The following is a 57,671-nucleotide window of genomic DNA, read 5'->3' on the forward strand; positions in this document are numbered from 1 at the left end:
AATATTTTGCAACCTTGTTTCAAGTCGATCAAGATTTAGTTAGCGAAGAAGATTTTTATAATAAAGTTATGGAGAAAATTCAATTATCTAAGCAACGCTATAACGATGCGATGAGTTTTACCATAATGAGTGAAAATGTGCTAAAAGACCCTTACAAAGATCAGTATGCCAATGTGTACCAAAAAGGGGCTTTAATTGGTATGTGTATAGATATTTTAATGCGAGAAGAAAGTAACGGTAACCGTGGTGTTTTATCTTTAATGAAAGAATTATCGAATAAATATGGTAAAAACAAACCATTTGAAGATGATAAGTTAATTGAAGAAATTATTGCCATGACTTATCCTAGCGTTGGTGAATTTTTAAACACACACGTTGTTGGAGATACACCAATTAATTATAACGAATTTTTTAATAAAGTAGGTTTAGAAATTGCTGAAGGCAAGGTAGAAACCAATTATATTTTAATTAATGGCGTGCCAATTGTTAGCGGTAATCCTGAAAACGGAACCATATTTTTTACCGATGCTGTTGAAAAAAATAGTTTCTGGATAGATAATGGTGCGAAAGCAAACGATGTAATTAAAAGTGTTGGTGGTACAGAGTTAACAATGATGAATGCAAATTCTATACTACAACAAATATTTAGTTGGAAACCAGGAAGCGATGTTGAAGTGGTTTTAGTAAGAGATGGTGAAGAAAAAGTTATAAAAACTAAGGTTACAAAAACCTATACAACAGGTGAAGGACTTATGCCTAAAGCAGATGCAAGCGATGCGCAAAAAGCATTGCGTAAAGCTTGGTTAAAAGGGTAATATTTGCAACATATTATGATATTAAAAAGGCTGGAATTTTTCCAGCCTTTGTTTATTTTAAGATAGTAAATTTAAAGGTGGTACCTTCGTTTATTACTGATGTTACTTTAATAGTACCATTAAGTTTCGTAATAAGCGATTTTACTGTAAATAAACCAATTCCAGTGCCTTTATTACCGTGCTTATCGGCTTCATGGGCGGTATTAAATAAATCGAAAAGTGCTTCTTGTTTGTTTGGGTCTATGCCTTCACCGTTGTCTTTTACGTAAAAAATATGGTGTGTGTCATCGGCTTCATAATCAATGTAAACCACTGGTTTTTCTTTAAAGTTATATTTAAATCCGTTGTCGACCAAATTAAGTAGAATTTGCTCTAAAACGTAGGTGTTTACATTGTTAAGTGTTCCGTTATTTAGCAATTTAAAGTTGTTTTCGTTTAAACTTAAAATTGTCTTTATATTTAGGTAAACCTCTTTAAGTTTGGTTTCTTTTTTGTCTTTTTCTAGTAAAGCTTCGCTTTTGTAGTGTTTTAAAATGCCGTCTATATAAGCCCGAAGTGTATCGGCAGAATCTTCAATAAAATTTAAATACTCTAAATTTATTTTAGGGTAAGTTTCAATTAATTCAGTTTTAAATAAATGAGATAATGAAGTAATATTTGCTAGAGGTGATTTTAAATCGTGCGATACCTTATTAGCAAATGTTTTTAAAGTGTTATGGCGTTCTTCAAGCGATTCCAATGTTTCGTTAAGCTCTTTATTTTTTAAACGCAATTCAAATAAATTAACAACTTGCTTTGCCAAAATAACGAGAGCTTCTTTTTGTTTTTTATTGAGTTTACGTGGCTCAACATCATAAATGCAAAGTGTACCAAGCGCATAACCATCTGGGTTTATTAGCGGTACGCCTGCATAAAACTTTACATTGTTTTCGGTAATTATTGGGTTATCGAAAAAGCGACTATCTTTCGTGGCATCTTCAATAATAAAAATGGGGTTGTCATCTAGAATGGCATGACCACAAAACGAAATATTTCTTGGTGATTCATTAAACGTTAACCCATAGTGCGATTTTAAATAATTGCGTTCGGTATCTAACAATGAAATAATGGCAATGGGTACATTACAAATATTAGCTGTTAAATCTGTAATATTATCAAAATCGGGTTCTGGAGGAGTATCTAAAAGGTTATATTTCTTAACAGCTTCTAATCGTTTAGACTCGTTTTTAGGGAAATTGGGACTTTTCATAGTAAATATAGTAGGTAATATATTTACGTGAATATAAAACAAAGGGTTTCTATTAAGTGTTAAATTTTTCAAAAACTCCAAGTCCAAATAACGCAAAATCGTATTTCACAGGATCTTTTTTATTTAAAACACGTAAATTGTAATCTAGTTCGCTCAAAGCTTTAGCATCGTTTTGCTTTCTACTTAGTAAACCTAATTTACGAGCTACGTTGCCCGAATGTACGTCGAGCGGACAGGACAGCTGGCTAGGTGAGAGGCTGTCCCAAATACCAAAATCTACGCCAGCATTATCTTTTCTTACCATCCAGCGTAGGTACATATTTATTCTTTTTGCTGCCGATTTTTTTAAAGGATCGCTAATGTGTTTTTGTGTACGCGGTAAATGCTCAATTTCAAAAAATACTGTTTTAAATTTAGAAATGGCTTCTTGAAGATTTTTGCTATTAAGTTTATTAAAAAGCTGCTCTAAGCCATCGTGATTTTTATAAATGTTATGTAAAGCATTAATAAAGGTAATACAATCTGTACCGTTAAACGTTCGGTGTACAAAAGGTTCTAATTTTTTTAAATCTGTTTCTTTGTGGTTTATTACAAAATCGTGCGGTGCATTATCTAACAAAGCCATTAGTTTTTTTGCGTTATTTATGATGCTTTTTCGGTTACCCCAAGCTATAGTTGCTGTTAAAAAGCCTGAAATTTCAATGTCTTCCTTTTTAGAAAAGGCATGCGGAATTTGTATTGGATCGCTTTCAATAAATTTTGGGTTGTTGTAGGTTTCAACCTTTTCGTCTAAAAAATCTTTTAAATCTAAAATTGAGAAATTCTTATTCAATGTAAGTTTTTATTCAAAAATAACAACAGTTTACCAAATAGTTATTCAATGCGCATATAATTTTCGCCTAATTCAATTTGGCTAAACTTGTCCTTGTTTAATTCTAGTTTAAAATATACGTGATGACTATAAGCGCCATCAATAAATTTATTAACCACATTGTATCTAAAAACTAAATTTTTATGCCATGTGCTGTTTGTAATTACGAAAAATAATGTAAAATTATAATTAAAATGTTCATATTAAACATACAATTCGGCATAAAATAGCCGATGAAATACACGTTAATTTTTAAACAATCAAGTATTTACAGTTTTATTACAATATAATTTGCATTTTGCGTTATTTTCATATCAAAAAAACAAAATGTGATGTATAGAAGTTTACTTTTTATTTTAGGAATACTATTATTTAGTTGTGAAAATGAGCGTATTAGCAATGGAACTGATTCTGCTGCTGCGCTTGAAGCTTTAACAGAATATGTAACGGTTAATAAAGTATTTCAAGATGTTGGAAATAACAGCGGAGATAATATTTTAACTGCTGAAACTTCAGCTTCAGCGAAATCATCAAATATAAAAGATGAAGCTATTGTAACCATAGAACCTTTCGATTTAAGTACTTTTCCAAAAACAATTACTATCGATTATGGCGATGGAGTTTTAGGACGTGATGGTATTACTAGAAAAGGGATAATTACCATTATTTCTACGAATTGGTATCGTGTTGAAGGTAGCGTGCATACCACAACTTTTACTAATTTTTATCATAACGACTATAAAGTTGAAGGCATACATGTCGCAGAGAATTTAGGGGAGAATGATGATGACAATTTACAGTTTGAAGTGACTATTACTAATGGGAAAATAACCAACTTAGAAAACGAAAGTATAGAGTATACCGAAAATGTAATTAGAACGTGGATAGCAGGAGAAACTACACCTTTTAATATTTGGGACGACGAATATTTGTTTGAAGGTTCTCAGTTTGGAATAAGTTCAAAAGGTGTAAACTATAGCTTAACTACCGATGAAGCTTTACATTTTACCTTATTACCACGAAATATAGAATCTGGTATTCTTGATGTAACTTTAGGTATTTTTAGCGGAATAAAAATTGATTATACAGAGTCCACTATTACTATATTAGGGGTTTCTTATCCCTTTGGAGATTAAAATATTTAAATAATTAAGGTTTGTAATGGTTACAAGCCCTTATTTTTTTATTGAAAATTTAAAAGTACTGCCTTCACCTTGTATTGATTTAACACTTATATTTCCACCTAATTTTGACACAAGTTTTTTTACCGTAGATAAGCCAATACCATGGCCGCGTTGTCCAAAACGATCTGTTTCTTCAATTGTGGAGAATAGTTTAAAAATTTTCTTTTGTTTTTCTTCGGCAATTCCAATACCGTTATCTGTAACAGAAATGTAATTATGTGTTTCATGCTCGGTATCTAAAAATACATCGATTACAGTTTCGGGTTTGTCGTTATATTTTAAACTGTTAGTAATTAAATTAAGTAAAATAAGTTCTAAAGCGGCGCGGTTTGTAACAATATCAAAATCTTTTTCGGGTAAATTAATTCTACAGTTAACTTTAATATTTAAAATATCAATTACTTCTTCTAATAATTGATTAAAAGAAAAGCATTCTACATTTTTTTTATCAATACTACTGTTTTCGTAATAATTAAGAAGATTGTTTATATAACTACTTAACGATAAAGAAGCATCTTTTATGTTACTTAAATAGTTTGTGCCTTTTTCGTCTATACTTTTATTGTATTTCTTTTTTAAAATATCTGCAGTTAAAATCATGTTAGCCAAAGGCATTTTCATGTCGTGTGCCACTTGAGACGCAAAACCTTTAAGCATTTTATTTTTTTTAATCAGTTTGCGTTTAGCTTGTTTAAGCTTATGGTTACTCTTGTTAAGTTCAATGAGTTTTACAACTTGTTTACCAAGTAGTTTTAAGTTTTTAATTTGTTCGTTGTTAAGTTGGTTTTCTTTATGGTCTATAACACATAAAGTGCCTAATTTGTGGTTGTTTTTATCTATTAAGCAAACACCCGCATAAAAAACAACAGGATTGTTACTTGCCTTAACATAGGGATGATTTATAAATTTTAAATTTTTCTTAGTGTTTTCAACAATATAAATATCTTCATCATTAGCAATAGCGTAACTACAGAAGGATAAATTTCTTTCCGAGCTACAAATTGTCATGCCTTTAGCAGATTTAAACCAAACTTCATCTTCCTCTACAATAGAAATTAAAGCATTAGGCATGTTAGTTATAGAACAAGCTAAATTTGTAATGATGTTAAAATTTTGGTCGTATTGGCTTCTATCTAACTTGTAGCTCTTCACAGCTAAAAGTCTTTCGGTCTCATTTTTTGGAATACTGGTTAGCTGCATTATAATGTTTTTATGTTCAACTAAAGTACAAAAATTTTAAACAAAAATACGTGTTATGTTCAATTAAATTATTTTTCCATCTACCATGGTGAGTTTTCTGTCAGCCATATCTGCCAATTCGCTATTATGTGTTACGATAACAAATGTTTGTCCAAACTCGTCTCTAAGCTTAAAAAATAAATTGTGTAAGTTTTCGGCCGATTCGCTATCTAAATTCCCTGAAGGTTCATCAGCAAAAATTAAATCAGGATTATTTATTAACGCTCTTGCAACGGCAACACGCTGTTGTTCACCGCCCGAAAGCGCATTGGGTTTGTGGTTATAGCGATGCGATAATCCTAGAAAATCTAAAAGTTCTTTAGCTCGTTTTTCGACTTCAGGTTTTTTAGTGCCTTTAATAAATGCAGGTAAACAAACATTTTCTAAAGCTGTAAATTCGGGTAATAGTTGGTGAAACTGAAAAATAAAACCTATGTTTTCGTTTCTGAATTTTGCCAGCGCTTTATCGTTTAAATTATGAACAATTTGTTCATTTATTTTAAGCTGAAAATCACTGTTTATTGAAGCTTTATCTAAGGTGCTTAAAATTTGAAGTAATGTTGTTTTTCCTGCTCCAGAAGCCCCAACAATTGAAATAATTTCACCATTTTTTATTTCAAGATTTACACCTTTTAATACATGTAAATCGCCATAATATTTATGAATGTTTTTTGCCTCAATCATTGTAAACCTTAATTATTCGTGAAATTACTATTTTATGTGATTATCTACAATAATAGTCTTAATTTCTTTTTTTTATTAAACAGGAATTTGCTTTAAGTTTTACAAACAAGTATTTTGTATTTTTATTGTTGAAAAAATTATAATTATGCCATACAACAAGTTTGAAGAATACAATATGCAAGTAACCGACGATGTTAAAGCACGTTACAAGCATATAATAAATGATTTAGGAGAAGACACACAGCGCGAAGGTTTAATAAAAACTCCTGAACGTGCGGCAAAAGCTATGCAATTTTTAACTCAAGGCTACGAGCAAGACCCAGTAGAAATATTAAAAGGCGCCATGTTTAAGGAGTCTTATAACGAAATGGTTATTGTTAAAGATATAGAGTTGTATTCTTTATGCGAACACCATATTTTACCTTTTTTTGGAAAAGCACATATTGCTTACATACCAAACGGTTACATTGTTGGGCTGAGTAAATTACCTAGAATTGTTGATGTTTTTGCACGACGTTTGCAAGTACAAGAGCGTTTAACCGAGCAAATTCTTGATTGTATTAACGACACCTTAAAACCTCAAGGTGTAGCAGTGGTAATTGAAGCTGCCCACATGTGTATGATGATGCGCGGAGTACAAAAACAAAACTCAACAACTACAACATCTGGTTTTCGTGGTCAATTCGAAAAAATTGAAACACGAAACGAATTTTTAAAACTCATTGGAAAATAAATATATAAAACGGTACACTTCTTGTTTATAGTATGTTATTAAATTTTATTAAATGAAAGATAAATACAAAAAACTATTAATAGGCCTAGTTTTAGATGCGCTGGGTTATGTATCGTTTGTAATTCCTGGAGTTGGCGAATTTTCAGATATTATTTGGGCTCCGGTTTCTGGTTGGTTAATGACGAAGCTTTACAAAGGTAAACCAGGAAAAATAGCAGGTTTAATTTCTGTAGTTGAAGAGGCTTTACCAGGTTTTGATGTTATACCGACATTTACGTTAATGTGGCTTTATACCTATGTATTTAACAAAAAATAAGCATACATTTAACACTTATTAAACTCTCGTTGAACGCCAATTTATGTAAATTAATAGAAAAAACATAAATGGCAATATTAGGTAGTATAATTAAAGGAATAATAGATTTACAAGGCGTTTTTTCTTCAGAAGTAAATCATATTGAAGCTCAACAAACGGTTTTAAAAGATTTATTAAATAAAGCAAAAAATACACAGTTTGGTAAACACTATAATTTTGAAGCCATTTTAAATGCTGATAATATTGAAAAAGCTTTTGCTGATGCTGTTCCTTATTTCGATTATGACCAAATTAACGATGCATGGTGGCATAAATTACATGACGGTGAAACCGATGTAACTTGGCCCGGAGAGTTATCATATTTTGCTTTAAGTTCTGGTACTACAGGAAAAACTAGTAAGCGTATTCCTGTAACTGACGACATGGTTGATGCCATTAGAAGTTCAGGAATAAAACAAGTATTATCTTTAAATAACTTCGATTTTCCAGCAGATTTTTTTGAAAAAGAAATTATGATGCTTGGTAGCTCTACCGATTTAGAAGAGAACAATGAATTTCTTGAAGGTGAAATTAGCGGAATTAGCGCAAGTAACATTCCGTTTTGGTTTAAAGGTTACTACAAACCTGGAGAAAATATTGCCAAAATTGACGATTGGGATGATCGCGTTCAGCGTATAGCAGAACGTGCTAAAGATTGGGATATTGGCGCGTTAAGTGGTATCCCGTCTTGGATTGAGTTAATGCTTCAAAAAGTAATAGATTATCATAACTTAAATAACATTCATGAAATCTGGCCTAACCTAACCGTTTATACTTCTGGTGGTGTTGCTTTTGGACCTTACGAAAAAAGTTTTCATGCCTTAATGGGTAAACCTGTTACGGTTATAGATACCTACTTAGCTTCCGAAGGTTATTTGGCTACTCAAGTGCGTCCAGAAACCGATGCCATGCAATTAAATACAGAACAAGGTATTTACTTTGAGTTTGTACCGTTTAAACCAGAATATATAAATCCAGACGGTTCTTTATCCCAAGATGCGCCAGTGGTTACTTTAAGTGATGTAGAATTAAATCAAGATTATGTTTTAATAATTAGTACTGTTAGTGGTGCATGGCGCTATTTAATTGGCGATACAATTGAATTTACTGATGTTGAGCGTGCAGAAATTAAAATTACTGGTAGAACAAAATTCTTTTTAAACACTGTTGGGTCTCAGTTATCTGTAAATAAAATGGATGCAGCTATGAAAGGATTAGAAGCGCATTTTAAAACAAAAATTACAGAATACACTATATGTGCCAAAAGGGGAGAAGATGACGAATTTTATCATTTTTGGTACATAGGGGCAGATAATGAAAATTTAAATGAAGAAGAAGTGGCTGAAGCTTTAGATAATTTACTAAAAGAAGCTAATAAAAACTACAAAGTAGCCAGAAGTAAAGCATTGCATGGCGTTAAAGTAAAAATTATAAATCCTGAAATGTTTCATGAGTGGAATGCCGAAAACAAGAAGAAAGGTGGCCAAGTAAAAATGGAACGCGTAATGGGTGAAGATAAATTTGAAACTTGGGAAAATTTTATCGAGAAAAATTAATTTGAGATTCGTTTTATAACACCAATTGCCCAATCGTTAATTCTAGTGCCAAAACATTCTAAAATTGCATCTACGCCAACAACACTGCCTTTGGCAAGTCTTCCTAAAACAGATAGATTAATTGGTTTAGATGTGTTTTTAGATATTACAGTACCATTTTTATTTGTATGAATTCCTAGTTTAGAGTGTATAGGTTGTATTAAATCGTTTCTTAATAAGTTTTTTATGAGTAAGGTGGTAACCTCGCTAATTTTTGGAGTGCTTAAAACGCTATTTATTAAAACATTAATGGTTATCGAATCTGTTTGTTTTGTGAAAATAAGCTCATTTTTTTCTGTTGATATTTTAGGATTATCACAGAATTGAAACGACACGATATTGCTTCTATGCAAAGCTAAAAGTTGTTGCATACTTTGTACAGGAGGCCCGTAGGAATATCGCTTTAATGTTTCATCTAATAAAATAACCGAAGCTATTACTTCTTCCGATATTTCGGCATGCGAAAATGTTTTATACAAAATAGGTTGGCAATGTTTCCAAACTTGCCCAACACAATAATCTAAAGATATAGCACTCTGGTTACAAGCCATTTCAACAAAATTAGAAATAATTAATTCTGGTTTATTATCTGTGCTTTCAATCAATTCATGGTTATGTTTTTGATTATCTAACCAATGAATAATACACGTTTTAATACTGTCAATGTCATTAATTTCAGGAGCATATCGATTTTCTATTTTCAAATACACTTCAGTTGCAATATCTGCAATTGTATGTTTTAAAAAATAGTTATCGTTTACAGATAAAGGTTTATTGGCAGCGGCTTGTGTTTTGTATTTAAAATAGTCTGCTTGCTTTTCATTTATTTCAAATAATTTATTAATAGTTTCATTTAGTGGTTTTGGTGCCATTATTAAGCCATCAAGTGAATATAAAACTATTTTTTTTGGTACTTTAGGCGACGTAGAAAAGTTACATTTTAAAGTATTGTTGTCTTCAATTTTAAAATAACCACCTCTTGCCACGGTTAAGGCTCTCATAGCATCTAACATTGCTAACCCCATCCCACGTATGGCTACATTATCAGTCTTTTTTATGTCATGAGAATCTATAATATTTTTAATGGGATATGTTTCAGAAAAACATTTAAAAGTAGAAGAAGGTAATTGGGTTTCATACTCTAAAATATCAGCATCAATTTTAGTTGGTTGATGCCCTACAGTTAACAAAACTTCATCAAAATTAAAATAGTCTGTGTTTTGGGTAGTTATATTAAATTTGTCTTCATTTAAATTTATAGCTGCAACACAAGAATTAATTACAGTAACAATTTCAGCGTTTTTTAAGATGTTTATTAAAGTATTAGCACGTTCCCTTAAATATTTTCCAATTTGGTTGCGAGACGGAAACGTTTCAATGTTTGCAATGTTATTTTGGGTATTATTATTTTTATTCCATTCGTCATAATTAGGGAAGTTAGGAATTGTAATATTATTTATTTCAATTTTTGGTCGTCCATGTAGCTCTTTCAAATGTTTATTAGAAATATTTGCTAAGTTTATATCAGGTTGTTGTGTATTCCAAACAAAGCTTGTTCCTAACTCTGTATTAACTTCAAAAATTGATATTTCAAATTTCTTTTTAAAGTCATGTTTACTCAAATTCAATAATAGTTGCTCTAAAGCATGTAATCCTCTTGGGCCAAAACCTACAATTGCAATTTTTATCATGAATAGTTTTTTAGTTAGTTTCTACAATTTCCATAATTTCTTCTGGAGACAAATAATATTTTTTTATCCTGTTTTTATAAGCTGTTGTTATATCTGCGTTATTTAATATAAAGTTTTTGGTTTTAATAATGTATTTGGCCATTCCATGTTTTACGGCATAAGTATCGGCAGCTCGTTCAGCTTCAACAATATGATTGTCTGAAAATAGATATTTAACACCGAAACCAATTAAATTTAAAGTACTTCGGTTTTGGTAATCTTTTATATGCCCGAGTTCATGACCAATCCAACCTATTAAGATATCAGAGGGAATGTTTTTGGTTAAAAATTTCTTATCAGATATTTTAAAGGTTTCACTAATTAAAATTACATAATCACGATGTTCTTTTGTTTTAAAAAAACTACTTAATTTAGGCTGTGCCTGCATGGTAGATTTTTTAATGTTTTTTTTAAACTTAAATTCTATATGTGTGTCTTTTAATTCGGGGTAATACTTTAATGCAGTTTCTACTTCTTGTTTTATACTTACAGGTATAATTTTATCCTTCAACATATGGTTCTTGTTTATCGCATACACTAACGTAATTATAGTTAGTGTAACAATGGTTAAATATTTCATTTTCATATACATTAAGATAAGGATAAAATAGAAAAGCACCCAATTTTGGGTGCTTTTTAAGTTTTATTTAGCGTTTATTTAAAATTGATATCTCACGCCTAGTGCAATATCGAAATCTAAATCATTGTTATCATAATAATCATCCCCAAAACCTACTTCTGGTCTAAAATCTAATGAAAGTAGTAACGGGAAATCAAAGGCATATTCAATACCAATATTTCCAGCAGCAAAAATAAAAGTTTCACCATCATCTTCATCTAGGTTGTTAAAATAGCGGGCATCATAATCGTAAGCAGCTAAACCACCACCAACACCGGCATACCAATTAAAATTGCCTTCAATTGGCCAAACCCATTGGTACAAACCTGTTAATTTAAAACCATCGTAATTTCTTGAGCTTCTCCATCCTAAATCCAATTCAAGTCTATTATTATCAGACAAAGCGCGTTGGTACGATACTTCTGGGCCTAAACCATCGCTTCCGCCAAGGCGTAAACCAATAGCGTTTTCAGCAATGTTTTGTGCATTTATTGTAGTTGCAAAACCTAAAATGGTTAATGATAATAAAAATAATTTTTTCATAAAGTTGTTTTTTGTTTAATGTAATTTACGAATTGTTAATCAAAACAGATGTTAAGTAAATTATAAAATTTGGTTTTAGATTAATAACGCTAAAAATGTAATTATATTTATCCTTTTAGAAGTTTAAATTTCAAGATGTCTTTAAAACAATTAAAATCTAATTTAGCCGGAGAACTGTACTTCGATAATTTATTAAAAGCCATATACGCCACCGATGCTTCTGTATATAGAATTCTTCCAGAAGCTGTAGCTTATCCAAAAGATATTCAAGATATTAAAAGTCTTATAGCATATGCGAAACAGCATAAAACGTCTTTAATTCCGCGTACCGCAGGAACATCTTTAGCTGGACAATGTGTAGGTGAAGGTATTGTTGTAGATGTTTCTAAACACTTCACAAAAATTATAAATTTTAATGAAAAAGAAAAAACAATAACTGTACAACCAGGCGTTGTTAGAGATGCTTTAAATAATTATTTGAAACCTTATGGTCTCTTTTTTGGCCCCAATACATCTACCTCAAACCGATGTATGATTGGAGGAATGGTTGGTAATAATTCCTCTGGAACAACATCAATTCAATATGGTGTAACTCGCGATAAAGTTTTGGAAATGCATACTATTTTAAGCGATGGAACTGAGGTAGTTTTTGGTGAGCTTTCTAAAAACGAATTTCAAAAAAAGCTAGAATTAAAGACATTAGAAGGCGATATTTACCGCACCATTTATTCAGAGTTAAATAGCGATGTTGTACAAAAGCAAATTCAAGAAAATTTTCCTAAACCAGAAATTCATAGAAGAAATACAGGTTATGCTATAGATGAGTTAATAAAATCTGAAGTGTTTAATACATCTTCGCAAAAGTTTAATTTATGTAAGCTGCTTTGTGGTAGCGAAGGTACATTAGCTTTTACCACGCAAATTACATTAAAACTAGATGTGTTGCCTCCAGAAAAAAGCATTATGGTAGCAGCACATTTTAATAGCATAGAAAACTGTTTAAACAGTGTTGCTATGACCATGAAGCATAATTTGTACACCTGTGAAATGATGGATAAAACCATTTTAGATTGTACAAAGCATAACAAAACCCAACAAGAAAACCGGTATTTTATTGAAGGCGATCCTAAAGCCATTTTAATGTGTGAGCTAAGGTCTCATAGCTTAGACGATGTAAATAAACAAGCCGAAAAACTAATTGCAGATATAGAGGGGACTGGTTTAAGTTATGCGTACCCTACACTTGTTGGGCCTAATATAAACAAAGCTAATAATTTAAGAAGTGCAGGTTTAGGCTTGTTAGGGAATATTATTGGTGATAAAAAATCTGCGGCATGTATAGAGGATACGGCTGTATCTGTTACAGATTTAGCTAGTTATATATCAGATTTTACAAAATTAATGGATGGCTACAATCAGGAAGCAATTTATTATGCCCATGCCGGAGCAGGAGAGCTACATTTACGACCAGTATTAAATTTAAAAAAAGCAGAAGATGTAATGCTTTTTAAAAAAATAACTACCGATGTAGCCCATTTAGTGAAAAAATACAATGGTTCAATGAGTGGTGAACATGGCGATGGTATAGTAAGGTCTGGGTTTATTAAATTAATGATTGGTGAAGCCAATTACAACATTTTAAAACATATTAAACAAGTTTTTGATGCCGATAATATTTTTAATCCAGGTAAAATTATTGATGCTTTACCTATGGACCAAAATTTGCGTTACGTTGCAAATAGAGCAGAACCGGAAATTGAAACTTTTCTAGATTTCTCTAAATCGCAAGGTATTTTACGAGAAACCGAAAAATGCAATGGCTCTGGCGATTGCCGTAAAGCACCAGAATTTGGTGGTGTTATGTGCCCAAGTTATAGGGCAACGCGTAACGAAAAAGATACTACAAGAGCAAGAGCCAATGCCTTACGTGAGTTTTTAACCAATTCGAGTAAAGCTAATAAATTTGATAACCCAGAATTAAAAGACGTTTTTAATTTATGTTTAAGTTGTAAAGCTTGTGCTAGCGAATGCCCAAGTAGTGTAGATGTAGCTAGTTTAAAAGCGGAGTTTCAATACCAATATCAAAAAGCAAATGGTGTTAGCTTGCGCACAAAGTTGTTTGCATACAACAATAAGTTAAATGCTTATGCTAGCATATTTCCAAGGTTTTCAAATGCTGTGTTTTCAAATAAATTGACTTCTTCAATTATTAAGCAGGCGAGTGGTGTGGCGGCAAAACGAAGTTTACCTTTAATTTCTAATATCAGCTTAAAAAACTATTATAAAACAGTTAATAAAAATTCTGAAGAAAAAAAATATATAAAAACGGTGTATTTGTTTAATGATGAGTTTACAAATTTTTTAGACTCAGAAATTGGTCAAGATGCACTACAACTATTATCTGCTTTAAACTATAAAGTTGAAATTTTAAATAATTTTGAATCGGGCAGAGCATTCATTTCAAAAGGTTTGTTAAAACAAGCTAAAAGTATGGCCAACAAAAATATAGCCTTATTTAAAGATGAAATTACAGCAGATACACCTTTAATAGGCATTGAGCCATCAGCCATATTAACTTTTAAAGATGAATATTTAAAATTAGCAGATGATAACGCTTCCGCGGAAGCGATTGCCCAAAACACGTTTTTAATTGAAGAATTTTTACAGCAAGAAATTCTATTAGGGCATATAAAAGCAGAACAGTTTACAAATGAAGCAAAAGTTGTAAAATTCCATGGGCATTGTCATCAAAAAGCATTAGGCAATCAATTATCTAGTTTTGCAGTATTAAATTTACCAGCAAATTATAAAGTTACTATTATACCAAGTGGTTGCTGTGGTATGGCTGGAAGTTTTGGTTACGAAAAAGAGCATTACAACGTAAGTATGCAAATAGGCAGTCAAACTTTGTTTCCGGCAGTTAAAAATGCATCAGATGAGGTTATAATTTCAGCAAACGGTACAAGTTGTAGGCATCAAATAAAAGATGGAACAAAAAAAATAGCAAAGCATCCTGTAACTATTTTAAAAGAAGCTTTAATCATCTAATTTTTTCTTCTTCTTTTTCTTTTTATCCTTTTTCTTCTTTTTTTCTTTGTCTACAATGGTAATGGCCGCAATTAGTTCGTTAATTTCCATGTTTTCAACTTCCTCCTCAACAATAAAGGGCGCCAATTTATCGTTGTTATAATTGTAAATTTTCCAACGTTTAAATTGGTATTCTAAAGCTGTGAAATTCTCTACCCAATCTCCAGAATTTAGGTAAGTGGTTTGTCCGTTTTTGTTTTCAATCAGCTCAAGTTTAGGTTGGTGTATGTGCCCACAAACCACATAATCGTAACCATTTTCAATAGCAATTTCTGCAATCACTTTTTCAAAATCGTTAATATACTTAATAGCGCCTTTTACACCATTTTTAACTTTTTTACTTAAAGAATAACGTTCTTTACCTCGTTTTTCTAAATACCAATTTACACCGCGATTTAATAACGTAAGCAAATCATAACCCCAACCTCCTAGTTTAGCAAGCCATTTGGCGTTTTGTATAGAAACATCAAAAACATCGCCGTGAAAAAACCAAGCTTTCTTACCATCTAAATTTAAAACTAGTTTATCTACAATAGAAATTTTTCCAATAGAGGTTCCGCTAAATTTACGTAGCATTTCATCATGGTTTCCAGTAATGTAAATAATGTCTACACCATCAGAAGCAAAATCCATTATTTTTTTTATAACCTTTAAATGCGATTTTGGGAAGTAGCGTTTACTAAATTGCCAAATATCTATAATATCGCCATTTAAAATAAGTTTTTTAGGCTCAATACTATTAAGGTAAGTTAACAAATGTTTGGCATGACAACCGTATGTTCCTAAGTGAACATCAGATATTACAGCAATTTCTACTTTTCTTTTAATTTTCAAGGGAGTGTTCGGTCTTGGTTTTTACAAATAACATATTCTTATATTATTAAACCATTACGTAATAATTATTTGTATATCAGTTTATTGTTAATTTAGTGTTACTTATTTAATTAAAATGGCGTTTGTAAAGCACAAATTTATTTCAGTATTTCTAAGAATAGAATTACCTTAGCAGCAAAATTGTATTATGGCTGGAAATTCTTTCGGAAAACTTTTTAACCTAACAACTTACGGCGAATCTCATGGTGCTGCTCTTGGTGGTGTAATAGATGGTTGCCCATCTGGAATTGAATTAGATTTCGATTTTATACAAAACGAGTTAAACCGCAGAAAGCCTGGGCAATCTGCAATTGTAACACAGCGTAAAGAACCCGATACAGTTAAATTTCATTCAGGTATTTTTGAAGGAAAAACGACAGGAACACCAATTGGTTTTGTTATAGAAAATACCAACCAGAAATCCCACGATTATTCCCATATAAAAGATAGTTACAGGCCAAGTCACGCCGATTATACTTACGATAAAAAATATGGTTTTAGAGATTATCGTGGTGGTGGCCGTAGTTCTGCACGAGAAACAGCGTGTAGAGTAGTGGCAGGAGCCATAGCAAAACAACTATTAAAAAACATTGAAATAAAAGCTTATGTTTCTGGTGTCGGCCCTATTAAATTAAACAAACCACATACCGATATTAATTTAAATAACATAGAGTCTAACATTGTGCGTTGTCCAGACACAGAAATGGCAACAAAAATGGAGGCATTTATAAAAGAAGTACGCAGTAAAGGCGATACTGTTGGCGGTATAGTAACCTGTGTAATTAAAAATGTACCAGTTGGTTTAGGCGAACCGGTTTTCGATAAATTACACGCCGAGTTAGGTAAAGCCATGCTATCAATAAACGCCGTTAAAGGTTTCGAATACGGAAGTGGTTTTCACGGAAGCACTATGTTTGGTAGCGACCACAACGATGCATTTAACACTAATGGCACAACAAAAACAAATTTTTCAGGCGGAATACAAGGAGGTATAAGCAACGGCATGGACATTTATTTTAATGTAGCCTTTAAACCAGTAGCAACTTTAATTCAAGCTTACGAAACCATAGATAAAGAAGGTAAAGTGGTTCAAATGCACGGTAAAGGGCGCCACGACCCATGTGTAGTACCGCGCGCCGTACCTATTGTTGAAGCTATGGCAGCACTAGTTTTAGCAGATTTTTATTTAATTAATAAAATGCATAATTAGTAGCTATTTCCCGCTTTACACTATATCTTTTTAAAACAGCATATATAAACAGGATAATTTTTATTAATTGTCCTGTTTTTGTTTAAATAATAAAAGGTTACAAATCAAAGTTTTAAAAAGGATGCCGTTTCAATCGGGGCTAAAATGTTTGCGAATTCTTCAACAAAAGCCTAAAAATACCTATCTTGTTTGCGAATAACTCATAACTTACTACATGAAGAAACTCGCGTTACACTGGAAAATTATTATAGGAATGGTTTTAGGAATCATTTTCGGATTTATCATGAACTCAATTAGTGGTGGAAAAGAATTTGTTACTAACTGGATATCTCCTTTCGGAACCATATTTATTAATCTATTAAAATTAATAGCTGTTCCGTTAATTCTAGCCTCATTAATAAAAGGTGTAGCCGATTTAAAAGACATCTCTAAAATACGAAATATGGGGCTTCGTACTTTAGGAATTTATATGGCAACCACAGTTGTAGCAGTATTATTAGGTTTAGCAATAGTAAATGTTGTAAAACCAGGAAATGGAATGCCCCAGGAAACAATTGAGAAAATAAAGCTAAAATATGCTAACGATGCAGGCGTAACCGATAAAATTAGTAAAGCCGCTGTACAAAAAGATGCAGGACCATTGCAAGCATTGGTCGATATTTTTCCAAGTAATATTTTTAAAGCCTTTGCAGATGCATCTATGCTTCAGGTAATATTCTTTTCATTATTTGTTGGTATTTGTTTGCTATTAATTGGTGAGAAAAAAGCAAAACCATTAGTAAAGTTTTTCGATTCGCTAAACGAAGTCGTCATGAAAATGGTCGATTTAATTATGCTTTTTGCTCCTTACGCAGTTTTTGCACTTTTGGCCAATGTAATTATTGCTTTTGATGATGTTGAAATTTTAGTAAAACTGTTGTACTATGCAGGTTGTGTTTTATTTGGTTTAGTTTTAATGATTTGTTTCTATTTAGCTTTGGTGGCTATTTTTGCAAAAAAATCGCCAATTTGGTTTTTAAAACAAATAAGTCCAGCGCAACTTTTAGCATTTTCAACCAGTAGTTCTGCAGCCACTTTACCAGTAACTATGGAGCGTGTAGAGGAGCATTTAGGTGTAGATAAAGAAGTGTCAGGATTTGTGTTACCAATTGGTTCTACAGTAAATATGGATGGTACAAGTTTATACCAAGGCATTGCAGCTGTTTTTATCATGCAAGTTTTATGGGTAGAAGGCTTAACATTACCAAACCAAATCATGATTATTGGAACAGCCGTTTTAGCATCTATTGGAAGTGCTGCTGTACCAAGTGCAGGTATTGTAATGCTCGTAATTGTTTTAGAAACTATAGGGTTTCCAGCAGAGTTTTTACCAATTGGTATTGCTTTAATTTTTGCAGTAGACAGACCTTTAGATATGTGTAGAACCATAGTTAATGTTACTGGCGACGCTACAGTGTCGTTATTGGTAGCTAAATCATTAGGGAAAGTACATGAACCAAAACCCAAAGAATGGGATGATCATTACGATGAAGTAAAATAAATACCATGGAATTAAATTCGCCTGTAGTTTCAGTTAATTGGTTAAATGATAACTTAAATAATGCAGATATTGTTGTATTAGACGGTACAATAGCTAAAACGCCAAACCCAGATTTACCACAAATTACTTCTGCAAGGTTTTTCGATATTAAGCAAAAGTTTAGCGATACTACAAACGATTTTCCTAGTGCATTTCCTTCAGAAACCCAATTTCAAGAAGAAGCTAGAAATTTGGGAATAAATAATAGTAGTGCCATTGTTGTTTATGATGATAAAGGCATTTATTCATCTGCTAGAGTTTGGTATTTATTTAAAGCTTTTGGCTTTAATAATGTTGCAATTTTAAATGGCGGATTACCAGAATGGCTAAAGTCAAAATACCCCATAGAACCATCAAAACTTTACTCTGGAAAAATTGGTGTTTTCGATGCTAGACTTCAACCCGGTTTTATGCAGTTTTTTAATGATGTTAAAACCGCTTCAGAAAATAAAACTCATAACATTATTGATGCGCGTTCGGCAGGGCGATTTAATTGCGAAGTACCAGAACCGCGCGAAGGTTTAAGGTCTGGAACCATACCTAATTCGGTAAATTTACCATTTACTAATTTAATAGAAAACGGACTTTTAAAGTCTAAAGAAGCTATAAAACTAGAGTTTGCTAAAGTGGCAAAACCAGAAGATTCTATAATTTTTTCATGCGGGTCCGGAATTACAGCTTGTGTTTTGGCCTTAGGAGCAGAAATTGCAGGTTATAAAAACGTTTCGGTTTATGATGGCTCTTGGACAGAGTGGGGCAGTTTGGTTGAGTAATTTTATATTTGAAGTGTTTTATTTACTTCTTCAAAAACCTCCAATTTATCAGCAAGTACAATTAAGGTGTCTTCGGCTCGAATTTCTGTAGTTCCATTAGGCGTAATGTAACTGTTATTTCTAATTATCATGGCTATTATGGCATTTTTGGGAAAACCTAATTCTACAATTTTTTTGTTTACCGCGAAACAGTTTGCTGTAACGGTAATTTCTTTCATTTGTGCTTTAGGGTTTTCAGTTAAAAGTAAATCGTTAGCTGTTAATTTTTTTACTTTCTCAGGCAATGCAACATGTAACCATTTAGCAACAATAGATAGGGTAGTACCTTGTATTAAAACAGAACTTACCGAAATAAAGAAAACAATATTAAAAATCATATTGGCTTTATCTATTCCAGCAAGTAAAGGATAAGTGGCAAATACAATAGGTACAGCGCCTCGTAAACCTACCCACGAAATATAAAAGCGCCTACGTAATTTCATTTTAAAAAACATTAAACTTAAAAAAACGCCAACAGGTCGCGCTATAACTATTAAAAATACAGAGATAAGTAAACCAATACCCATGTATGGAATAATTTGTTTCGGGAAAACAAGTAAACCAAGCGTTAAGAATAGCACAATTTGCATTAGCCACGCCAATCCATCGTACATTTTTAAAATGGTTTTTTTATGAATTAAATCTTGGTTGCCTAAAAATACAGCACAAATATAGATGGCAAGAAAACCATTACCTCCAACAAAATCTGTCGCTGAAAACGTTATAAACATTAAAGCTATAACTAAAACAGGGTATAGCCCTTCAAAATCTAGCTTTATCTTGTTAATTATGTATTTGCTTAATTTACCAAAACCAAATCCTGCTAAACCACCTACAAGCATTTGTTGAAAAAACATTGGGATAATAGACACTAAACTTTGGTCTTGGTTTACCACTAATGTTAAAAATGCTAAGGTTAAAACATAAGCCATAGGGTCGTTACTTCCGCTTTCTAGCTCTAAAGTAGGTCGTAAATTCGTTTTTAAGGCAAGGTTTTTAGATCTTAAAATTGAAAATACCGCAGCGGCATCTGTAGAAGAAACAATAGAACCTAACAGCATACTTTCGTAAATGGTAAAATCGGTTATAAAGTATACAAAAGTACCAAGCGAAACAGCTGTGAGTAACACACCAACAGTAGAGAGCACTATGCCCTCTTTTAAAATAGGTTTTACACCTGCCCAATTGGTATCTAATCCACCAGAAAACAAAATAAAGTTAAGTGAAATTATACCAATAAATTGAGCCATTTGTGGATTATCGAAATTTATGCCTCCAATGCCATCTGACCCTGCAAGCATACCAATGGCTAAAAACAACAATAATGTTGGAACACCAAATTTATACGATGTTTTACCAGCCATTAAACTAATAAATAGCAATAAAGAACCTACTAAAAGTATATTTTCTATGGTTAAATTCATTAAGGTAATTAGTTAATTAGGTAGATTTTTAAAACGATTAAAATAAAAGATAAATATACTTTAAAAAGTAAAGAAAATTGGTGTTTTTATGCGAGTTATTTATTTTTCTTCACACGTTTTTCAGCTAATTTTTTCTTTAATATAAACTTGTATTAGTTTCTTCGATTCTAACTTAGGGTAGTGCTATAAAAATTATTCTAGAAACTTTTCCTTTAATTCAGGGGTAGGTATCATGCAAGCTTCTTTTTTTCCATACCATTTGTAACGATTTTTAGCTATAAAATCGTAAACAGCGTTACGTATAAACGTAGGAATAATTAAAAAAATACTCATTACATTTTGAGGAAATCCTAAATTGGATGCAATTTTTAAAGCTGCTGTACTTTTATACTCTATACCTTTATTTGGAGTGTAAAGTAAAATAGAATCCGTTTTATTGGTATCTATTTCAAACAGATTAATAATTTGTTTTCCAATGTCGCTTTGTAAGGGAGCAAACAGAAATACATCCCTTTTATCGTGCTTAATAATGTATTGCACGGAGCTATCGCAAAGGTTACAAACACCATCAAAAAGTATTAGTTTTTTGTTATCTGGTATAGGTATTTCCATATTACAAAGGTAGGTGTTTTACAAGCTATTTAAAAAACTTCCAAGGTCTGTTTCTTTTTCGAGTTTTAGTTTCTTTTTAAGGCGGTATTTACTTTTTAAAACACTTTCGGGTAAAACATTAAGCATCGATGCAATTTCTTTGGTAGATAGGTTCATACGCAAAAACGAGGCTAATCGTATTTCTTTCTCTGAAATATCGGCATAAATGGCTTTTAGTTTATTGTCGAAATTATTGTGTACTTCAGAGAAGTAGCTTTTAAAAACTTCCCAGTCTTTGTCTTCGGCACTTTCTTTTTTAAGTAACATAACTAAGCGTCTAAACTCTACTTTAAACAATTCCGGAGATTGTTTTATTTTTTCTAAATTTTCTTTTAACTCTTGAATAAATGTATTTTTTTGCACTAAATGCAAAGTTTGGCTAGCGAGTTCTTTTTGTTTGAATTCTATTTCTTGTTTGTAAATTTCTTCTTGTTTTTCGCGTGCTAGCTTATTCTTTTTGATACGTTGTTTAAACCCAAAATAGAGTAGACCAGCAATTGCTAAAAACGAAAACATACCAATGGCATAAAGGGTTTTTATAAGTTTATCGTTTTCTGCTTGAACATTTAAAGTATTTATTTCTTCATTTTGTAGAGCAATTTGGGCTTCTTTTTTTTCGGTTTCGTAAATGGTTTTTAATTCTTGAATTTGTTGAAATTTTTTAGAATTAAACAAACTGTCATTTAAAGTTTGATATAATTTAAGAAATTCCAAAGCATCGTTGTTCTTGTTTTGAGATTCAAGAATTATGGATCGTTGTTTATATAAGTCGGCAAGATGAGATAATGCGCCAATTGATTTTGAAATTAATATGGCGTTCTTATTTTGTTTTAGTGCAGCATTGTATTTTTTTAAATGAAATTCAATTTTAGCTAAACTGTAAGCGGCGTTTATAATTCCTATTTTAATGCCTTCTTTTTCTGCAATTAATTTTGCTTCATTTACAATTTTTATAGCGTCTGTATAGTTTTTTTCAATACGCTTTAATTCGCCTAGGTTATGCAAGGCATTGGTTAAACCCATATTGTCTTCTACTTTTCTAGCATTTTCAACGGCAAGTTTATAAAAATGTTCTGCCTGTTCTAAATTATTTAAGTTTTGATAAGATATACCTATTGAATTTTGAGTATAAGCCATATAAAAAATTTCATTAAATCTTTCGTATATTTCAAGGGCTTCATTGAAATATTTAATAGAGGACTCATGATTTCCTAAACCACTTTCAATGTCTCCAATTTGTTTTAAAACATCTGCTTTTCTAGATTCATGATTAATTTCTTCAAAACAATTAAGAGCTTGTAGAGCATAAATTAATGCTGTTTTAAAGTTAGCTTTTTCAATATAATTATTGGCTAAAGAATTGTATTGAGCCCCAATAAATTTAGTTTTTGATGGACCACTTTTTTCGTATTTTTCTATCAGCTTAATGTTTTCTTTTGTAATGTTTATGGCCTGATCAAGATTTCCTATGGTTGATTCAATTGACGCTAATGAGTGATTAACAAAAATAACCCCTCGAGTATGGTTTAATTCAGAAAAGGTTTTTTTTGCAATGTTATAATGATACAATGCCGAATCATTTTCATTTTTGTTTGCCAAATAGTCGGCAATGTGCATGTTCCCAAGAGCAACACCTTTTTTGTAGTTTAATTGTTCTGCAATTTTTAATTCTTCTTTAGCGTATTTTAGCGCTTCTTCAGGTTCAGAAAACATTAATTTTTCATGTAGCCTAGTTAAAATTTTTATTTTGGTTGTGTCATTTTCTTTTTTCTTTTTTAATTCGGTTTTCAAACTATCAATAAGTTTTGTGTTTTGAGAAAAACCTATTTGAACAAAAAGGATAACGAATAGAGCGTAGTGTAACGGTTTCATAATTATGGTTATTAGCTAGCACTAAGATACTTATTAAATCAATTCAAAATAAACGATTGTCCGTTGCTTAAAATGCGATTGTCCATGTAAAATCTATGTTTTGAGTATATTTTAAAATATGCATATTATATTCAAGTGGTTGATTTATAGGTGTTTAATTGTAATTTGCCGTTTTCTTAAAAACACCATGTCCATGTGCTATTTTAGGTAAAACCCAACTACTTGTCCATACTTTGTCCATACCTAAAATTAGAAAATAGCTTGTTTGCCATGTAATTTTGAAGTGTTGAATCACAAAAACTAATATTATGAAAACAAAGCTATTATCAACAATTCCCCAATTAAAATTAGCCTGCTTAGTTATGTTTTTATGCATCTTTAGTTGTAGTAAAGAAACTATAGATGAGATAGGTAAAAGTGTTTCTGGCGAAACAGCCGAAGCTATTGAAGATTATTTAGCAAATTTAAACTACAATCCAGACGATTTGTTAAATGTACAAACCACTACGGGTACAAATAACTATAACTCATCAGAACAATCTAGCAGATACCAAGGAATGGTAAACCAGTGTATTACGCAATATTACAATATTCGTTCAAATTTTGAAGACGTTGTTATGTTCGATCCCGGAAATGGTGTTATTTACCCTGGAGCATTGGTAATAGGCAATAGTGATATGTTAGGAGGTGCGCCACAGCCATTACAAGTTCCACGGGCTGCAGCAAGTTTAAGAGTAGAATTACCTGGTATTGGTGAAGATGGAAATATTATTATTGATAATCCTGGGCAAAATACAAATGTGCAAGCTGGAATTGATAAAGCTTTGGAGTATTGGAATGCAAACGTGCAAACACAAGGTTACGAAATTGATGCCGATACTTATTTTGAAAAAACCGAAGCATACTCATCCGAACAAATGAGTTTAGATTTAGGCATTAGTGGCGAATGGGCTTCAGGGTCTAGTTTTGAGTCTAGTTTCAGCTATAATAAAACAACCGAAAAACGTGTTGCAGCGTTGTTATACCGACAAATTTTTTACGAAGTTACCATGGATACGCCAGAAACACCATCGGCTGTGTTTGGTAGTAATGCAGATTTAGAAACTATTGAAGCTGCCATGAATAGCGATAATCCACCAGCTTATGTGCACTCTGTGCAATACGGTCGCATAATAATGATAAGAATGGAAACCACCGATACCGAAACTGATGTTAGTTTGGAAGCAGCACTATCTTACGCTACGGGCGCTGGTGATTATGATGGAACGTTATCGGCAAGTTATAAAAAAGTAATTTCGAAATCTACATTTAATGTGGTAACTATTGGTGGTAATGCCGAAGTAGCAACAAGCGTTATTACAGGCGATAGCATTGAAGAAAATACCGAAGGTGGATTAAATTATGTAATTACCGAAAATGCGCTTTATAGTCGCCAAAATCCAGGTGCGCCAATAGGTTACACCATTAAATATTTAAAAGACAACCGTATTGCAAAAATGGGTTATAACACCGATTATCAAATTGAAACTTGTGGCGAATTTCCGTACGATCATAAAAACGTTTATGCAAAACGTACTACTGGACTTTACAGCATAAGATTTAGATATTCCTATTTCGGTGCAAATGACGACGACGACCGCAAATATTCTGGTTGGACCACTTTAAAAGACCAGAAAGTAAACTACTCACAAAGTCCGCCTAACGGAGCGCACGATATAAAAGTGCAGTTTCAATTATGGGATTTAACTTGGAAAACTATGGGAGAATTTGATTTAGATTATGTAACAAGAAACTACTATTTTGAAGCTTATTGCTCTAAAACCTTTGCAGGGTTTTGTACTGAAGTTTCCGTAAAAGAAATTTAAACACTATATTTTTATTAATAAAACAGCTGGCACCTTAAGTTGGGATTCAACTTGGTGTTGGCTGTTGCTTTAATTATGCTCGGTAACTACTTTGTACAGCGTAATTTGTGATGCTTTTTCATAATCGTCGTGCCAACCAAAATAATTTCCTGTTTTAAAATAATTTTCGTGTACATAGCCATTGGCAACATAGTCGTAAACAAAAGTGTAATCAATATCAATGCTTTTCGCTTCGCAAATTAAGGCATAATAAAACTTGCCATTTTCAATTTTAATTTTAAAAGTAAAAATATCATTTCCAACATTGGCAACATCAATTTTATCGTCGAAAGCACTTGTCCATGCCTCGCCAGCATCTGGTTTTGTGTAATAGTCAAGCTGAATGGTTCCGCTGTTCCATCTAATTTTTACTGTGGCCGGATTTCCTGAAATACCTGTAGATTCCTTTCCGTGTATTTGGGCGATAATGGTTCTTCCGTTGCCTTCTACGAAATCAACCTTCATGGTGGTTTCTAAAATATGAGTTCCGGTTTCCATCGACCAATTATCGGTGGTTGTTTGGTTTCCTTGCCAATATTCACGAAGTTCTGTCCTGCAATATTTATCACCTAACTCAGACTCGCCAGACGTTGTATAACCTGTAAATTTGGTATACAAGGTGTAGCTGCCATCATCATTTTTATAAAAATATTCTTTTTGGGCAGTTGTTAAGTTATTGTTTTCAATAGCTTCATAAAAAATAGAAGTTGCGCTACCATCTCCACGATTTATAGGCACCGATAAATACCAGTTTTTCCAAATTATATTTTGGGCCTCATCATCATTGTTAGTTTCATCATCATTCTCTTCAGAATCATCTATTTCTTCTTCCATTATAATGTCTTCTTCTTCAGTAATATTTTCCGAAGAACTGCAATTAAATAAAAAACAGATTAGCAGGCTTAGTGTGTAGTTGGTAATCAATTTCATTTTATTTACAATATATTAAATTTATTTTTTAGCTTCAACTAATTCTAATTGATCAATGCTAACATTTGTGGTGAACATGCCGTAGTTTACTACAGCTTTATTTTTTTCTATTTTATCAATCGAGCCAACCGATCGGCCATCCTCTAAACGGACACGATCGCCAACTTTTAAAATTGGTTTTGGCTTGGGTGGTTGTTTCGCCTTAAGTTCTTTTTCCTTTTTCTTTTTGGTTCGAATGACTTCAACCTTTTTTTCAACTTCTTGTTTTACTTTTTGCTCTTTAGCTTTTTCAACCTTTTTTTGCTTTGCTGTTTTACGCTTACGTTTAGAGTTTTCAATTTGAACCAATTTAAAAAGCTCGCCCATTAACTCGCGTTTTTGCTTGTTGTTGAAATATTTTTCGGCTAAATCGTCAATTTTTTGTCCTAAGTAAATTAAACGTTGATTGCTATCGTATAATTCTTGATAGCTTTCTAATTTCTTTTGAATTTTCCCGTTAATTTCTTCAAGTTTATCGGCTTCTTCGCTTTTCTTTTTCTCGTTAGCTTTTAACGATTCTCCTGTTTTTTGAAGCCTCGATCGTTCTTTTTGAAGCTTTGCAATTGTAGCATCAAACCGTACTTTGCTACGTTCTATCTTCTTTTTAGCTCGATTAATTAAACTATACGGAATACCGTTTTTCTGAGCCACTTCAAAGGTAAAACTACTTCCGGCTTGACCGATAACGAGCTTAAACAAAGGCTCTAAAGTTCGCTCATCGAACAACATGTTGGCGTTTAACATGTGTGGTAATTCGTTGGCTAAAATTTTAAGATTAGAGTAGTGGGTTGTTATTATGCCAAATGCTTCCCGATGATAAAATTCCTCCAGAAAAGTTTCGGCCAAAGCGCCACCCAATTCAGGATCACTACCTGTACCAAACTCATCAATTAAAAACAACGTGTTTTTGTTGCACTTACGTAAAAAGTAATTCATTTGTTTTAACCTGTAACTGTAAGTACTTAAATGGTTTTCAATGGATTGATTATCGCCAATATCGCTTAAAATTCTATCAAAAATATAGGCCGAACTACGTTCGTGCACGGGAATTAACATGCCACTTTGCAACATGGCCTGAAGTAAGCCAATGGTTTTTAAGGTGATACTTTTTCCTCCGGCATTTGGTCCGGAAATTACAATAATGCGGCTATCTGCTTTTAACGTTATAGTTTGCGGATAGGTAACTTCTTTTTTCTTTAAGTTATTTAAATAGAGTAGCGGATGGTAAGCATCTCGTAAAAACATACTTTTATCTTCCGAAAAATGCGGTAAAATAGCATTTAAAGATTGAGCGTATTTCGCTTTCGCGGAAATGACATCAAGTTCAATTAAAAAGACTTGATAATCTTTTAAAAGCGGTAAAAACGGACGAATATAATTGGTAACTTCTTTTAAAATACGAATAATTTCTTCTTTTTCTTCGTATTCTAAATTGCTTAATTCTCTGGTGTGCTGTAATGTAGTTTCTGGTTCAATATAAACAATACTTCCTGTTTTACTACTGCCCATTATAGAGCCTTTAACCTTACGACGATACATGGCTTTTACAGCTAAAACACGGCGGTTTTCAACAACAGTTTCGCGAATATCATCTAAATAATCTAGATTATTATAGGTTGTTAATGCCGAAGTAAAACTGGCATTAATTTTACCTTTTATAATGTTTATAGCTTGCCTTAACTGTTCTAAAAGCGGAGAAGCGTTGTTTTTAATTTCGCCAAAGCGGTCTACAATACTGTTTATTTTTTCAATAATGAGTTTTGTAACCTCGATATGTGAAGCAAAAGCACAAAGTGTTGGATAATACTCTTCGAACTTTTTTAAGAATACAACAATTTCGTTTGCTGTGGTTGATATGGCTACAATTTTTTTTAAGCTATGTACTTCTAAATAAGTGTTTTCAATTTTTAAAAGCTTAAGCTCTTTTGTAATATCATCGAAACCATGATTTGGTATGCGGTTTTCGTTGGTAAATGATGCGACATATTCGTTGGTTAGATTTAACGAAAAAAACAGTTCTTCTTTAGTTTTATAAGGTGAAATTTCCAGCGCTTTAGCATGGCCTAATTCGGTAATACAATGTTCGCTTACCTGTTGTAAAACTTTAGGGAATTCTAAATCTTGTAATGTTTTTTCGTGAATATGAATCATTCTTTTTACTAAACCGCTTTTATTGAAGTTGCAAATTTAAGCAATTACTTAACAAGTTTAATCACGTAACGTTTGCTTCGTTATAATGATTTATTTAACAGAGTGTTACTTTAGTTTAACAAAAATGTAACAAGCCCGAAGACTTTTTAGAATATTTTTACAATATAAGTTTCATCAATCATCAAACCATCAGTTACTTAGCTCAATTAATTTGATTTAATTGGGCTTTTAACTTATATAATTCCAAATGTTTTTAAACTTAGCGAGTTGCTTATAAGTATTTAAAATGACTTGATTTTCTGGAGCAGATAAGTTATTGTCGTTTTGCAAGGTTTGTTTGGCGTAATATCTAGCACTGTTTAAAATAGCATTATCTTTTACAATATCTGCAATCCTAAGGTTTAAAACACCACTTTGTTGTGTACCCATTAAATCTCCAGGACCGCGTAATTTTAAATCCGCTTCGGCAATTTCGAAACCATCGTTGGTGCGTACCATAGTTTCTAAACGGGTTTTACTATCGTTGCTAAGTTTATGTCCAGTCATTAAAATACAATAGCTCTGTTCTGCACCACGACCAACACGTCCGCGTAATTGGTGTAGCTGCGACAAACCAAAACGTTCGGCACTTTCAATTATCATGACCGAAGCATTTGGCACGTTAACACCAACTTCAATAACGGTTGTTGCCACCATAATTTGTGTCTCGCCTTTTATAAAACGTTGCATTTCGTATTCTTTATCGTCGGGCTTCATTTGACCGTGAACAATAGAAATTTGATATTCGGGCATGGGGAAATCTCTAGAAATACTTTCGTAACCATCCATTAAATCTTTGTAATCCATTTTTTCGCTTTCTTGAATTAATGGATACACAATATAAACTTGTCGACCTTTTTTTATTTCATCTCGAATAAATCGGAAAACATTTAGTCTGTTTTTATCATAGCGATGTACGGTTTTAATTGGTTTACGTCCAGGCGGCAATTCATCGATTACAGAAATATCTAAATCACCATAAACAGACATAGCTAATGTTCGTGGAATTGGAGTTGCAGTCATCACTAAAATGTGAGGAGGAATATAGCCCACCTCAGTTTTTGCTTCTTCCTCATGGGAGGATTGAGGAGGGCTTGTTGGCCCTTTTTTCCATAATTTGCTTCGTTGTGCTACACCAAATCGATGTTGCTCATCGACAATAGCGAGCCCTAAATTTTTAAATTTTACTTTGTCTTCAAGTAAGGCATGAGTGCCAATTAATATTTGTAATTCGCCATTTTCAAGACTTTCATGAATTTTTCTTCGTTTTGAAGTTTTAGTTGAACCTGTAAGTATTTCTATATTGATATTCAGTTTTTTACAATATTCCTGTAATCCGTTATAATGTTGAACTGACAAAATTTCAGTTGGCGCAATTAAACAGGCTTGGTAATCGTTGTCAAGCGCCATGAGCATTGACATTAGCGCGACTATGGTTTTACCAGAACCCACATCGCCTTGTAAAAGTCGGTTCATTTGGGCTTGACTACCTAAATCGGCACGAATTTCTTTTAAAACACGCTTTTGTGCATTGGTTAAATTAAAGGGTAAATGCTCGCTAAAAAAGGTATTAAAATAGTTGCCAACTTTTTCGAATGGCAACCCTTTAATTTTCTTTTTATGCATTAAATTTTTAATGATTAATTGTAACTGTATGTAAAATAATTCTTCAAATTTTAATCGAAATTGAGCCTTATGAAGTAGCTCGCTACTCTTAGGAAAATGAATGTTAAAAAGGGCTTCAGATTTATTAATTAACTTCAATTCATTTAAAATAGGCTGCGATAAAGTTTCAACAAAACGGCCTTTGGTTTCAATAAAAAGTTGTTGCATTATTTTGCTAACCACTTTATTGGTAATGCCTTTATTTGATAACTTTTCTGTTGAAGGATAAATAGGCTGCATAGCCGAACGAATGTTTTTTTCATGTTCTTCTTGTAACTCTAACTCTGGATGCGCCATATTAAATTTACCGCTAAACCAATTTACTTTACCAAAAGCAACATAAGGTTTGTTGGTTTTAAGGTTGTCTCGAATCCATTTTTGGCCACGAAACCAAACCAATTCCATAACACCTGTGTCGTCTTGAAAATTAGCAACAAGTCGTTTACCACGTTTTTGAGCCACTTCTTTAAATCCTGTAATTTTTCCAACAATTTGTACATCGGCATTGGTTTGTTGTAATTGATTAATCTTATAATAACGTGTTCTGTCTATATATCTGTTTGGAAATAAGTTAATTAAATCTTGATAAGTGTAAACACCCAATTCGCTTTTTAGCAAAGTAGCACGATTAGGCCCAACGCCTTTTAAATAATCTATCGGTGTTTGAAGGTTAACAGACATAAAAGCGAATTTAAGTTATTTCGTTTAAGATTAAAAGTGCTATTTTGGTCTTATGCTTGATGAAGTTATTTTATGAAAAATGTATTGTATTTTGTTTTTGGATGCTTTTGTTGGTTTGGTTTTTCGCAACAAACTGATTACGTTGATTTTAAATCGTGCAGAGCTTCAATTGCCTTTGGCAACCTTCAAAATAAAGAAGTAAAAGGAAAAGCGATTTACGAGTTGAAAATATTAAAAGACACCGATTCTGTTTTTTTAGATGCTCAAAATTTTTCAGAAATTAAATATATTTTAAATGATGCCATCGAAGGCCATTTATACGATGGTAAACATCTTATTGTAAAACATAAATTCAAAGCAAAAACAAGACATAAATTAGAAGTAATTTGGGAAACTTCACCTAAAAAAGCCATGTATTTCATAGATTGGCACGATGTCACTTCGAGTGATTTTGAAGTTAATCAAAATCGTATCGAGAAGGCAATTGTGGTAAAATCTGGTCAAATTTGGACGCAAGGACAAGGTAAATACACCAGTAATTGGCTCCCAAGTATCGACGATATGAACGATAAAATAGAGTTCGATTTAAATATCACCTTCTATAAAGATTACCAAGTTATTGCTAATGGAAAATTAATAGGAAAAGAAGAGCGTCTTAATAAAACCACTTGGCATTACGACATGCGTAAACCCATGAGCAGTTATTTAGTTGCACTAGCTATTGGTAAGTACAAGAAAAAAGTTGAAATAGCGAAAAGCGGAATTCCACTAGAAATGTATTATTATCCCGAGGATTCTTCAAAAGTAGAGCCAACATACCGCTACACAAAACAAATGTTCGATTTTCTTGAAGATGAAATTGGAGTTGCCTATCCTTGGCAAAATTATAAACAAGTTCCTGTAAAAGATTTTTTGTATGCCGGAATGGAAAACACAAGCTGTACTGTTTTTTCTGATGCTTTTATGGTTGATGATATTGGTTTTGTAGATAAAAACTACGTTAATGTAAATGCGCACGAACTTGCACACCAGTGGTTTGGCGATTTAGTTACTGAAACTTCGGGAACGCACCATTGGTTGCAAGAAGGTTTTGCTACGTATTATGCTTTATTGGCGGAGAAAGATGTGTTTGGAGAAAACCATTATTACTGGCAACTTTACGAATATGCGCAAGAATTATACGAGCAAGATAAAGCCGGGGCAGGAACATCTTTACTAAACCCAAAAGCCAGCAGTACTACATTTTATAAACGCGGTGCTTGGGTATTGCATGCCTTACGAGAAAAAGTAGGAGATAAGCCATTTAAAAAAGCGGTTAAAAGCTATTTGAAGAAACACAAATTTGAAAATGTTGAAACCAATGATTTTATAAATGAAGTTGAAAAATATAGCAAAACTGATTTATCGGAGTTTGTTGAAACTTGGTTAATGGCCGAAACCTTTAATTATGATGATGCTTTACAGAGTTTAAAAAAATCGGCTTATATAACCGAGTATCTTATGGTAGATTGCGAGGTTTATAGCTCTAAATGTGTAGACTATTTGAAGTATTACGCTTCCGATGAAGCTAAAGCTAAAGTAGTATCGCAAATTCCAAATAAAATTACTGCTACCGATTTTAAGAATCCTTTAAAAGTGCGTCAAGCCATTGCAAAATATGTGACTAACATTTCGCCATCAATAAGAACGGAGTATGAAAGTTTGCTCGACGATAAATCGTATGTAACTATTGAAGCGGCATTGTTTAATTTATGGAGAAGTTTTCCGCCACAGCGCCAAAATTATTTGAATAAAACCAAAGAAGTAATCGGCTTTAACGATAAAAATGTTAGACTTTTATGGTTAACCTTGGCATTAGTTACAGAAGACTACGAACCTGAAAACAAAACAAAATATTTAAATGAGCTTACAAATTACACAAGTCCAAACTACGGTTACGAAACCCGAATGAATGCATTCCAGTATTTACATCAAATAAAAGCCTGTAATGCTGAATGTTTAAGCAATTTAGAGCAAGCAACAACACATCATAATTGGCGTATGGTAAAGTTTGCTAAACAAATGCTGAGTGTTATAAAACCCAAATAACTATTTCCTACGCTCCATTCTAGCTGGATCTCTACAAATTAAACATCCAGCTAAATAGGTTAGTGATATTTCGTAAACACCGTTCGTGTTTCCAATTTTTGTGGTATTAAAATCGTAAGAGAAACCAAAGCGTAATTTTTCATATTCTAAACCAATAAAAGTATTGACAGATGTAAGTAAATGACTTTGCGAATGATTTTTATTCGGGTTTGTTACGGCCGTTGCACCAACAAATAATTTACTAAGTTTTATGTTTGTTCCAATATCTAATCGGTTGAATTCGCCTTGTTGCATGTAATTTAGTGACACTTGCATTTTGTTACGGTCTAAATACGGGAATTTATAATTAGCATGAACAGAGTAAAAAATATCTAAAGGCACATGACTGTTTTCAACAAACGAAATATTTGGTCGGTTAAGGTGTTTTATAGCAAAACCAAACCATAAATCGGTGTCGTTGTAAATATTCTGTTGGTCGAAAACAAAGCCGGCTGTAAAATCGAAAAACGTTTTATTATCGTTGGCATTCATGGCAAACGGATCGGAAGAGGAATTTCTAATTGTTCCGCTATTAATATTTAATTGGTCGCCCAAAACAATACCACTAAAATCGAACGATCGCGTTCCAAAACCTAATTCTACAGCGGGTCTAAACGCCCAATCGTTCCCTAAGCGTACAATATAAGCGTAGTTTACATTGGCTTGTAAATGGTTAAAATTGGTATTGTTTTCATGCTGATTTAAAATACTAAAGCCAACGCCGCTATCTAAATTTTCAATCCACGTATTTATAAATGCGTATTGCGTATTTATTCGTAAATCTAAACTAGGCCATTGGGTACGATGTAATATGCCGAAATAAGTGGCGTCTTCAAAACCAGAAAACCCTGGATTTAGCGTTTCTGGAACCAAAAAGTATTGTGTAAAAACAGGATCTTGAGCTTCGGCTTTAAAAAATAGACCACTTAAAATTATTAGGATAGATAGTTTTATTTTCCTCATGTATAGCAATTTATTTTAATGCTGAAAAAGCGCCTTTTTTAGTAATAGTTTCACCGTACAGTGTTTTAGCAGTTAAGGTGTAATAAAAGTTTCCGTTTTCGGTATGGTAGTCTTTTACCGTGCCGTTCCAACCTTGCAATGCATCACCGGTTTCAGAAAAAATTAAACTGCCCCAGGTGTTAAAAATGCTAAAGGTCATATCGGTTAACGCCTTAGTTTTAGGAACAAAATAATCGTTAATACCATCGTTGTTTGGGGTAAATGTGTTAGGCACCATAAGGTTGTAGCCTTTCTCGATAGTTAAAATGATTTCTTTGGTATATGCACAACCAAAAGGATAAGTTACCGTTTGAATTATGGTATAAGTACCTTCGTTATTGTAACTATGAGTTGGACTTTCGTCGGAAGAAAAAGTGCCATCACCAAAATTCCAGGAAACCGCTTCGAAATCTCCTGTAGATTCATTGGTAAATTCAATTGGAATTAATTTTGAATAAAATCCGAAATTTATAAAGCTTTCGGAGGTTTGGGTAAAATCAGGATAACCCAAAACAGGAATTTCAACTTGATACGAGTATGAAATTGAACATCCCATGCTGTCGGTAACATCAATGATAGTTAAACCATTTTGGTTGGTGCTCATAAACTCATTATTTGCTCCAGAAACCGTTCCGCTAGACCATTGTATGTCATAAGGTGGTACGCCACCACTAGGCTTTGCTTCAAAAGTTTGATTGACTTTGCGAGTCACGCAGTCGTGTATGGTATGTGTTTCAACATCAACTACTAAAGGTTCAAATCGATTAATGCTCCAACTACCAGAAACATCGCAACCATTCGCATCGGTAACAGTAACCGAATAATCTCCAGGAGGCATATTACTTAAATCTTCGGTAGTTGCGCCGTTAGACCATGAATAAGTAAATGGCATTGATCCTCCAGTAACCATAAGATTTATGGCGCCACTTTCTGGAATATCACAATCTAAGGCATCAGTTGTGTTAGCCGTTAAATTTAGTTCGGCAGGCTCTGTAATTACAAATGTTTCTGTAATGGTACACGGTGTGCCATCGGTAATTGTAACGTTGTAGGTTCCTGGCCCAATATTATTTCGTTCTACGCCAGCAGTTGGGTCGTCGTCCCAAACTAAATTTACAGGATCAATACCGCCTTCAAAATTAAGAGTAATTCGTCCGTCCATAGCTCCAAAACAACTTACATTGCTTGTAGTAGGGGTAATTCTAAATAGCGGAGGCTCTTCAATTACAACAGAAGCTTCTTTTACACAATTGGCATCATCGGTTACTGTAATTATATAAGTTCCTGGTGATAAATTATCTTGTACCATACCCGAACCTAAGTTACTCCATGTTACGGTATATGGCGCTACACCACCTGTAATCGAATTAATAGTAATAACAGCATCATTATCGCCGTAACATTTAATTTCGGTAGCGGAATAATCAATTATAATCTCATCGGTTTGATTTACTATAACTTGAAGCGTATCGGTACAATTTGATTTATCGGTAACTGTAACCGTGTATGTACCAGCGAATAAATTAGAAATGTTTTGATTGGTACTCGAATAACCATTTGGACCAGTCCAAGAATAGGTGTAGTCAAAAACGCCTGTGCTCACCTCGGTTGGTCGTCCGCCATTAACGTTGATATAAATTTCACCTGTAGCATCGCCATAACAAATTACATCAACTTTTGAAGCTAAAGATGCTTGTAGTTCTGCGGGTTCAATTAATTGAAATGTTTGAGAAATACTCGGACAATTATTAGCATCGGTTACTGTTATTTCATAGTTTCCAGGGCCTAAATTGGTTAAATCTTCGTCTGTACTAAATGGATTTCCGTTTAATGTCCAGTTATAAGTGTATGGTGTTGTACCGCCAGAAATATCAATACCAATAGAGCCATCATCTGCACCAAAACAAGAAATGGTTTCAGCATCAAAAACGACAGCACTAAAAATAAGTTCTTCTGGTTCTGTAATGGTGTAGGTGTTGCTATAAGGGCAACCACCATCGTCGTTAATGGTTACAGAGTAATTTCCAGGACCTAAATTACTTATGTCTTCATTTGAGCTTGTAAATCCGTTAGGACCGGTCCAAGCGACTTGATATAAATTACCTGTTGTAAATGGTACGCCTCCTGTAATAGAAATATCTATCGATCCGCTTTGCGAATTGTAACAGGTACTATTAATTATAGTTTCAGAAACACTAATCGAAGGGTTAACCGTAATAGTTACTGTAAAAGGTAAACCAACGCAATCTCCTGAAGTAGGCGTTACAGTATAAGTTACTGTAGCTGGGTTAATAGTAGTATTGGTAAGAATCTGACTAATGCTTGAAGCGCCAATGGTTTCGATTGAAGCTCTTGTAATTGATCCTGTTGGTGTGATAGTTGGTGTGTCCCAAGTATATAATGTATTACTAGGAACAGTGTCTCCATTTGTTTCATTGGGAGTAATATCAAAAGCAACACCACTACAAATCGTTAAATCGAAATCACTAATACTTGGTGTTTCATTAATAACATGTTCCGTCACATTCGATGTAATTTGAGTACATCCACCAGATGAAAAGGTAATGATTACGTAGTAATAAGTGGTTCCAACAGTATTTGAAGGTGGTGTAAATGTCGCATTGGTTTCTCCAGAAATTGGCATTCCTGTTGTGGCATCATTACTCGAATTACTATACCATTGGTAATTTGCTGTACCAACACCATTGGTATAACTCACCGATAAAGTATTAAACGTTTCACCAAAACAAATAGTTTCAGAAGCGGGTTGGTTGGTTATATTTGGTGCTGCATTTACGGTAACTTCGGCAGTTTCACTTGTTGTGTTACACCCTGGTTCGGTTTGAGTAATTTCACAGTAGTAATAAAGCGTTCCAACAGTAGTCGTTGGAGGTGTGTAGGTGCTGCTAGTTGCGCCTGTAATTAAAGTACCACCAGTGTTTGAATTAGTTGTGTTGCTGTACCATTGGTAAGTGTATGTTGTTCCTATACCTCCCGAAACTACAGCTTCTAAGTCTTGTGGTGTAATTCCTTGACAAAGTGTTTGCGTTGCTAATGGCTGGGTTGAAATTGTTGGAGCATTTACTACAATAACCTCCGAAACGGCGCTTGTAATATCACCACAACCGCTTCCGTTCAGGGAAATGACAACGTAGTAATAAAACGTTCCAGCCGATGAATAGATTGGTGGAGTGTAAGAAAGATCATTTGCTCCAGAAATAGCTGTTCCACCAGTATTACTATTGGTCGTGTGGCTATACCATTGATAACTAACTGTTCCAGTTCCCCCGGAATGTGCAACGGTTAAAGCGTTGTTTAATTCGCCTCCTACACAAAGACTTTGTGTATTGATTGGCTCAGTATCTATTTGAACTCCTTCAACCACTTCAATTCTTGCTGTTGTTGAAGCAATTTGGTTACAACCAGCTCCGGACGAGCTAAACGAAACAACACAATAGAAGTATATAACTCCAATTGTATTGTTTGGTGGTGTGTAAGTATTTGAGGTTTCTCCTGTTAATTCTGTTCCTGAAGTAGTATTATCAATAGTATTGCTGTACCATTGGTAACTAGGGGTGCCAGAACCATTTACAGCAACTGTTAAAGGTGTAATTGTACCGTTTAAACAAACCGTTTCTGGTTGCGGTTGAGTTATGAATTCTGGTGCAGGCTCTACAGTTACGGTGAAAATCACTGGTGCACCATCGCAACCATTTAGTGTTGGTGTTACGGTATAAGTAACATCTTCTGCTGTAGTTCCTGAATTAAAAATGGTTTGTACAGGAATCGTATCTGTTCCCGAGGTTAAAAATCCAGTAACGGTAGTAGGAGCAGTGGCGGCCCAAGAAAATGTAGTACCGCTTAAATCGGATGTTAAAACAACCTCATTGGTGTCGGTTCCCGAACAAATAGTTTGGGCTAAATCGGTATTAGTAATGGTTGGCACTGGGTTTATAGTAAAATCGTATGTTGCTGTTACAGTATCGCAGCTATTTGTAACTTCTAAGGTTATGGTATAGTCTCCGGGAGTATCGTAATTAATTGTTCCTGGGTCTAAAGTATTAGCTGTAGTTGGGTTTCCACCAGGGAAACTCCATGCATAAGTTATGGTTTCAGAAGTTGGAGCACAAGTATTAACAGAAGCAACAGGATTGAATGAGGCCATGCCACAAAAATCGTCTATTTGGTTAATTGTGGCTTGTGGGGGCTCTTTTACTTCAATAGTTTCAGTGTGCATACTTTCGCCGCATGCGTTGGTTGTTGTTAACGTTAGTGTGTATGTTCCTGCAGTTGTGAATTCGAAAGAAGGCGCTGCGGAATTTTCATCTGTTCCATTAGTATAATTCCATTGTGGTGTTGTTGTTCCGCAAAGTCCTTGATTGTAATCAACCTCCCAAAGATACGTTTCACCACCACAGCTTTGAGTATAATCGGTTGTGTTGGTGACTTGTACATTTAATGGAGAACAACCATTGTCAGTGCTTAAAGTGAAATCGGTTATTAATTCTGGTTCAATACAAATGGTATTGGTAACAGTGTTTGTCGTGCCACAAAAGTTCTGAGAATATAATTCAATGGTATAAACACCTGGACTTGTGTAGGTATGCGAGGGGTCACGTAATGTTGAGGTGGTTCCATCACCAAAATCCCAATAATAACCAGCAGAAGTATCGCAATTTTGGTTATAACCGGTTGTTGAGGTATTGGTGAATTGTACCGGCATATTTAAACACCCATTTGGGTCGTTTGTAAAAGAAACATCAGGTTTTTTTAAAATAATAATAGGCCCAGCAGTTAGTGTTGTTTCTCCACAAGAAGTAGTAATATATAAAACAGCGGTATAGCTATAATCGGGACAATTTGATTCTGTATATTCATGCGGAATTGGGAAATCATCGGAATTTGCTGGATTAGCAGCATCAAAATAGGCAGAAGCTTCTAATTGTTGTTGTGAGTAAGTTATAATGGTACCGTCACCAAAATCAATATAATAATTTGTATCTGGCGGATTAGTTCCCCAAGAACCTATTGCAAATTCAATAGGCGCAATTGGTGTACACAAATTAACAGTATTTCCGGGGTTTACAATAGCGCCAGTTGGGTTGCTTGAATTTTTTACTAAATACGTTATTTTATTTTCGCAATCGGTACCATGTGCAGTTATGGTCATATTATACGATCCTAATTGAGCATAAGTATGTGTTAGTGGGAAAGTAACATTGGTTTCTGTATTATTATCGCCCCAATTTATATCATACGATGTAATACATCCACCGTTTGATTGGTTTCCAACATTAATGGTATAAGTAGGATCTGAAGTATTGTTGCCACAATTATCAAAATGTGGAGAAAAATTTGCTTGGGCATCAATATCATAAAAACTAAGGTTTGGTTTACGTAAAACCGGAACTTGTTTGTTTATGGTTGTAGTTTCGTTGTTGCTATCGGTTACAGATAACGTTACATTTACATTTTGTGTGCCACATCCAACAACATTAAAGGTATGCGATGGTGTTGCACTTGTGCTTGTGCTTCCGTCATCCCCAAACGTCCATAAGTAAGTATATGGGGCGTTACCAGAAACTGTTGAGGTAAAATCTACTTGAGTACCGGAGCAAGCACCACTATTGTTAAATGTGAAATCTACTGTGGGCGGCGCAGAAACTTCTGTCGATCTATTATTGTTTTTAGGGGTTTCTAAAAGGAATTTTTTATTTAAAGCGAAAAAAGAAACACTAATTATTAGAAACGCAAGTACTGTAAGAAAAGTAGTTTTTCTCATAGAAAATAAAATTGTTAATAGCTGAAACTAAAATAGATATTCTTTTTTTAAATAGATGTAATTAAAAGATATATGTGTACTTTTTTAGGTTAAAATACCTAATATTGGGTATTTATTTCGGCTTTAAAAGTTTAAAACATTCTAAGCCTAAATTACTTTCATATATTTACAATAAAAACGAAATAATTGAAGGCATTAGTAATTTCTGGAGGAGGTAGTAAAGGCGCTTATGCAGGTGGCGTTGCAGAATATTTAATAAAAGAACAAAAGCGCGATTATGATTTGTTTTTAGGAACATCGACAGGGAGTTTGTTAATACCTCATTTAGCGGCTGGTAAAATTGATGAAATTCATAAAGTTTATACCAGTGTAAACCAAAATGATATTTTTAGTGTTAATCCTTTTGTTATTCGAAAAAAAGGCGATCGACAATTTGTGTCTATAGATTTTTTAAATTCTATATGGCAATTTATTAAAATGAAGCGGACTTTTGGTGAGAGTAAAGCCTTAAGAAAACATATTAAAAAGCATTTTACAGAAGGTGATTTCGATTTAATAAGAGCTACAAAAGAAGATGTTGTGGTAACGGTTTCAAACTTATCTATGAATTGTGTGGAATATAAATCTATAAATGATTTTACTTATGAAGAGTTTTGCGATTGGATTTGGATTTCCTGTAATTACATTCCCTTTATGTCGTTAGTTAAACGAAATGGTTTTGAATATGCCGATGGAGGCTTAGGTTGTGTAGTGCCTATTAGAGAGGCTATTTTACGCGGTGCCACCGAGGTTGATGCTATTATTTTAGATACAGAAAAACTGATTTACAATAAAATACTAGGGAAAAACCCGTTTTCTTTATTAATTAATTTATTCGGACACTTACTCGATCAGGTAGAACGTAGCGATATTGTTATTGGCAAGTTGGCAGCTAAAAATAAAAATGTACAATTGAATTTATTTTATACGCCATCACGATTAACCGAAAATGCGTTAATATTTAATAAAAAACTTATGAAAGAGTGGTGGCAACAAGGGTTTGAATATGCTAAACACAAATATTCTGAAGCACAATCGAACGAATTACGCGAATAAATTTACCAAATACTTGAAACTTCGTCTTTAACAAAAGCCAAAGCGGCGTCGCTTGGAGATTTACGTTCCATCATTTCATTTAACAAAACCTCACGTAACTTATTTGCAGTATCAGTCTTTTCAAGTAAACTGGCTTTTCTAATAAGTTGAATTGTGGCGTTTTTTGCGGCCGTAATAATATTCCAACATTTATCGCTAATATAGATTTGCTGGGTTAGGTTATGTTCAAATTCTTGTTCAATACTTTGTATAAGTAAACTTTCGTAGGCTTCTTTATTGTCGCTAATAGGAGCAACCCGAACCAAAAGTTTAGCAGGAGAAATTCGCTCTAAAAATAACACCATACGTTCGTAAGCTTGCAAACGTGTTGGTAAAGCATTTACTTGTAAATCTTTTTTTAGTAAAAATCTACGTCGTCCATCTTCGTTTTGTGTGTGTGTTTTAAAAAAATAGTAAGCAATTAAACCTGTAATAATTGTAGGTATGCAATATAGGGCTAAGTCTATTATTCGGTCTGTCATTATGTTATTTGTTATTTTTTTTAATTCCGCCTAAATGTATGCAATCTTTCAAATCTTGCATAGATGTAAAAGGCACAGCAACTTTATTATATTGGTAAGTACCGCTTAATTGTTTCGATAAGTTATGGTCGTCTACATTTACCTCAATATCATCCATTGTAAACTGGCAAGGGTGTTCATAACCTGCAGCATGTGTTATTTCTATAAATTCCTTTTTAAAAGTCTTGAAATATTGCGCTAGTCGTTCAGATTTTAATGGTACATCAATACCTTTTTGTAGCCATTTACTTTGTGTTGCTACTCCAGCAGGACATCTGTTTGTATGGCAAACTTGCGCCTGTATACAACCAATACTCATCATGGCTTCTCTGGCAACATTTATACAATCCGCACCCATAGCAAATGCCATGGCTGCTTTACCAGGAAAGCCTAATTTACCACTTCCAATAAATACAATACGCTCGGTAAGTCCTTTTTCTTTAAACACTTTATATAAATCGCCAAAACCGTAAACCCAAGGTAACGATACATGGTCGGCAAAACTTGGAGGTGCAGCACCAGTACCACCTTCACCGCCATCTACAGTAATAAAATCGGGGCCTTTTCCTGTTTTTTTCATTAAATCGGCTAATTCTTTCCATTGGTTAAGTTTTCCAATAGCAGCTTTTATACCAACAGGTAAACCAGTTTCTTCGGCAATTAGCTCTATAAAATCAACCATTTCTTTTACATTAGAAAAGGCAGAATGATTTGGAGGCGAAAGTACATCTTGCCCCATAGGGACATGGCGTATTTCAGATATTTCTTTTGTTATTTTACTAGCAGGTAAAACACCACCTTTACCGGGTTTTGCACCTTGTGATAATTTTACTTCAATAGCTCGTATAAACGGATTTTTTTCAACTAATGTCTTTAGTTTTTCTAAAGAAAAACTTCCATCATCAGCTCTAACACCAAAATAACCTGTACCAATGTGAAAAACCACATCGCCACCATTACTATGGTACGGAGATAAGCCGCCTTCTCCAGTGTTGTGGTAGGCATCTGCTAAAGCAACACCTTTGTTTAAAGATTCTATAGCTTTAGCAGATAACGAACCAAAACTCATGGCAGATACATTAATTATTGAAGCTGGCCTGTAAGGTTTTTTACGTTTGTTAAACTCACCCATAACTTTTGCACAGGGTAAAAAAGACTTGTCTAAAGCATTTGGGTGCTTTTCATTAATTTTAAACGGAAACATGGCGTTATTAATAAAAATATGCTGATGTGCGTAAATGTCGCGATCTGTACCAAAGCCCTCATAATTATTTTCTTTTTTTGCAGAAGCATAAATCCAACCACGTTCTATTCTGTTAAAAGGCAGTTCTTCTCGGTTGTTGGCAACTAAATATTGTCTAAGTTCAGGTCCAATACTTTCTAACCAATACCTAAAGTGCCCTACAATGGGGAAATTATGACTAATAGTATGAGAGCGTTGAATAAAAATATCGCGAATTGCAACAATAATAAGTATTATTAAAACCCATGCCCACCAAGAAATGCTTGATAAAAAATCTAAAATAACTGTCATCCTTCTTTCTTTAAAAAGTAAAGATATTTTAAAATAAATTGTTCCCCAAGAAACGAAAACATATCTTTATAAAATGCAATTAAATTTTAAAAAAGCATCACTTTTTTTAGCTGGTTTTATTGGGTTAATTACAATTATCACAATTATTTTAAATTTTATTATTTCAAATAAAATAAAAACCACCATATCAGAATTACCTAGCCATATTGAAGTAACTTATGAAGATGTAAACACGAATATTTGGTTTGGTAGTTTCTCTATTAAACATCCAATAATTGTTGTTAAAGGTCAAAATACAAATGAAAATTTATTAGAAACCGAAGCCAAACAGTTTAAATTAGAAGGGTTTAGTCTATGGAAATGTTTTTGGGATAAAAAAATAGATATTGAAAGCATTGGTATTAATAACTCAGTATCCAAAATACTTTATAATTCAGTTTTAAAAGAAAATGATTATAAAAATGAGTCATCAAAGTATTTAAAAAACAATTTTTTAATCAATCATATTTATTTAAATGATGCTAACGTATTAGTAAAAAATGTTGAAAATGATTCTATAATTTTTAGCGTTTCTAGTTTAAACTCAACTGTTAAAGGGTTTGAAATTGATGATTCGAATGTTAATTATCAAAATTTTGTTTTACAAGGAAGTGACATGTTTTTTGCCGTTAATGAGTTTGAAAACTTGAATGTATCAGAATTTAATATATCAAAAAATCAAATAACATTAAAAAATGTAGGTTTAAATACTAAATATTCTAAAACGCAATTATCATCAATTTTAAATAAGGAACGCGATCATATTAAAGCAAATTTTAATGAAATATTATTCAGTGAATTAGATTTAAAGTTTACTAAAGGTTTTAGTTTGTCCGCAAAAACAACTGAAATTAACACGCCTAAAGTTGAAGTGTTTAGAAATAAATTATTGCCAGACGATTTTAAAACAAAACCTTTATACTCAAAGCTTTTGCGAGATTTAAACTTTAATTTAAATATTGATGACTTAAAAATTAGCAACGGACAAATAATTTATTTTGAAAAAGTTAATAACGATAACAAAACACCTGGAACTATTAGGTTTGATGATTTAAATGCGCAAATAAAGAATTTAGGAAATGTAAATACCCTGAAACCGGTAAGTATTAAGGTTGATGCATTGTTTATGCAAGAATCTGATTGTCATGTTAATTGGCATTTTAAAGTGGCAGATACTACTGATGCTTTTGTGTTTAAGGCTGATATAAAAAACTTAAATGCTTCAAAAATAAATCAATTTATTGAGCCAAATTTAAAAGTGAAATTAAAGGGGGAGTTGCAACAAACTTATTTTTCTGTGTATGGTAATAACAATATTTCGAATACAGATTTAAAAATTAAGTACAATAACTTTGAAGTATCAGTTTTAAAAGAAAATGGCAAAGAAAAACGTAAGTTATTATCTGGCTTAGTTAATTTATTTGTGTTAAAAAACACTAATGATAACTCCGATAATTTCCGTTACGGTAAAGCCGAAAATATTATACGAGAAAAAAACAAGTCTGTATTTAGTTATGTTTGGTTAAATGCTAAACAAGGGTTGTTGTCTGCCATGACTGGTAGTGAAAAAAGGGATTAATATTACCATGATTTTCATTTTTTAAAATCTAGTTAAGAGTTTATAATTTAAAACTTGTACAGCCTAATTTGTTTATAAATATTAATAAAACTGCTTAATTAAAAGCCAAACAATGGTTAATTTCACGCTTTTAAATTACTTGTAGATTTTGGAGAAATATTTAAGTCAGTTAAACGAAGCGCAACTAGCGCCAACCATACAAATTGAAGGCCCAATGATAGTTATTGCCGGTGCGGGCTCTGGTAAAACACGTGTACTTACTTTTAGAATTGCTTACATGATGAGTAAGGGCATAGACCCTTTTAATATACTAGCATTAACGTTTACCAATAAAGCCGCTCGCGAAATGAAAGAGCGTATCGCTAGCATAGTTGGGCAAAGCGAAGCCAAAAATTTATGGATGGGAACCTTTCACTCCGTGTTTGCTAAAATATTGCGTATTGAAGCCGATAGGTTAGGTTACCCAAGTAATTTTACAATTTACGACACCCAAGATTCAGATCGTTTAATACGCGATATTATTAAGGAAATGAATTTGGATAAAGACGTTTATAAATACAAACAAGTTCGTTCTAGAATTTCGTCTTATAAAAACAGTTTAATAACCGTTAGAGCATATTTTCAAAACCCAGAACTTATTGAAGCCGATACTATGGCACGTCGCCCAAAAATGGGAGATATTTATAAAGAATATGTAGAACGCTGCTTTAAGGCCGGAGCTATGGATTTTGATGATTTATTGCTAAAAACCAACGAGCTTTTAACACGTTTTCCAGAAGTTTTAGCTAAATATCAAAATAGGTTTAAATATATTTTGGTTGATGAGTATCAAGATACCAACCACTCACAGTATTTAATAGTTCGAGCATTATCAGACAAGTTTCAAAATATATGCGTAGTTGGTGATGATGCGCAAAGTATTTATGCTTTCCGTGGGGCGAATATCAACAATATTTTAAATTTCCAGAAAGATTATCACGATGTAAAAGTATTTCGTTTAGAACAAAATTATCGTTCCACTAAAAACATTGTAAATGCAGCAAATTCGGTAATTGATAAAAACCAAACCAAACTCGATAAAGTGGTTTGGACAGCCAACGATGATGGCGGTAAAATTATAGTTCACCGCTCGTTAACCGATGCCGATGAAGGTCGCTACGTAGCAAGCACTATTTTCGATAATAAAATGAATCATCAGCTACCAAACAGCGATTTTGCCATTTTATATCGTACCAATGCACAGTCGCGTTCTATTGAAGATGCTTTACGTAAACGCGATATTCCGTATAGAATTTATGGGGGTTTATCCTTCTATCAGCGTAAAGAAATAAAAGATGTTTTATCGTATTTAAGGTTAATTATTAATCCAAAAGATGAAGAAGCTTTAAAACGTGTTATTAATTTTCCGCCTAGAGGTATTGGTCAAACTACTGTCGATAGGTTAATGGTAGCTGCAAATGGCTACAAGCGCTCTATTTTTGAGGTGATGAAAAACATCGATAAAACCGATGTTAAAGTAAACTCAGGTACAAAACGCAAACTTTTAGATTTTGTAACCTTAATTGAAAGTTTTCAGGTAATGAACCAAACCGCAGATGTGTTCGAACTTGCCGAATATGTTACCAAAACAAGTGGTTTAATACGCGAGTTTAACAAAGATGGAACACCCGAAGGTGTTACCAGAATGGAAAACATCGAGGAGCTTTTAAATGGTATGAAAGACTTTGTTGAAGGCCAAAAAGAAATAGTTGATGCCACAGGGTCTTTAGCCGAATTCTTAGAAGATGTTGCACTTTCTACCGATATGGATAACGATAAAGACGATGGTAATAAAGTCGCCTTAATGACGATTCACTTAGCCAAAGGTTTGGAGTTTCCGTATGTGTATATTGTTGGTTTAGAGGAAGATTTATTTCCAAGTGCCATGAGTATGAATACGCGAAGTGAACTCGAAGAAGAGCGCCGTTTATTTTACGTAGCACTTACAAGAGCTGAAAAGCAAGCGTATTTAACCTATGCGTTATCACGATATCGTTGGGGTAAATTAGTAGACTCAGAACCAAGTCGTTTTATTGAAGAAATTGATGAAGAATATTTAGAAATAGAAACACCTATTGAGGAACGCCGAATAAACCCAATGCTTTCAGCCGATATTTTTGGTGATGTAGAACCTAACAAAGTTAGATTTAAACCGGCTAAACAGCCAAAATTCGAAAAAGGAATAACAAAAAAGACACCAGAAAAATACCAAGCACCAACACCTAAAAATTTAAAACCTGTAGCTAAAAGTTCTCCAAATACAGGTAGCCCAAATTTATTCGATAATAAAATAGCCGTTGGTAATAAAGTAAAACATAACCGATTTGGCACCGGAGAAATTATAAAAATTGAAGGCGCAGGTCCAGACACTAAAGCCGAAATTAAATTTCAAGTAGGTGTTAAAAAATTGTTGTTACGCTTTGCAAAATTAGAAGTAATAGGCTAAGCCTAATAATTTTAAAAGCGTTAAAAAATTGTTAAAAGCAAATGTTTTATTTGGTTTATGCATCTAATTTAAAAATAACCAATAAATCAAATAGGTATGAAAGCATTTTTAACTTTAGTATTAATTTTAAGTTTTGAATTCGTTGTTGCACAACCCGGAGGCGGAGGTATGATGGGCGGTGGCGGCATGCGTGGTGGAGGCCAAGGCGGACAACAAAACCAAGAACGCCCAGAAATGCCAGAGTTCGATGCCGCTAAAGTCGCAGGTATTTTTAATTATGATGATGCCGAAGTTTTAAAAAAAATAAAACTTAAAAAGAAAGAAGAAAGCCTTACTCTTGAGGTTAGAAAAGCAATAAACACTTACAATGTTAGAGTTAACGAAATAGCACTTTTAAATAAAGATAATTTCGATACTTTAAACGTCTATGTAAAAGCGGTACGCGAATCGCAACAGGCTAATCGCGAGCAAAATCAATCGTTTGATCGTAGTGAGCAAAATAGGGAAGACGATCCTATGTTTAAAGTTATGGAACTGGTAAAAGAAAAAATTGAGCCAGTAAAGGCATTGGTTTTAAAGGAAGAAGATAAGCTTAACCAAAAAATGCAAACGTTATTAGACGAAAAAAAATATAACAAATGGTTAGATTATCAAGCCGAAATTAAAGAAGAATTAAACCCAAAACGTCCAGAGCGTAACGATTCTGGTATGCAAGGAGGAGGCAGGCAAGGTGGCCGTCAAGGAGGGGGAGGCGGCATGATGGGTGGTGGCTTTTAAAGACTTACTAATTTAAGTGGGTTTGAATAAAAGCTTTTAATTTTAACCAAGTGTCTAGTAAAGCTAAGCCTTCCCAACCGTGTGCTTCATTTTCATATAAAGTAAACTCGTGAACCACATTTAGGTCTGCGAGTTTATTTTTTAAATCGATACCTTGCGAAGTGGGAATCAAAGGGTCTTTTCCTCCATAAAATAAAATGGAAGGTGATGCATCAGCGGTAACTTGGTGCAAGGGGCTTGCTTCTTCTAAATAAGAAGTTTCAGGAAATTCGCCAAACAAAACTAATAGCTGCTGCAAGTCTTCGTTGGTATTATTTAAATATTCAGGGTCGGTTAAATTCGTAGGGCCAACAATACTACAAACCATATCAATATTGTTATCGGTATCGAGTGCATAACTCCATAAAAGCGACAAATGAGCGCCAGCACTTGCTCCAATAAATCCAAAATTATCGGAAATTGTATAAGTAGCCTTGTTCGATTTTAAATGATTAATTACACTTGTAATATCGTCAGTTTGCATGGGGTAAGGTTTGTTTTCTTCATTAGCATACCTATAATTTATGTTTACAATAGCGTGATTTGGAAAATCAATTCGTATTAAATCTTTAATAGCATTCATATCACTTTTATCTCCAGCAATCCACCCACCACCATGCACTAAAATAATAGTTTTAGTATTTAAATTACGATTAGCAGGTAAATATAAATCGAACTTTTGTCGGTTTTCATTGCCATAAGAAAGATTCAAAGCTTCGTAATATACAGCAGGATTTAATTCATCTTCATTATTGTTTGATGCATCCGAGCTGCAATTTAGAACACATCCAACAATAAAAAACAGACAGAAAAATTTAAAAACAAGCTTCATAAATAAAATTGTATTATTTTTAAACGTACAATAAGATACGAAAATTGGCCGATTTTATAAAAATATACGAAGAAAACCCAAATCCACGGGAAATAGCAAAGGTTGTTAACGTGTTGAAACGTGGCGGATTAATAATTTATCCAACCGATACCGTTTATGGTTTAGGCTGCGATATTAACAACATAAAAGCGTTAGAGCGAGTAGCTCGAATAAAAGGTATTAAGCTCGAAAAAGCTAATTTTTCCTTTATTTGCCACGATTTAAGTAACCTAAGCGATTATGTAAAACAAATTGACACATCGGTTTTTAAGTTATTAAAACGGAACTTGCCAGGTGCTTATACCTTTATTTTACCAGGCTCAAAACAATTACCAAATCCGTTTAAAAAACGAAAAACAGTAGGCATTCGTATTCCGGAAAATAATATAGCTTTAGATATTGTAAAAGCTCTAGGAAATCCTATTATTTCAACCTCTATACACGACGAAGATGAAATTATTGAGTACACCACCGATCCAGAATTAATTCTTGAAAAATGGGATAATCTAGTCGATTTGGTTATCGACGGTGGCTATGGCGGTAACGAACCATCGACAGTAATCGATTTATCTGATGGTGAACCTGTTTTAGTTCGTGAAGGTAAAGGGAATCTCGATATATTTTAAACACTAATGGAACATATACCTATTAATTACATTGAATTTAAAGCCAAAAACTTAAACGATATAAAAACTTTTTATAAGGCTTGTTTTAATTGGGAATTTACCGATTATGGCGATCAATACACCGCTTTTAAACATAGTGGTGTAGAAGGAGGCTTTGAAAAAACAAATTCAGAAATAGTAAATGGTGTTTTGGTAGTACTACATCATAACGATTTGGAGCAAGTAAAAGGCAAAATACTTAAACATGGCGGACAAATAGCAGTGGATATTTTTGCGTTTCCTGGTGGTAAACGGTTTCAGTTTCTAGATCCTTCGGGGAATGAATTGGCAGTTTGGTGTGCCGAAAAAAATTAAAGAGCTTTTAACCTTCCACCTCAAAAAAACTAAACACATTGCCACCGTAACTTTTTAAATAACTAAAATTTTCAAGGTTATTTAAGTTGGTGTGTTTTGAGTGTTCTACTATTAACATACCGTTTTCGCTAAGTAAATTATTAGCAAAAACAAGCTCTGGGATTTTAGCAAAATCCTCTTCGGAGAAATTGTAAGGAGGATCTGCAAAAATAATATCGTAACTACCCGAAGCTTTTTCTAAATATTTGAACACATCACTTTTAATTGTGTTTATAGGCATGTCGAACTTATTCGCCGTTTGATTTATGAATTTTATGCATCCAAAATCTTGATCTACACAAGTAATAGTTTCGGTGCCTCTTGAGGCGAATTCGTAACTAATATTACCTGTTCCAGCGAATAAATCGAGTACCGAAACTTCATCGAAATAGTAATTATTGTTAATAATATTAAACAGAGATTCCTTCGCCATATCTGTAGTGGGGCGAACAGGTAAATTTTTTGGCGCAATAATTTTGCGGCTTTTATATTGTCCGGAAATAATTCGCATTAAAAACTGGCAATTATACTGTAGTTACTATGATTGTTTTTTGGTTGTGCATCGATGGCGTATTTATAGCGGTCTTCACGGTCTCCAAAAAATATTAATCTAATATATTTATAGGTTATTACATATAAATCGTCGTAAGCATCAATTTCGCCTAAAAATATTAGGTTAACCGTTTCCGGGCTTAGTTTTAATTGCTCTAAACAAAATAAAATGTAATAAATAAAATCTTCCTTAGTGTTATAAAAAAACGAATTGTAAAGCTGTAATTTTTTGTTTTGTACAACGGCTATTTCAAAATGATCTTTACTTACGTTTACATAAGCCTTAGGTACTAAGTAATTAACATCGGTTTTTAAAATAGATTCTATTAAAACGGTAGAAATGTGTTTATAGGTAAATTTACCAAATTTATCGTAAATAAAGTTATTAATGTTTATGTAAGGCACATAAACACTAACGCTATTGTTTATGTCGATTTCGTCGTAGGTTATAAAATCGGACTTTAAAATTTTGGTATTAAACTTTAAATAATCAGCTAAATAATCGGCGTTAAATAAAGCGTTTGGTACTAATGCCGATAATTCGTTATCGTGTATAACAGAAACTTCAGAAAACGATCCGTTTAAGGCCGCCTCTAAGTTAAATTCATTTTTTAAGGCATCTAATATCCCAAAAGGGTTTTGTTTTTTGGCAAAAGTTACTTCCTTTAAAAAGGTAATGGTGTTTGTATCTCGGTTTAGAATACAAAAAGAAAGTCCACTCAAACTTATTTGAATGGACAGTTCTGTATTAGTTAATTTGGTTATTTTCTTATTCTGCAGCGCCATAAGTTTTTGGCCAGTTTCCTATTGTTTTAACCTCTTCCATAGAGCCAACTTTTAATTTATCTCCGTTAACGCCATCAACAGAAATAACTTGGTTTTCTTGTACTCTTAAATCTTTATCTTGGTCGAATAAAATCACATCTTTTGTTACCGAAGCTTCGAATACTGGAATGTTAATTTTGTTTTGCATTAAAAATCCAGATTCCATTTTAAACTTAGCGCCTTCTTCACCTACAGGAACATTCATCATAGTTTTGTAGCGGTTAGAGTTTTTAAATAAAGAATCTTTTACAGGTACGTATCCTAGAGTATCAATTAATACAATTGATTTTTTCATATCAACTCCAAATTGCTTTGTAAGTACTTCATCAATAACAGAAGTGTCACGGCGTTGTGTAATAGTAAATTGGGCTGTATCAATAAATTTAATTAAACCATCAAAATTATCAGCAAATTTACCAGTAACGGTTTTGTGCGCTAACTGCGAATCTCTAATATCTTTTAAACTTTCAATTACAACGGCGTAACGCTTATTTTTTTCTTTATTAAATTTAATTGGTTCGTAAACCGACATATACGTTTTATAACCTAAAAAGGCAATTAAAATCCAAAGCAGTATATTTAAAACGGGTTTAAATTTCGATGGGATAAATTTGTCAATTAACCAAACTAAGCCAATTGTACCTAAAATCACTGCAACTGCAATAAAAATGAATGTTAACATAATATGTTTTTAATTTTGTAAATTATTAATTGGTGTTTAGCAAATCTACAATTTTTTTTTAATCGTAAAAGCTTCTAGTAGTAAAAATCATTTATATCTTTGAATATTTTACAATCGTACATATTGATTAATGACCGCTCCAGAATTCTATAAGCTTATAAAACAACATTTTCCGTTTCAAACCACGTTAAAACAAGATATTGTTTTACAGCAACTTTCAGAATTCATTTTTAACAAAAATAAAGATGATTTGTACCTGTTAAAGGGGTACGCAGGTACAGGTAAAACAACAATTATAGGTACAATTGTAACCAATTTATGGAAAGCAAAAAAAAGTGCTGTATTAATGGCACCTACAGGAAGAGCCGCAAAAGTTATTGCTAATTATTCTGGTAAGGAAGCATTTACCATTCATAAAAAAATATATTTTCCAAGAAAAGAACGTGGGGGTGGGGTTAAGTTTGTGTTGCAACCTAATAAACATAAAAACACCATATTTATTGTTGATGAAGCCTCCATGATACCTGATACACCCGGAGATTCCAAACTATTCGAAAACGGTTCGTTACTAGACGATTTAATGCAATACGTATACTCAGGTCATCAATGCAAACTTTTATTAATTGGAGATACTGCGCAGTTACCACCGGTAAAATTAGATGTAAGTCCGGCTTTAAATGAAAATACTTTAGGCTTAAATTATAATAAAGACGTTACTAAAATGGAATTAGATGAAGTAGTACGTCAAGAACAAGATTCTGGCATTTTAGTAAATGCTACGGTATTACGCGACCATTTGGCTAACGATTTTTTTGAAGATTTTAAATTTGATGTGAAACCATTTAAAGATATTATAAGACTTGTAGATGGTTACGAAATTATGGATGCAATTAACGATGCGTATAGCAGCCATGGTAAAGAGGATACCGCTATAATTGTTCGAAGTAATAAACGCGCTAATTTGTATAATCAACAAATTAGAAATCGAATTTTATTTAACGAAAATGAATTAACTGCTGGCGATTACTTAATGGTAGTAAAAAATAATTATTTCTGGATTAAACCAACTACCGAGGCTGGATTTATAGCAAACGGAGATATTATTGAAGTATTAGAAATTTACGCACTAAAGGAACTTTATAGTTTTCGCTTTGCTGAAGTTAAAATTCGAATGGTAGATTACCCAAAAATGAAACCTTTTGAAACGGTTTTGCTGTTAGATACTATTGATGCCGAAACACCCTCTTTATCTTACGATGATTCCAATCGCTTATACCAAGAAGTAATGAAAGATTACGAAGAAGAAACGGCCAAGTATAAAAAGTTTTTAAAAGTTAAGGCTAATAAATATTTTAATGCCTTACAAGTTAAGTTTTCGTATGCCATAACTTGCCATAAATCGCAAGGTGGGCAGTGGAATACCGTTTTTATAGAGCAACCATATTTACCAAATGGCCCAGATAAAGATTATATGCGTTGGTTGTACACAGCGGTAACGCGTGCCAAAGAAAAATTGTACCTTATAGGTTTTAAAAACGAATTTTTTGAAGAAGATTAAATTATGACAGCAGAAACTATAATAAGTATTTGTTTAGGCGTGGGTTTATCGGCCTCGGTTGGGTTTCGTGTGTTTTTACCATTATTTGCTTTAAGTTTAGCGGCCTATTTCGATGCTTGGGTATTAAACGAATCTTGGCAATGGATAGCTAGTACACCGGCACTAGTAACACTCGGCGTTGCAACTTTAGTAGAAGTTTTTGCCTATTTTATTCCTTATGTAGATAATTTGCTAGATAGTATAGCCATTCCTTTAGCGGCCTTAGCAGGAACAGCCGTAATGCTATCAACAGTTGCAGATTTAAGTCCGGTAGTCACTTGGGCATTAGCTATAATTGCTGGTGGCGGTACGGCTTCGGTTGTGGCAGGATCTTCATCAACAACACGTTTAGCATCAACAGCTACAACCGCAGGAATAGCAAATCCTTTAGTTGCATTAATTGAGACAGGGACATCAGCAATTATGTCGGTAGTTTCAATTTTTCTTCCCTTTTTAGCATTAGTTTTAGTAGCCTTCATTTTCTTCATTATTTATAAAATCTATAAAAAGTTTAATAAGTCAGTTGCTAAAAGCACTTAAAAATTAAGTATTTTTGATGTTCAATTTTTTTAATTTCAAATGAAAATTATTTCAATGATTCCTGCAAGGTACAGTGCATCGCGCTTTCCAGGGAAATTAATGCAAGACTTAGGCGGAAAAACAGTAATTCGTAGAACTTATGAAGCGACTGTTAAAACAAACTTATTCGATGATGTTTTTGTGGTAACCGATAGCGATATTATTTACAATGAGGTTGTGAATAATGGTGGAAAAGCTATAATGAGCATAAAAGAACACGAATGTGGTAGCGACAGAATTGCTGAAGCGGTAGAGCATTTAGATGTCGATATTGTGGTTAATGTGCAAGGCGACGAACCTTTTACAGACGAAGAATCGCTTAAAAAACTTATTAATGTTTTTAAAAATGATTCTAAAAACGAAGTAGATTTAGCTTCATTAATGGTGCATATTACAAATGAAGATGAGATAAATAACCCAAACACGGTAAAGGTTGTTCTCGATCAAAGTGATTTTGCCTTATACTTTTCGCGAAGCCCAATTCCGTATCCTCGTGATAAAAGTGTAGATGTAAAATATTTTAAACATAAAGGTGTTTATGCCTTTAGAAAACAGGCCTTGTTAGATTTTTATAACCTGCCAATGAAAACTTTAGAAGCTTCAGAAAAACTAGAGCAACTTCGTTATTTAGAGTACGGCAAGCGTATAAAAATGGTAGAAACCGACGTTGAAGGTATAGAAATTGATACACCCGAAGATTTAGTAAGAGCGAATAAACAATGGAAATAGATTATAAAAATATAAAAGTAATAGGTTTTGATGCCGACGATACGCTTTGGGTAAACGAAACGTATTTTCGAGATGCCGAAACCAAATTTGGACAGTTACTATCGGAATACGAAACACCAAACAAATTAGAACAAGAGCTTTTTAAAAAAGAAATTGAAAATCTAGAACTTTATGGTTACGGTGTTAAAGCATTTACTTTATCTATGGTTGAAGCCGCTTTGGAACTTTCAAATTATAATGTAAAACCAAAAACTATTGAAGCAGTTTTAAACATAGGTAAAACCATGTTAAATGAACCTGTAGAATTGCTAGATGGCGTAGAGGAAGTTTTAAAAACCCTATCGAAAAAATACAAACTAATTTTGGCTACAAAAGGCGATTTGTTAGATCAAGAGCGCAAGCTTGAAAAATCAGGATTAACAAAGTATTTTCATCACATTGAGGTTTTAAGTGAGAAAAAAGAGGAAAATTATTCTAAACTTTTAAATCATTTAGATATTAAACCTTCAGAGTTTTTAATGATTGGAAATTCTTTAAAATCAGACGTTTTACCATTGGTAAATTTAAAGGCAAAAGCTATACATGTTCCATTTCATACAACTTGGGCACACGAACAAGTCACAGAAAATGAAACTAATGGTAAGCAATATCAAACTATAAATTCGTTAACCGATTTATTAAATATATTAGGCTAGTTTGAAGATTATTGACACAAATACCTGGGAACGAAAACAAGTTTTTGAACATTTTTCAAGCTTTAACGATCCGTATTTTGGTTTAACAATACCTTTTAATGTTACAAAAGCCTATAGTTTTGCTAAAGCCAACAACATTAGTTTTTTTATAAAGTATTATCACGATTGCTTAAAGGCTGTTAACGTAGTTGATAACTTAAAATATAGAATAGTTGAGGGTAAAGTTGTAACATTTGATGTTATACATGGATCAACAACAATTATGCGTGAAAATAAAACCTATGGATTTTCTTTTATTAAATTTGATGAAGATTTTAAAGGTTTTATTAAAAACTTTGAAGCCGAAAAACAACGAATAAATACATCGGATAATTTATTTCCACCAGTAAATTCTTTAGATTGTATACATTCATCTGCAATTCCTTGGGTTAGTTTTACAGGAGAAAGGCAACCTGTATCAGGTAAACCAGATTCAGTCCCAAAATTTGCTTTTGGTAAGGCCGAAAAAATAAACGGAGAATTAATAATGAATGTATCTATACACGTAAACCACGCTTTAGTTGATGGTTATCACGTGGGAGAATTTTCTAAGAATTTTCAACACTATTTAAATCAATAAAAAATAAATAATGGTATTTTTACCATTAGAAAATAAAAAATTAATGACTTATAAGAACTTTCCAATGGTGCCAAGAGTTATTTTTGGCAGAGGTAGTTTTAATCAAATTAATGATGTTTTAGCCCCAAAACGCAAAAACATAAATGCCCCTTTTGTTTTTTTAATAGACGATGCTTTTAAAGGTAACCCTTGGTTAACGTCAAGAATTCAATTAGCCTACGACGATAAAATTATTTTTATTCCCACAAAAGAAGAACCTAAAACGGAACAAGTTGATGCTTTGGTTGAAGATATAATTGTTCAATCTAAAGAGCGCCCTTCAGGTATTATTGGAATTGGTGGTGGCACAACTTTAGATATGGCTAAAGCTGTTGCTATAATGCTTACAAATAGTGGTGAAGCTAAAGATTATCAAGGCTGGGATTTGGTAAAAAATCAGGCTATTTATCATGTAGGTATTCCAACTATTTCGGGTACGGGAGCCGAAGTCTCGCGAACAACTGTTTTAACAGGCCCTGAGAAAAAATTAGGTATAAATTCAGATTACACACCTTTCGATCAAGTTATACTAGATTCAGAATTAACAAAAGATGTACCTAAAAACCAGTGGTTTTACACAGGAATGGATTGTTATATCCATTGCGTTGAGTCATTAACGGGCACTTATTTAAATGAATTTAGTAAAAGTTACGGCGAAAAGGCTTTCGAGTTGTGTAAGCAAATATTTTTAGATGATACATTATCAAAAACTGATGCACAAGAAAAGCTTATGATGGCTTCTTGGCACGGTGGTATGAGTATAGCGTATTCTCAAGTAGGTGTTGCACATGCATTAAGTTACGGGCTTGCATTTTTATTAGGTGTAAAACATGGTATTGGCAATTGTATAGTTTTTAACCATTTAGAAGAGTTTTATCCAGAAGGTGTTGCTTTATTTAAAAAAATGAAGGAAAAACATAAAATTGAATTGCCTGAAGGTATTTGTGCTAATTTATCTGAAGACGAATTTAACACCATGATAAAAGTTGCTCTTGGTTTAGAGCCTTTATGGGAAAATGCACTTGGTAAAAACTGGAAAACAATAGCTACTCCAGAAAAGCTACGTTCGCTTTACGAAAAAATGTAGCATGCAAAAACTGGCAAAATTTATATATTTTAAGCTATTAGGTTGGCAAATAGCAGGCAATACTAATATGTCTAAAAACAAAGTTAAAAAGGCCGTTATTATTGCTGTACCGCATACAAGTTGGCACGATTTTTATATTGGTGTTTTGCTTAGAACAATAATAGCAATAAAAATAAATTTTGTTGGAAAAAAGGAACTTTTTATTTTTCCTTTTGGACTTTTTTTTAGAGCCATGGGAGGCACTCCTGTGAATAGAGGTAGTAATGAAAATAAAGTTGAAGCTATGGCTAAACTTTTTAAAAATAAAGAAGAATTTAGAATTACTCTAGCTCCCGAAGGTACAAGAAAAAAAGTACAGAAGTGGCGTTCGGGTTTTTATTACATAGCAAAAATGGCTAACGTACCCATAATTATGGTTACTTTCGATTTTAAAAATAAACAAAACAAGATATCAGAACCTTTTTATCCAACAGAAAATAAGGAAGCCGATTTTATTTTTATGGAAAACTTTTTTAAAGGTGTAAAAGGTAAGGTTGATAAATACTCGTATTAGTTTATAGTTTGGCATTAATTTTGTCTTTAACAATAGATATATATTCGTGAAACATAAAGTAAACAAGTATTTGTCAATAAAAAGAAACATGAATAAAACAAAAAAGCTACTTTTTAAAAGTAGCTTTTTTGTTTTCAGTATATAAACTTGTTTACTTTATCTCTTTTATTGCGTTATCAATTAAAGTTCTTAAGTGTTGTTTATGAGCTTTGGTAGAAATATTTCCGCTGGCGGATGCCATGTTTCTAACGGCTTTTAAGTTATACAAAGC

48 protein-coding genes (2 of these 48 running past the window's edge) are annotated in these 57,671 nt (G+C 33.0%); 24 read left to right on the forward strand and 24 right to left on the reverse strand.

Annotated elements, in window-relative coordinates:
- Positions 1-815 carry the final stretch of a M61 family metallopeptidase gene (locus tag LG651_RS08700; RefSeq protein ID WP_226695747.1) on the forward strand. The gene continues 1,081 nt to the left of window position 1, outside the view, so the window shows 815 of its 1,896 coding nt (coding positions 1,082-1,896); its start codon lies off the left edge, out of view; its stop codon occupies positions 813-815.
- 52 nt (positions 816-867) lie between these two features.
- Here LG651_RS08700 and LG651_RS08705 read toward each other — a convergent pair whose 3' ends face one another.
- The gene (locus tag LG651_RS08705; RefSeq protein ID WP_226695748.1) at positions 868-2,064 is read right to left on the reverse strand and encodes a sensor histidine kinase; all 1,197 of its coding nucleotides are present in this window, start codon (positions 2,062-2,064) and stop codon (positions 868-870) included.
- Positions 2,065-2,116: 52 nt separating this feature from the next.
- Positions 2,117-2,896: a TIGR02757 family protein gene (locus LG651_RS08710; protein ID WP_226695749.1), complete on the reverse strand. Its 780-nt coding sequence runs from the start codon at positions 2,894-2,896 to the stop codon at positions 2,117-2,119.
- 371 nt (positions 2,897-3,267) lie between these two features.
- Between LG651_RS08710 and LG651_RS08715 the strand changes: the two genes are divergently transcribed.
- The gene (locus LG651_RS08715) at positions 3,268-4,071 is read left to right on the forward strand and encodes a hypothetical protein (protein WP_226695750.1); all 804 of its coding nucleotides are present in this window, start codon (positions 3,268-3,270) and stop codon (positions 4,069-4,071) included.
- Positions 4,072-4,110: 39 nt separating this feature from the next.
- Here the strand turns inward: LG651_RS08715 and LG651_RS08720 are convergent, their stop codons facing one another.
- On the reverse strand, positions 4,111-5,319 hold the full coding sequence (locus LG651_RS08720) for a GAF domain-containing sensor histidine kinase (RefSeq protein WP_226695751.1): 1,209 nt from the start codon (positions 5,317-5,319) through the stop codon (positions 4,111-4,113).
- Positions 5,320-5,382: 63 nt separating this feature from the next.
- Entirely contained in the window at positions 5,383-6,042 is a 660-nt protein-coding gene (locus LG651_RS08725) for an ABC transporter ATP-binding protein (RefSeq protein WP_226695752.1), read from the reverse strand.
- Between the two features lie 145 nt (positions 6,043-6,187).
- Here LG651_RS08725 and folE point away from each other — a divergent pair, with 145 nt between their 5' ends.
- The 3 genes from folE (at position 6,188) to LG651_RS08740 (ending at position 8,686) form a co-directional block, all read left to right on the forward strand.
- Entirely contained in the window at positions 6,188-6,775 is a 588-nt protein-coding gene (folE, locus tag LG651_RS08730; RefSeq protein WP_226695753.1) for a GTP cyclohydrolase I FolE, read from the forward strand.
- A gap of 52 nt (positions 6,776-6,827) precedes the next feature.
- Positions 6,828-7,091: a hypothetical protein gene (locus LG651_RS08735; protein WP_226695754.1), complete on the forward strand. Its 264-nt coding sequence runs from the start codon at positions 6,828-6,830 to the stop codon at positions 7,089-7,091.
- 68 nt (positions 7,092-7,159) lie between these two features.
- A complete protein-coding gene (locus tag LG651_RS08740; RefSeq protein ID WP_226695755.1) occupies positions 7,160-8,686 on the forward strand; it encodes a GH3 family domain-containing protein in 1,527 nt (508 codons plus the stop codon).
- On the opposite strand, the gene LG651_RS08745 is transcribed toward LG651_RS08740, so the two are convergent.
- The 3 genes from LG651_RS08745 to LG651_RS08755 form a co-directional block, all read right to left on the reverse strand.
- On the reverse strand, positions 8,683-10,416 hold the full coding sequence (locus tag LG651_RS08745) for an FAD/NAD(P)-binding protein (RefSeq protein WP_226695756.1): 1,734 nt from the start codon (positions 10,414-10,416) through the stop codon (positions 8,683-8,685). The two genes, LG651_RS08740 and LG651_RS08745, sit on opposite strands and share 4 nt — an antisense overlap.
- Before the next feature lie 10 nt (positions 10,417-10,426).
- The gene (locus LG651_RS08750) at positions 10,427-10,969 is read right to left on the reverse strand and encodes a hypothetical protein (protein WP_226695757.1); all 543 of its coding nucleotides are present in this window, start codon (positions 10,967-10,969) and stop codon (positions 10,427-10,429) included.
- A 144-nt stretch (positions 10,970-11,113) separates the two neighbouring features.
- Positions 11,114-11,617 (reverse strand): hypothetical protein, encoded by a 504-nt coding sequence (locus tag LG651_RS08755; RefSeq protein WP_226695758.1) that lies wholly within the window; start codon positions 11,615-11,617, stop codon positions 11,114-11,116.
- Positions 11,618-11,752: 135 nt separating this feature from the next.
- Between LG651_RS08755 and LG651_RS08760 the strand changes: the two genes are divergently transcribed.
- Entirely contained in the window at positions 11,753-14,665 is a 2,913-nt protein-coding gene (locus LG651_RS08760; protein ID WP_226695759.1) for an FAD-binding and (Fe-S)-binding domain-containing protein, read from the forward strand.
- Here the strand turns inward: LG651_RS08760 and LG651_RS08765 are convergent.
- Positions 14,654-15,538, reverse strand: coding sequence for a UDP-2,3-diacylglucosamine diphosphatase (locus tag LG651_RS08765; RefSeq protein WP_226695760.1), 885 nt, complete (start codon positions 15,536-15,538; stop codon positions 14,654-14,656). The two genes, LG651_RS08760 and LG651_RS08765, sit on opposite strands and share 12 nt — an antisense overlap.
- Before the next feature lie 187 nt (positions 15,539-15,725).
- Between LG651_RS08765 and aroC the strand changes: the two genes are divergently transcribed.
- The 3 genes from aroC (at position 15,726) to LG651_RS08780 (ending at position 19,139) form a co-directional block, all read left to right on the forward strand.
- The gene (aroC, locus tag LG651_RS08770; protein ID WP_226695761.1) at positions 15,726-16,787 is read left to right on the forward strand and encodes a chorismate synthase; all 1,062 of its coding nucleotides are present in this window, start codon (positions 15,726-15,728) and stop codon (positions 16,785-16,787) included.
- 214 nt (positions 16,788-17,001) lie between these two features.
- Positions 17,002-18,327 carry a dicarboxylate/amino acid:cation symporter gene (locus LG651_RS08775; RefSeq protein WP_226695762.1) on the forward strand — a complete coding sequence of 442 codons (1,326 nt, stop codon included), beginning with the start codon at positions 17,002-17,004 and terminating at the stop codon, positions 18,325-18,327.
- Between the two features lie 5 nt (positions 18,328-18,332).
- Positions 18,333-19,139 (forward strand): sulfurtransferase, encoded by an 807-nt coding sequence (locus LG651_RS08780; protein WP_226695763.1) that lies wholly within the window; start codon positions 18,333-18,335, stop codon positions 19,137-19,139.
- Positions 19,140-19,141: 2 nt separating this feature from the next.
- Here LG651_RS08780 and LG651_RS08785 read toward each other — a convergent pair whose 3' ends face one another.
- The 4 genes from LG651_RS08785 to LG651_RS08800 form a co-directional block, all read right to left on the reverse strand.
- Positions 19,142-20,602, reverse strand: a complete 1,461-nt coding sequence (locus tag LG651_RS08785) for a potassium/proton antiporter (RefSeq protein ID WP_226695764.1) — start codon at positions 20,600-20,602, stop codon at positions 19,142-19,144.
- A gap of 192 nt (positions 20,603-20,794) precedes the next feature.
- The gene (locus LG651_RS08790; RefSeq protein ID WP_226695765.1) at positions 20,795-21,214 is read right to left on the reverse strand and encodes a thiol-disulfide oxidoreductase DCC family protein; all 420 of its coding nucleotides are present in this window, start codon (positions 21,212-21,214) and stop codon (positions 20,795-20,797) included.
- Between the two features lie 18 nt (positions 21,215-21,232).
- A complete protein-coding gene (locus LG651_RS08795; RefSeq protein WP_226695766.1) occupies positions 21,233-23,125 on the reverse strand; it encodes a tetratricopeptide repeat protein in 1,893 nt (630 codons plus the stop codon).
- Between the two features lie 154 nt (positions 23,126-23,279).
- Positions 23,280-23,420 (reverse strand): hypothetical protein, encoded by a 141-nt coding sequence (locus tag LG651_RS08800; RefSeq protein WP_226695767.1) that lies wholly within the window; start codon positions 23,418-23,420, stop codon positions 23,280-23,282.
- A gap of 13 nt (positions 23,421-23,433) precedes the next feature.
- Between LG651_RS08800 and LG651_RS08805 the strand changes: the two genes are divergently transcribed.
- Positions 23,434-24,990, forward strand: a complete 1,557-nt coding sequence (locus LG651_RS08805) for a thiol-activated cytolysin family protein (RefSeq protein WP_226695768.1) — start codon at positions 23,434-23,436, stop codon at positions 24,988-24,990.
- Between the two features lie 69 nt (positions 24,991-25,059).
- Here LG651_RS08805 and LG651_RS08810 read toward each other — a convergent pair whose 3' ends face one another.
- The 3 genes from LG651_RS08810 to recG form a co-directional block, all read right to left on the reverse strand.
- Positions 25,060-25,959: a polysaccharide lyase family 7 protein gene (locus LG651_RS08810; RefSeq protein ID WP_226695769.1), complete on the reverse strand. Its 900-nt coding sequence runs from the start codon at positions 25,957-25,959 to the stop codon at positions 25,060-25,062.
- A 21-nt stretch (positions 25,960-25,980) separates the two neighbouring features.
- The gene (locus tag LG651_RS08815) at positions 25,981-28,149 is read right to left on the reverse strand and encodes an endonuclease MutS2 (RefSeq protein ID WP_226695770.1); all 2,169 of its coding nucleotides are present in this window, start codon (positions 28,147-28,149) and stop codon (positions 25,981-25,983) included.
- Positions 28,150-28,377: 228 nt separating this feature from the next.
- Positions 28,378-30,534, reverse strand: a complete 2,157-nt coding sequence (gene recG, locus LG651_RS08820) for an ATP-dependent DNA helicase RecG (protein WP_226695771.1) — start codon at positions 30,532-30,534, stop codon at positions 28,378-28,380.
- 72 nt (positions 30,535-30,606) lie between these two features.
- Between recG and LG651_RS08825 the strand changes: the two genes are divergently transcribed.
- Positions 30,607-32,622: a M1 family metallopeptidase gene (locus tag LG651_RS08825; RefSeq protein ID WP_226695772.1), complete on the forward strand. Its 2,016-nt coding sequence runs from the start codon at positions 30,607-30,609 to the stop codon at positions 32,620-32,622.
- Here LG651_RS08825 and LG651_RS08830 read toward each other — a convergent pair whose 3' ends face one another.
- Together LG651_RS08830 and LG651_RS08835 are read right to left on the reverse strand one after the other, a co-directional pair.
- Positions 32,623-33,624 carry a PorP/SprF family type IX secretion system membrane protein gene (locus tag LG651_RS08830; protein WP_226695773.1) on the reverse strand — a complete coding sequence of 334 codons (1,002 nt, stop codon included), beginning with the start codon at positions 33,622-33,624 and terminating at the stop codon, positions 32,623-32,625. It lies immediately after the preceding gene.
- A gap of 10 nt (positions 33,625-33,634) precedes the next feature.
- A complete protein-coding gene (locus LG651_RS08835; RefSeq protein WP_226695774.1) occupies positions 33,635-39,445 on the reverse strand; it encodes a PKD domain-containing protein in 5,811 nt (1,936 codons plus the stop codon).
- A gap of 186 nt (positions 39,446-39,631) precedes the next feature.
- Here LG651_RS08835 and LG651_RS08840 point away from each other — a divergent pair, with 186 nt between their 5' ends.
- Complete coding sequence (locus tag LG651_RS08840) at positions 39,632-40,540, forward strand: patatin-like phospholipase family protein (protein ID WP_226695775.1); 909 nt, start codon at positions 39,632-39,634, stop codon at positions 40,538-40,540.
- A 2-nt stretch (positions 40,541-40,542) separates the two neighbouring features.
- Here the strand turns inward: LG651_RS08840 and LG651_RS08845 are convergent, their stop codons facing one another.
- On the reverse strand, positions 40,543-41,061 hold the full coding sequence (locus LG651_RS08845) for a DUF7935 family protein (protein WP_262905109.1): 519 nt from the start codon (positions 41,059-41,061) through the stop codon (positions 40,543-40,545).
- Positions 41,062-41,065: 4 nt separating this feature from the next.
- A complete protein-coding gene (locus LG651_RS08850) occupies positions 41,066-42,634 on the reverse strand; it encodes an FMN-binding glutamate synthase family protein (protein ID WP_226695776.1) in 1,569 nt (522 codons plus the stop codon).
- Between the two features lie 73 nt (positions 42,635-42,707).
- On the opposite strand from LG651_RS08850, the gene LG651_RS08855 reads away from it, so the two are divergent.
- The 3 genes from LG651_RS08855 to LG651_RS08865 all read left to right on the forward strand — a co-directional run bounded on the left by LG651_RS08855 (position 42,708) and on the right by LG651_RS08865 (position 47,514).
- Positions 42,708-44,252, forward strand: a complete 1,545-nt coding sequence (locus tag LG651_RS08855) for a hypothetical protein (protein ID WP_226695777.1) — start codon at positions 42,708-42,710, stop codon at positions 44,250-44,252.
- Between the two features lie 148 nt (positions 44,253-44,400).
- Positions 44,401-46,737 (forward strand): ATP-dependent helicase, encoded by a 2,337-nt coding sequence (locus LG651_RS08860; protein WP_226695778.1) that lies wholly within the window; start codon positions 44,401-44,403, stop codon positions 46,735-46,737.
- Positions 46,738-46,833: 96 nt separating this feature from the next.
- Complete coding sequence (locus LG651_RS08865; protein WP_226695779.1) at positions 46,834-47,514, forward strand: hypothetical protein; 681 nt, start codon at positions 46,834-46,836, stop codon at positions 47,512-47,514.
- A 7-nt stretch (positions 47,515-47,521) separates the two neighbouring features.
- On the opposite strand, the gene LG651_RS08870 is transcribed toward LG651_RS08865, so the two are convergent.
- Entirely contained in the window at positions 47,522-48,385 is an 864-nt protein-coding gene (locus LG651_RS08870) for an alpha/beta hydrolase (protein WP_226695780.1), read from the reverse strand.
- A gap of 44 nt (positions 48,386-48,429) precedes the next feature.
- Between LG651_RS08870 and LG651_RS08875 the strand changes: the two genes are divergently transcribed.
- Positions 48,430-49,050, forward strand: a complete 621-nt coding sequence (locus tag LG651_RS08875; protein ID WP_226695781.1) for an L-threonylcarbamoyladenylate synthase — start codon at positions 48,430-48,432, stop codon at positions 49,048-49,050.
- Between the two features lie 6 nt (positions 49,051-49,056).
- Complete coding sequence (locus LG651_RS08880) at positions 49,057-49,404, forward strand: VOC family protein (RefSeq protein WP_226695782.1); 348 nt, start codon at positions 49,057-49,059, stop codon at positions 49,402-49,404.
- A 7-nt stretch (positions 49,405-49,411) separates the two neighbouring features.
- Here LG651_RS08880 and rsmD read toward each other — a convergent pair whose 3' ends face one another.
- From rsmD to LG651_RS08895, 3 genes are read right to left on the reverse strand one after another with little or no spacing between them, the layout of a single operon-like run.
- A complete protein-coding gene (gene rsmD, locus LG651_RS08885; RefSeq protein WP_226695783.1) occupies positions 49,412-49,954 on the reverse strand; it encodes a 16S rRNA (guanine(966)-N(2))-methyltransferase RsmD in 543 nt (180 codons plus the stop codon).
- The gene (locus LG651_RS08890; RefSeq protein WP_226695784.1) at positions 49,954-50,781 is read right to left on the reverse strand and encodes a DUF3822 family protein; all 828 of its coding nucleotides are present in this window, start codon (positions 50,779-50,781) and stop codon (positions 49,954-49,956) included. The genes rsmD and LG651_RS08890 overlap by 1 nt, the downstream gene beginning before the upstream one ends.
- Complete coding sequence (locus tag LG651_RS08895; RefSeq protein WP_226695785.1) at positions 50,765-51,502, reverse strand: hypothetical protein; 738 nt, start codon at positions 51,500-51,502, stop codon at positions 50,765-50,767. The genes LG651_RS08890 and LG651_RS08895 overlap by 17 nt, the downstream gene beginning before the upstream one ends.
- A 130-nt stretch (positions 51,503-51,632) precedes the next feature.
- On the opposite strand from LG651_RS08895, the gene LG651_RS08900 reads away from it, so the two are divergent.
- The 7 genes from LG651_RS08900 to LG651_RS08930 are packed head-to-tail and all read left to right on the forward strand — an operon-like array spanning position 51,633 to position 57,400.
- A complete protein-coding gene (locus LG651_RS08900; RefSeq protein WP_226695786.1) occupies positions 51,633-53,060 on the forward strand; it encodes an ATP-dependent DNA helicase in 1,428 nt (475 codons plus the stop codon).
- A gap of 3 nt (positions 53,061-53,063) precedes the next feature.
- The gene (locus tag LG651_RS08905; protein WP_226695787.1) at positions 53,064-53,639 is read left to right on the forward strand and encodes a DUF4126 domain-containing protein; all 576 of its coding nucleotides are present in this window, start codon (positions 53,064-53,066) and stop codon (positions 53,637-53,639) included.
- Between the two features lie 39 nt (positions 53,640-53,678).
- Positions 53,679-54,407, forward strand: a complete 729-nt coding sequence (gene kdsB, locus LG651_RS08910; protein ID WP_226695788.1) for a 3-deoxy-manno-octulosonate cytidylyltransferase — start codon at positions 53,679-53,681, stop codon at positions 54,405-54,407.
- Complete coding sequence (locus LG651_RS08915) at positions 54,398-55,102, forward strand: HAD family hydrolase (RefSeq protein ID WP_226695789.1); 705 nt, start codon at positions 54,398-54,400, stop codon at positions 55,100-55,102. The genes kdsB and LG651_RS08915 overlap by 10 nt, the downstream gene beginning before the upstream one ends.
- Before the next feature lies 1 nt (position 55,103).
- Complete coding sequence (locus LG651_RS08920; protein ID WP_226695790.1) at positions 55,104-55,721, forward strand: CatA-like O-acetyltransferase; 618 nt, start codon at positions 55,104-55,106, stop codon at positions 55,719-55,721.
- Positions 55,722-55,764: 43 nt separating this feature from the next.
- Positions 55,765-56,847, forward strand: a complete 1,083-nt coding sequence (locus LG651_RS08925) for an iron-containing alcohol dehydrogenase family protein (RefSeq protein WP_226695791.1) — start codon at positions 55,765-55,767, stop codon at positions 56,845-56,847.
- A gap of 1 nt (position 56,848) precedes the next feature.
- Positions 56,849-57,400: a 1-acyl-sn-glycerol-3-phosphate acyltransferase gene (locus LG651_RS08930; RefSeq protein WP_226695792.1), complete on the forward strand. Its 552-nt coding sequence runs from the start codon at positions 56,849-56,851 to the stop codon at positions 57,398-57,400.
- Between the two features lie 151 nt (positions 57,401-57,551).
- Here the strand turns inward: LG651_RS08930 and LG651_RS08935 are convergent, their stop codons facing one another.
- Positions 57,552-57,671: the final stretch of a zinc-dependent metalloprotease gene (locus tag LG651_RS08935; RefSeq protein WP_226695793.1), read on the reverse strand. 2,478 nt of this gene lie beyond the right edge of the window; only the last 120 of its 2,598 coding nucleotides appear in the window; the start codon falls outside the window, past its right edge — the gene reads right to left on this strand; its stop codon occupies positions 57,552-57,554.

Origin of the sequence: Neotamlana sargassicola, assembly GCF_020523965.1 — a bacterium.
Taxonomy (GTDB): Bacteria; Bacteroidota; Bacteroidia; order Flavobacteriales; family Flavobacteriaceae; genus Neotamlana; species Neotamlana sargassicola.

Excerpts from the sequence above, each read along its gene's own strand:
- LG651_RS08705 (WP_226695748.1), bottom strand. The coding sequence starts at position 2,064 with ATGAAAAGTCCCAATTTCCCTAAAAACGAGTCTAAACGATTAGAAGCT.
- LG651_RS08715 (WP_226695750.1), top strand. The coding sequence starts at position 3,268 with ATGTATAGAAGTTTACTTTTTATTTTAGGAATACTATTATTTAGTTGT.
- LG651_RS08720 (WP_226695751.1), bottom strand. The coding sequence starts at position 5,319 with ATGCAGCTAACCAGTATTCCAAAAAATGAGACCGAAAGACTTTTAGCT.
- LG651_RS08725 (WP_226695752.1), bottom strand. The coding sequence starts at position 6,042 with ATGATTGAGGCAAAAAACATTCATAAATATTATGGCGATTTACATGTA.
- folE (WP_226695753.1), top strand. The coding sequence starts at position 6,188 with ATGCCATACAACAAGTTTGAAGAATACAATATGCAAGTAACCGACGAT.
- LG651_RS08735 (WP_226695754.1), top strand. The coding sequence starts at position 6,828 with ATGAAAGATAAATACAAAAAACTATTAATAGGCCTAGTTTTAGATGCG.
- LG651_RS08740 (WP_226695755.1), top strand. The coding sequence starts at position 7,160 with ATGGCAATATTAGGTAGTATAATTAAAGGAATAATAGATTTACAAGGC.
- LG651_RS08745 (WP_226695756.1), bottom strand. The coding sequence starts at position 10,416 with ATGATAAAAATTGCAATTGTAGGTTTTGGCCCAAGAGGATTACATGCT.
- LG651_RS08750 (WP_226695757.1), bottom strand. The coding sequence starts at position 10,969 with ATGTTGAAGGATAAAATTATACCTGTAAGTATAAAACAAGAAGTAGAA.
- LG651_RS08755 (WP_226695758.1), bottom strand. The coding sequence starts at position 11,617 with ATGAAAAAATTATTTTTATTATCATTAACCATTTTAGGTTTTGCAACT.
- LG651_RS08760 (WP_226695759.1), top strand. The coding sequence starts at position 11,753 with ATGTCTTTAAAACAATTAAAATCTAATTTAGCCGGAGAACTGTACTTC.
- aroC (WP_226695761.1), top strand. The coding sequence starts at position 15,726 with ATGGCTGGAAATTCTTTCGGAAAACTTTTTAACCTAACAACTTACGGC.
- LG651_RS08775 (WP_226695762.1), top strand. The coding sequence starts at position 17,002 with ATGAAGAAACTCGCGTTACACTGGAAAATTATTATAGGAATGGTTTTA.
- LG651_RS08780 (WP_226695763.1), top strand. The coding sequence starts at position 18,333 with ATGGAATTAAATTCGCCTGTAGTTTCAGTTAATTGGTTAAATGATAAC.
- LG651_RS08785 (WP_226695764.1), bottom strand. The coding sequence starts at position 20,602 with ATGAATTTAACCATAGAAAATATACTTTTAGTAGGTTCTTTATTGCTA.
- LG651_RS08790 (WP_226695765.1), bottom strand. The coding sequence starts at position 21,214 with ATGGAAATACCTATACCAGATAACAAAAAACTAATACTTTTTGATGGT.
- LG651_RS08795 (WP_226695766.1), bottom strand. The coding sequence starts at position 23,125 with ATGAAACCGTTACACTACGCTCTATTCGTTATCCTTTTTGTTCAAATA.
- LG651_RS08805 (WP_226695768.1), top strand. The coding sequence starts at position 23,434 with ATGAAAACAAAGCTATTATCAACAATTCCCCAATTAAAATTAGCCTGC.
- LG651_RS08810 (WP_226695769.1), bottom strand. The coding sequence starts at position 25,959 with ATGAAATTGATTACCAACTACACACTAAGCCTGCTAATCTGTTTTTTA.
- LG651_RS08815 (WP_226695770.1), bottom strand. The coding sequence starts at position 28,149 with ATGATTCATATTCACGAAAAAACATTACAAGATTTAGAATTCCCTAAA.
- recG (WP_226695771.1), bottom strand. The coding sequence starts at position 30,534 with ATGTCTGTTAACCTTCAAACACCGATAGATTATTTAAAAGGCGTTGGG.
- LG651_RS08825 (WP_226695772.1), top strand. The coding sequence starts at position 30,607 with ATGAAAAATGTATTGTATTTTGTTTTTGGATGCTTTTGTTGGTTTGGT.
- LG651_RS08830 (WP_226695773.1), bottom strand. The coding sequence starts at position 33,624 with ATGAGGAAAATAAAACTATCTATCCTAATAATTTTAAGTGGTCTATTT.
- LG651_RS08835 (WP_226695774.1), bottom strand. The coding sequence starts at position 39,445 with ATGAGAAAAACTACTTTTCTTACAGTACTTGCGTTTCTAATAATTAGT.
- LG651_RS08845 (WP_262905109.1), bottom strand. The coding sequence starts at position 41,061 with ATGACAGACCGAATAATAGACTTAGCCCTATATTGCATACCTACAATT.
- LG651_RS08850 (WP_226695776.1), bottom strand. The coding sequence starts at position 42,634 with ATGACAGTTATTTTAGATTTTTTATCAAGCATTTCTTGGTGGGCATGG.
- LG651_RS08855 (WP_226695777.1), top strand. The coding sequence starts at position 42,708 with ATGCAATTAAATTTTAAAAAAGCATCACTTTTTTTAGCTGGTTTTATT.
- LG651_RS08865 (WP_226695779.1), top strand. The coding sequence starts at position 46,834 with ATGAAAGCATTTTTAACTTTAGTATTAATTTTAAGTTTTGAATTCGTT.
- LG651_RS08870 (WP_226695780.1), bottom strand. The coding sequence starts at position 48,385 with ATGAAGCTTGTTTTTAAATTTTTCTGTCTGTTTTTTATTGTTGGATGT.
- LG651_RS08880 (WP_226695782.1), top strand. The coding sequence starts at position 49,057 with ATGGAACATATACCTATTAATTACATTGAATTTAAAGCCAAAAACTTA.
- rsmD (WP_226695783.1), bottom strand. The coding sequence starts at position 49,954 with ATGCGAATTATTTCCGGACAATATAAAAGCCGCAAAATTATTGCGCCA.
- LG651_RS08890 (WP_226695784.1), bottom strand. The coding sequence starts at position 50,781 with ATGGCGCTGCAGAATAAGAAAATAACCAAATTAACTAATACAGAACTG.
- LG651_RS08895 (WP_226695785.1), bottom strand. The coding sequence starts at position 51,502 with ATGTTAACATTCATTTTTATTGCAGTTGCAGTGATTTTAGGTACAATT.
- LG651_RS08900 (WP_226695786.1), top strand. The coding sequence starts at position 51,633 with ATGACCGCTCCAGAATTCTATAAGCTTATAAAACAACATTTTCCGTTT.
- LG651_RS08905 (WP_226695787.1), top strand. The coding sequence starts at position 53,064 with ATGACAGCAGAAACTATAATAAGTATTTGTTTAGGCGTGGGTTTATCG.
- kdsB (WP_226695788.1), top strand. The coding sequence starts at position 53,679 with ATGAAAATTATTTCAATGATTCCTGCAAGGTACAGTGCATCGCGCTTT.
- LG651_RS08915 (WP_226695789.1), top strand. The coding sequence starts at position 54,398 with ATGGAAATAGATTATAAAAATATAAAAGTAATAGGTTTTGATGCCGAC.
- LG651_RS08925 (WP_226695791.1), top strand. The coding sequence starts at position 55,765 with ATGACTTATAAGAACTTTCCAATGGTGCCAAGAGTTATTTTTGGCAGA.
- LG651_RS08930 (WP_226695792.1), top strand. The coding sequence starts at position 56,849 with ATGCAAAAACTGGCAAAATTTATATATTTTAAGCTATTAGGTTGGCAA.